We start from the raw sequence: 56,754 nt of genomic DNA on the forward strand, positions 1-56,754 counted from the left end.
CATAGGTTGGGACATGGCCAGTAACGTAGTCACACACGAACGGTCACGGTGTCGCAACTGCGGCTTCGAAGCGCCCGGCGGGGACGACGAGTGGCAGCGAATCGAGGTCCCAAAACTGGGCCGAATGACGCAGTGTCCCGACTGCGAGAGCACGGACGTCATCACCAGCCGGTGACGACAGGTCCTCGAGCCGGCGAGCCCAGTAGGGCGGTACTCCGTCGCGGTCCGAGACCGAGTTCGCAGACAGACTCTTGAGTGTCTCTCCCCTAGCGTTCGCCATGAGCAACGAGGCAGACCACCGGCCGAAAACCGACGACGAGTGGCGCGAGGAACTGAGCGAGGAGGAGTATCACGTCCTCCGTGAGGCAGGAACCGAATCGCCGTTCAGCGGCGAGTACGTCGATCACAAGGACGACGGCACGTACGCCTGTGCCGGCTGCGGGGCCGAACTGTTCGACTCCGAGACGAAGTTCGAGTCGGGGTGTGGCTGGCCCAGCTTCTACGACACCGACGACAACCGAATCGAGACCCGAACCGATACCAGCCACGGCATGCGCCGCACCGAGGTCCTCTGTGCCGACTGCGGCGGCCACCTCGGCCACATCTTCGACGACGGCCCCGAACCGACCGGCAAGCGCTACTGCATCAACTCCGCCGCCCTCGAGTTCGACGAGGAGTGACGAACGGGTAGCGATTCGAATGCCTGATCGCGGTCCGACTGTCAGATCGTGGTTCGTGTTTCGGATTACGGTTCGAGTTTCGGGTTCCGGATTGCGTTCGACGATCACCGCAACGGTCTCGGACGGCGGCGACTGCAGGCAGTGTCCTTTTCCAAATACTCGGATCATCTCCGACCATGTCCAACGAACGACCGACCGCCGAGGAACTGCGACAAGGGATGGCTGTCGAAATCGTCCAGGACGATGCGGACCCACAATCCGAGGACACGGAGCCAATCATCGGCGAGATTGGGACGGTCTACGGTGACGAACCCGAAGGCCCACACGTGAAATTGAAAAGTGGCGTGGTCGGTCACGTTCAGTCGGTCGCCCCCGACGAGTGACGCCCCGCTCGGTTCGAGTTCCGGTATTCGATCAGCGTTCCAGATTTGAATAGAGCGTAACAGAAATAGGCGCATTATTTCCGAAATCCAAACAGCAATCGGGCTACTTCCGAAACATTCATAGTGTCTGTGAGAAGATACTCGAACATGACACCCGAAGCGACGCCGGTCGGACGGCAGGTGGACGGGTCGAGCGATGTGATGGCGGCTATCGACGAGATCGACGGTCAATCGCACCTCGTCATCGCCGATATCGCTCGAGACGAGGCCTGGCTCGCCATGTCCGAGGACGAGGCCGTCTCCCTGGACGAGAATCGGTAGGCCGCTTCGGCTGTAACGCTTTCGAACGGAGACTTTTTCGAGCGATAAATCGCGCCCGGCAGTCGATTCCGTCGTCGTGAAAAGCCACGCCATTCGTCGCGCGTCCTCAAGCGGTGACCGAGTATCGGTCGGCGTCGACCGCCCAACGGAGCGATAGGTTCTATCTTCAGGGGCTCATATGGGAAACGAATGGATTCTACACGGACGCTCGACGAGGCCCGACTCCTCGTCGTAGAGCCGCCCGAACCGAGAGCCGGTGTCCTCTCGGCCGCCCTCGGGGACGACGCGCTCGAGGTGGTCGCGGTGCCGACCGCGACCGCGGCGCTCGAGCGACTCGAGACGGACCACATCGACTGCCTCCTAACCGCACAGTCCCTTTCAGACGCGGAGACGTCCGGACTGGACCTCCTCGAGGCGGTTCGGGAGCGCGACCCCGATCTTCCGGTCGTGCTCGCGCCGGCCGAGGGCGACGAAGAACTGGCCAGCGAGGCGATTGCGACGGGGGTCACGGCGTACGTGCCGCGCGATCGGACCGGCGACGGCTCGAGCGACGACTGCCAAGCGGCGATCGAACGGGCGCTCTCGCAGGGGCGCGAGAGACGGCAGCAACGAGAGCGCGCGCGCCAGTTCGACGCGATCTTCGAGGGGGCGGAAACGCACTCGTGGGTGCTCGAACCGGACGGAACCGTCCGACGGGCCAACGAACCCGCACTCGAGGCAATCGGCGCGACCGCGAGCGACGTCCGCGGCCGGCCGTTCGCGGCGCTTCCCTGGTGGCAGTGTACCGCAGACGGAAGAACAGCGCTCCGGGAAGCGATCGACCGAGCGCGGAGCGGAGAGATCGCACACCGAGAGCTGACGCAGATCCGCACCGATGGCACGGGTACAGCTGATACCGGTGCAACCGGCCGTGAGGAGGACGGCTCCGCGAGCGAGCCCGCCGACCCGACCGACGGTTCCACCTTCGAAGTGACCATCCGGCCGGTCCGCGACGCGTCCGGTGACATCGTCTCGCTGCTCGCACGGGCGAGCGACGTCACCGAGCGGGCCCGACTCGAGCGGGAGTTGCGAGCATCGGAGGAACTCCACCGGGTGACGCTCAACAACATGACCGATACCGTCCTCATCACCGACGACGACGGTAAGTTCACTTACGTCTGTCCGAACGTCCACTTCATCTTCGGCTACTCCGACAACGAGATTCACGAGATGGGGACGATCGATGAGCTGCTCGAGCCGGACCTCTTCGACCGCGACGAACTCGAGTCGGCGAGCGTGTTGACCAACATCGAGTGTACGGCGACCGACCGCGCGGGCCGCGAGCACACCTTGCTGGTCAACGTCCGCGAAGTCTCGATTCAGGGCGGGACGACCCTCTACAGCTGCCGAGACATCACGAAGCGAAAGCGCCGCGAGGAGGCGCTGACGGCGCTCCATCGGACTGCTCGCGAACTCCTCTACGCCGAAACCGATCGCGAGATCGCCGACATCATCGTCGACGACGCGACGGACGTCCTCGACCTCGAGGCGAGCGCCGCGTACCTGTTCGATACGGACGTGAACGTGTTACGACCGGCCGCGTCCTCGTCGGGCATGGAACGGTTACACGGACCGATCCACGACCACCGGGCGACGGACGACAGCATTCCGGGCCGTGTCTTCATCGACGGCGAGAGCCAGTTCTTCGCGGACGTTCACGACGCCGCGTCGCTCTCGAATCCGGAGACCGACCTGCGAAGCGCCGCGTACGTCCCGCTCGGCGACCACGGCGTCTTCGTCGTCGGGTCGACTGCGTCGGGTGCGTTCGACGACGTCTCCCGGGAGGTGACCGACCTGCTGGCGGCGACCGCGGAAGCGGCGCTCGACCGGGTCGAACGAGAGCGAACGCTGCGCGAGCGAGATCGCGAACTCAAGCGCCGAAATCGGCAGCTCACCCGACTCAACCGGATTAACGAGATTATCAGGGAACTCGATCAGGCACTGGTCGAGGCGGAAACCCGCGCCGAGATCGAACGAGCGGTCTGCGATCGACTCACGGCCGCCGACCGGTTCTCGTTCGCCTGGATCGGTCAGCTCGACGCCGACGGCGATCGCCTCGAGCCGCGCGCTCACGGTGGCGCACGCAACGGCAGCGAGTATCTCGATAGCGTCTCGCTCTCGCTCGCGGACGCGAACGAACCCGCGGTCGGGACGGCGGCCGATCGCGAGGCGACCGTCGTCTCGAACGTCGCCGACGGACTCCGCGAGGAACCGTGGCGCTCCGAAGCGCTCGCCCGCGAGTATCAGTCGGCCGCGAGCGTCCCGCTGTCGTACGACGAGTTCACGTACGGCGTCCTGACGGTCTACGCCGACCGTCCCGACGCGTTCGACGACATGATCCGCGCCGTGCTCGCGGAACTCGGCGAGACGATCGCGTCCGCGATCGCCGCGGTCGAACGCAAGCGTGCGCTGGTCTCGGACGAGAACACGCGACTCGAGTTCGAGGTGGCCGACGAGACGTTCGTCTTCGCACGACTCGCTCGAGTGGCCGACTGCGTGCTCTCCTCTGACGGCGTCGTTCGCCAGCACGAACGGGGCGCGTCGGTGGTCGCGACCGTCGACGGCGCGCCGCCGGCCGCCGTCGCGACTGCGGCCGCGGAGCTGGTCGGCGTCGAGCGCGCACAGGTCATTCACACGGACGAATACGGCGGCGGAGACGGCGACAGCGAGCCGACTGCCGATGCCGATACTAGTGACGCCGAGACCACCGACAGCGAGACCATCGACACCGACGATGGCGTCGGCGGTGGCGTCCTCTTGCATCTCTCCCGTCCGGTGCTCGCGGATCGGCTCGCGGATCACGGGGCGGTGTTACGGGGCGTCGAAGCGACCCCTTCGAGCGCCCGGGTCGTGATCGACGTTCCCCGATCGGCCGACGCGAGGGAAAGCGCCGACATCGTCTCGACGGCGTTCTCGGACGTCGAGCTCAGATCGAAACGGACCGTCGAACGGACGACGCCGCGGGACCTCCGCTCGGAGCTGCACGATCGGCTTACCGATCGCCAGCTCGAGGTCGTCACGCTCGCGTACTACGGCGGTTACTTCGAATCGCCGCGCGAGAATTCGGGCGAAGACGTCGCCGACGCCCTCGAAATTTCGCCGGCAGCGTTCTACCGGCATGTCCGGCACGTGCAGCGAACGCTCTTCGAAGTCGTGTTCGACGAAAACGGACTGCCGGAACCTCGATCGGAAGGGGTTGAATAGTGACCCCCTCTCGTTTGTCGACGCTAGTTATCTGACGGATATACTCATCCTAATATACCTTGTATTCCTTGGTGGACGAGTGCCCTGTCACCTCGTCAGTCGTCTCTCCCATGAACCACAAAGACGCCGAAGTCGACCCGCAGGCGGAATCGACCTACGAATGCTTCGACTGTGGAACCGTCGTTCGTGCGACTGCTCCGGACGCCTGTCCCGAATGCGGTGCCGAAATGCGCAATCGAGGGACACCGATCGAATAAGTATGGCCTCTCAGGACCGTTCTTCGCCGCCGACCCGAGAAGCGACGGCTGAATCGACCGACGCCGAAACCGCACTCGAGACCGCGCGCCGACAGCTGGATCGCGTCGCCGCACAGCTAGATATCGACGACGCCGTCATCGAACGTCTCTCCCACCCCACAGCGGTCCACGAGGTGACGATCCCCCTCGAACGCGACGACGGCTCGCTCGAAGTTTTCACCGGCTACAGGGCCCACCACGACAGCGTCCGCGGCCCCTACAAGGGCGGCCTGCGCTACCACCCCAACGTGACCCGCGACGAGTGCGTCGGGCTGTCGATGTGGATGACCTGGAAGTGCGCGGTGATGAATCTCCCCTTCGGCGGCGCGAAAGGCGGTATCGTCGTCGACCCGAAGTCGCTGAGCGACGACGAGACGGAACGGCTCACGCGTCGATTCGCACAGGAGATCCGCGACGTGATCGGACCGAACACGGACATCCCAGCACCGGATATGGGTACTGACCCGCAGACGATGGCCTGGCTGATGGACGCCTACAGCATGCAGGAAGGCGAGACCATCCCCGGCGTCGTCACCGGCAAACCGCCGGTCATCGGCGGGAGTTTCGGCCGCGAGGAAGCGCCCGGTCGGAGCGTCGCGATCGTCACGCGGGAGACCTGCGAGTACTACAACTACCCGCTCGCCGAGACGACCGTCGCCGTCCAGGGCTTTGGCAGCGTCGGCGCGAACGCCGCGCGCCTGCTCGAGGCGTGGGGCGCGACGGTTGTCGCCGTCAGCGACGTCAATGGCGCGGTCTACGATCCAGACGGGGTCGACGTCGACGCGATCCCGTCCCACGACGAGGAGCCGGAGGCCGTCACGCAGTTCGCGGCCACCCTGGAAGGGGGACCCGACGGACCGCGCCGGATCTCGAACGCCGAACTGCTCGAGTTGGACGTCGACGTGTTGATTCCCGCGGCCGTCGGCAACGTCATCACCGCCGATAACGCCGACGCCATCGCGGCCGACATCGTCGTCGAAGGGGCAAACGGCCCGACGACGTTCGCCGCCGACGCGATCCTCGGGGACCGCGGAATTTGCGTGATTCCAGACATCCTCGCGAACGCCGGCGGCGTCACGGTCAGCTACTTCGAGTGGCTCCAGGACATCAACCGTCGCACGTGGTCACTCGAGCGGGTCAACGATGAACTCGAGTCCGAGATGGTGACGGCCTGGACCACCCTCAAAGACGAGGTTGAACGGCGGGACGTCTCCTGGCGCGATGCGGCGTACGCCGTCGCGCTCGATCGGGTCTCCGAGGCCCACGAGATGCGCGGTCTCTGGCCGTAAGTGAGCAGATGGATCGAACCCCGATTGATTTCCGTTTCCTTGTCACGGTTACTCCAACCGGCTGAGAGTGAGAAGAGTCGTCCTGCTATCGTGGCAACAGGGGATCGCCACGCCCTCCCCAGCCGATTCGTTCGCTCGCAGGCTCGCTCACTCATCCCTCGCACGATTTTGGATTGCGGTTCGCTAGTCGCTCACCGCAGCCCAGCGCGCGCCACCGCCGTCGGTTGATCGATTGAGCTGAAACGTACTAACTATCCTCTCTGCCGATCAGGACACCGATCGATATCCGTCCCGAAACCGATCGCGACGAGTTCGAGCACCGACGGGAAAACGAGTTTTAGTCAGGTCACCGTCCGTTAGGCCGAGTGGCACGATGACAGACAGTACTCCACGGTGCGCCGCGGGCGATCGGACGATCTCACACCCCGCGTTCGCCGCGCTGTACGATCGATTTATGCCGGATCGGTTTCTGATCGGCCCCCACCGCGAGTACCTCGCGGCCGACCTCTCCGGTCGCGTTCTCGATATCGGCGCGGGCAACGGCGTAATGATTCCGTACGTGGCCGCCGCCGGCGACGACCTCGAGTACCACGCGATCGAACCGGATCCGCACATGCGACGCCGGGCCGCCCGTGAGGCGCGGGGAACCGGCCTAGAGGTTCACCTCCGCGGAGACCACGCCGAGTCACTACCGTACGCCGACGACAGCTTCGACGTCGTCCTCTCGAGTCTGGTCTTCTGTACCATCGCCGACCCCGAGACGGCGCTCGAGGAGGTCGCGCGCGTCCTGCGACCGAGCGGTGAACTGCGCTTCCTCGAGCACGTCCGTAACGACGGCTGGCGGGCTCGAGCGCAGGACGCCCTCACGCCGCTGTGGGAACGCGCTGCGGGCGGCTGTCAGTTGAACCGCGAGACGGTCGAGCGCTTCGTCGGACACGACGCGTTCGACGTCCTCGAGATCGAGCGAGTCAGCGTCGGAGTGTTCCCGGTGACGCCGATCGTTCGCGGGCGGCTTCAGCGGCGACGTGACCCGTAACGCTCGATCGGTCGGCGAAATCGGCTCTGGAACGGCTATCGGATCGCGTCGGCGTATGCGGCGCAAGCGCGTAGTACGTCGACACCGTACTGCCCAACAGGCTCATGTTCGACGACAGAACCGACGCCGGCGAACGCCTCGCAGCGGAACTCGAGCGCCGCGACCTCGCGGTCGACGTCGTCCTCGGGATTCCTCGGGGTGCCCTGCCGGTCGCGCAACCGGTCGCCGACGCGCTCGAGGCCGACCTTGATGTGGTCGTCGCGCGCAAGATGGGCGCACCGCAGAACCCCGAAGTGGCACTTGGCGCGGTCGCCAGCGACGGCAGCGTCTGGGAGAACGACGACCTGATCGATCGGCTCGACGTTTCCGAAGCGTACCTCGCAGAGATCCGGGCCGAGGAAGCCGACAACGCGCGCGAAAAGGCCGATCGCTACCGTGATACGGACGGGCTACCCGACCTGCAGGGGAAGCGAGTCCTGATCGTCGACGACGGCGTCGCGACCGGGGCGACCGCGACGGCCTGTCTCCGACGGGTGCAAGAGACCGGCGCGGAGTGGGTCGGCGTAGCCGTTCCCGTCGGCTCCCCGCGGGCCATCGATGACCTCGAGCGCGAGGCAGACGCGGTGATCGCCATCCAGACGCCCGCGGATTTCCGTGCCGTCGGCCAGTACTACCGGACCTTCGGGCAGGTGAGCGACGAGGAGGCGCTCGAGTACCTCGCTCGAGAATCGTGAAATGAGATGCCGATCGATATCGAAAAACCATGGACCGCTTGGACTGACCAATCGACGTTCGGTGGCGCGCGCTTCTATTCACCTACGTAGTCAATTTTCTTGGCTCCCGCGCCCAGCAGCGAGCACCAGTTGAGACTGGTCGTCTCAATGCATACGGTTCCGGATCTACTGGAAGCCGATCATGTATCCTGATTTGATTGGACCAGGGTGTTAACCACGATACCCGAACCGTGGCGCCGAATTAGGGCCCGGAACTGTCACGGAAAACTATACGCGTGGCGTCAGAGCGGGAGAATCTGTTGAAGACTCTGTGTCCGGATAGCGTGAAGGACCCCGCGCACGGCAGCGTGGGACGTCCGTAAACAGAGCGTGCATGAGTACTGGCAATCTCTTTATTGAGACATCTCGAACCGTGCCCCCCCTTCGGATCCGTCTGTCACAGATACCGTCCACCCGTGAGCCTCCACGATCCGTTTTACGATGGTTAGTCCGAAGCGGCTCTGTTGAAACCCTATTATTGCAATATATTTCTTCGTGGAAACTCCCCAACTACAGGTGTGAACAGAGCCTGACGCTTCACAAGATTTATTCTAGTTGTACCCTCATTAGATCCTATGAGCGTTGCCGACCTGCAAACCAAGGTTCCCCGGTTTACTGTGCCCACCATCGCCGGCCTCCTCCTTGTTTCCCTCCTGTATAGTGTTCTTGTTACTGCTAATATCACCCTCTGGCTTGCAGTATGGGGTGGACTGCTTAGTATCGGAATCGGACTATTCGTGGTCTACCTCTTTTATCGACTCGTACTCGCTGTCGAACGGATCGCGGACAATCAATAGCAAGGCTTGAGTAGTCATTAGAGAGTTCGGTCGAGATTGTGGACGAGACACGCAAGGGCGAGTTCACGAAACTGCTTCCACCAGCGTCGTGAACGGACGAATGCACCGTACTTACGCTTGAGTCGAGAGTTCACCGTTTCGCTCTGGCTCCGCTGGCCGTAGAGGTCGGAATCTAGCCGAGCATTCCACGCTTTCTGCAATGAGGAGAACTCACGGTGTTTGATCAGTGGGCGGATCTCATTTTCGCGGGCCGTTGCCCGAATCTGCTGATCGTCGTATCCCTTGTCTCCAAGCAACACTCCGACTTCAGCTGCATTGCGGTTGATGAGTGCCGGTGCGATCTGCGTATCGTGCTTTCGGGTTGTTGTGACGTGGAGATCGAGAATTGCGTTTGCTCTCGTATCGACTAAGAGCGTGACTTTCAGTTGCTGAATCGTCATCTTCGCCCGTTTCGTGTAGTGCTTCGAGGCGTGACTGCGGTCGAACCCAGAAGCGTCGATACCTGCGACACCGTTAGTTGGAAGCAGTGAAACGGAGAGGTTGAGAAGCACCCGCCAGACAGCCATATCGAGTCTATCAAACGCTTTACACAGCGTTGATGGGGCAGGAAGTTCAGTGAGGTTGATTGCATTCCGAATACGAGGCATTTCGATGAGTTCGTCGAGAAGTGTTCGATAGGTCGTGTTCTTCCGAACTTTGAGACATAGCAGAACAACGTGCTGATGAAGCGTGTAACGTTGTTTCGAGTACTTTGAGGAATAGCGTGAGACTGCTCGCTGGGCAAGGTGAAATGCTTGCTCGACAAATTGGAGCAACCGAGACTTTGGGAGGGTCTGCATCTACGCAAGCTTCCAACTGAATCTGTAACTCACTAAGGGTTTCAACAGAGCCTCCGAAGCCGGTGCCGCCACTCGTCGACGAATAGCCCGGTTCGAAAATCTCGTCGCGGCTGTCTGCGGGAATCCCAGACCCATCGTCTTCGACGTAGATGGTGTCCTCGTCGACAGATCCGACACGAACGGTCACGTCCGTGTCACCGTGTTCAATACTGTTTCGGAACAGGTTTTCGAACACGTGTTGCAACCGATCACCGTCACCTTTGAACATCACCTCATCAGCTATGTCGAGGGTCGCCTGGCCTGTGTCTACCGTTCCCCAGCATTTCCCGACGAGATCAGTCAAACTGACCGACCCCATTTCGTCTATCGTGTCGCCTTGTCGAGCGAGCGTCAACGTGTCCATGACGATCTCCTCCATCCGGGCGAGCGCCCGTACGAGCGGACCAGTGTGTTCGCTCTCCGTCTGTTCATCGAGAAGCGTTGCGCGGCCCTGTGCAACGTTTAGCGGATTGCGAAGATCGTGTGAGATGACACTCGCAAACTCGTCGAGTCGCTCGTTTTGACGACGGACATGTCGTTCCCGCTTGACGCGGTTAGTGACGTTCCGGGTAATTCCAACGAGGCGAGATATTTCACCGTTGGTGGTAATCGGCGCGAGGCTTGTCTGCCAGATGCGTGCCCCTTCGTCGATCTCGAACTCTTCTTGATACGAGATCGGCTCACCAGCCTTGACACAGCGGTAATAGTTCGCCTCTAGTTCCGCTCCCCGTACCTCACCGAACACCTCGCGTGGCGTCTGTCCACGAACCTGTTCGGTCGTAATCCCGGTCTGTCGCTCGTATGCCGGACTGAGGCGGTCGAACTGAAACGTAATATCGCCCGAAATGTCGACATCCAAAAAGAAAATCGCGTCCTCTGCGTTGTTTAGAAGGGCCTCGTACTCCCGGGCGAGTTCGCGAAGTTCGCGTTCTTGTTCTTTCCGTTCGGTGATCTCCCGACTGTTGAGTAGAATACCCTCAATGACATCGTCTTTGAGTCGATTCCGCATTGTCGCCTCGATCCAGCACCAAGTGCTATCGGCGTGTTTGAATCGGAGTTCGACGGTTTGGGGTTCATCCGGGGTCTCCACAACGGCTTCGACTGCATCGGCGTTTCGCTCCTGGTCGTCGGGATGCACGTATTCGTATCCGGTGCTTCCGACTAATTCCTCCGGATCGTAGCCGAGAACTCGGGTAACGGCGGGGCTTACGTACGTTATCGTTCCGTCTGTGTCGATGATCGTGGCGACATCGTTGGACTCTTTGACGAGCCTCTGATACCGGTCGGCCTGATTCTCACTCCGGTTTTTCGACGTCTCAGCGTCTTCCATTGGTGTCAATTGGTGTGGGGAGTATAATAATGTCCAATATCGTCTACCCGGTATCGTTTACTCGCGTGGCAAAAACTGGTCCCGCTGCTCGAAAACCGCGTCGATAGGGTGCTGTCTATCTGTCTCTCGGGTCCGGCGTGAGTATGTCCGGCGGTCAGTGGTGATCGACGGGCGTGACCTGACGTGAGGAGTCGACGGACGCCCGAGGGAGATTCAATACAACGCGTGTTCCACGCGGCGAGTTGTCCTCGAGTGTGACTTCGGCCCCGAACAGTGACACAGTCCAGTAGACAATCCACAGTCCGAGGCCACTTCCATGTTGCAGCGGCGTTTCCTCACCTGACTCAATCGTCTTCTGTTCCTGATCCGGGATCCCTGGTCCGTTATCCGCAATCACGATTTCGACCCACTCGCCGGTTCGGTCTTCATTCGGTGATCTGGTAGTAACCGTAATCTCTGGAGTGGGCTGGTCGTTGTGGATGATTGCGTTTCCTATCAGTTCTGACAGTGCCGTTTTCAACCGATTGTCTGCCCGGGCGTAGACAGAATCGGGGGTGCTGGCCGTGAGTACCGTGTCGGGATACCTGTCCGAGAACTCGTCGACGACCTCGTTCAGTAGTTGCGGTATGTCGCAGACGGTCTCACCGGAGAATTCATTGTCGAACAGTGACCGCACAGTCCCGGCTTGATCACTCAGGCTCGACAATGCCGCTGACTGTTCTTCGATCGCTCTCGTGTGTGTCAGGAGCGGTTCGTCGTCAAGCGCATCCAGGAGCATCGTCGCACGGCCTTCGATAATGTTCATTCCGTTCCGGAGGTTGTGGCGCAACACACGATTGAGAACCTCGAGTTGCTGTTCACGCAGCCGCCGGTTCGTCATGTCGGATTCGAGCGCGACGAAATGCGTGATCTCTCCTGCGTCGTTCGTTATCGGCGAGATCGTCTGATCGACATGGTATAGCTCCCCGTTCTTGCGGCGATTGATCAGATTGGAGTCCCACTGGTCGCCCGCGAGAATCGTTCGCCACATTCGTTCGTAGAACTCGCTGTCCTGTTTGCCCGATTTGAGGATGCGGGACGCCCGACCGACAGCTTCGGCACGTGTGTAGCCGGATCGGGCTTCGAACACTGGGTTCACGTACTCGATCGTTCCCTCTCTGTCGGTGATGAAGACGGCATGTCCCGCGTTCTCGACAGCTTTCCTGAACAGCTGCAAGTCCTGCTCGTGCTCTTTGCGCTCGGAGATATCTTTCTGGAACCCAATGTAATTAGTGACGGTGCCGTCGTCGTCTCTTACCGGCGCGATACTGACGCGGTTCCAGAACTGGCTGCCGTCCTTTCGGTAGTTCCGGAGTTCCACGGACACTGGCTCGGCTTCGTCAACAGCCTTCCGCATTTCGGCAATGGGTTGCTCTCGCGTCGCCTCGCCCTGGAGAAACCGACAGTTGTGACCGACCGCTTCCGCCTTGGAGTACCCGGTCAGCGCTTCGAATCCCTCGTTCACGTAGACCATCGGGTTGTCCTCTCGGTCGGGATCGGTAATCGTGATCCCGACGGGTGCTTCGTCCATCGCCCGTGACTTCAGTTCGATCTCTTGTTCGTACTCCTTCCGTTCGGTCACATCCCGGGCCGAGAGGATTATCGGTGACTGTTCGGTGTCTTCGAGCGTCGCAGCCGACACCTCTAGTTGCCGTTTTTCTCCCTCCTTCGTCTGACACGTGAGGTCGTCGGTCGATCCTTGACCGGCCACCTGTACGTCCTGGAGGAATGAGTGAAACCGCTCACGGTCGTCCGCATGGATCGCCTCAGCCGGGGATACCGAAAGCAATTCCTCGCGTGTGTATCCCACGAGATCACACGCTGCTGGATTGCACTCGGTGATCTCGTCGCTGGCAGGCGCAGCCACCAAGAGCGCGTCATTCGTGGAATCGAATAGCCGCTGGAACCGAGTCTGGATGTCCTCGTAGCGCTCGGACAACTCAACTGACTGTTCGCGCCGGGCCAGCAAGTTCCCTACCCGACGAAACAGGGTCATCCGGTCGACGGGTGCTGACATCACTTCGTCGATAAGCGGTGGGCCGTCACCGTTCTGCTCGGACGGCAGTGGGACCCTCCCCCTCGATCCTTCCTGTTGAATCAGCAGTACGGGAGTGAAGGTCGGATGCTCCTCTTGTTTGTGCTCCCGTAACGCGTCACGATACGTTGGCACCATCTGCTCACCGACGAGGTAACAATCGACGGGTTGGAGGGTGTCATCATCGATGATGTCGTACCGTCCGTCGAGAAATTCTTCGAGGGCTTCCCGATCGCTGTCTCCGTGAACCAGGAGTTGTATCGTGTGTCGTCCCCCATCCTGGCTGTCTGACCGGTCGGTCATGGCTGATCAGTCGTCTGGTTGTGCCCGTCCTGGGTGCGAGATGCTGAAGTGCCCTGCATAATCCCCCGAACGTTGTCGAACGGTCCCTCGATGACCATTCCCTCGCCGGACACAATGGAGAACCGGTGGAATCGGTTGTCGAAATCCCCGAGTCGCTTCTTTATGACTCCGATCGCTCGGTCGAGTTCGCCGTCGACTTCCACGTAGGAGAGAAACACGATGTTGTCCGCGATGTAGCTCGTGTTCGTACTGGTGGCTTTCGGGATGCCGGTAAGGCGGTCTGCTTCGTCAGTGACGATGACTGCAATACCACGGTTCTTGAGTACCCGGGTGAGGCCGTGAAGGCGGCGAGCAAGCCGTTGGTCGTCGCCCTGGAGAGAGATCTTGTAGCCCGATAAGCCGTCAATGAACACAGCGTCCGGCGCGTACTCTTCGGTCTGGTTGAGGACGTGCTGGCCGAATTCCTCGGCCGAACGCACGAGGGGTTCGGTCTCTGTCAACTGCAGCGATCCTTGGGCCTGCATCGCGGAGATCGGGAGTCCGAGGGCTTCCGAACGATGAACGAACTGATCGATAGACTCCTCGAAAAGGTATCCGAGTGCCGTCCCCCCGTGTTCGACGATACCCGAGAGTATCTGTGCGCCGGTGGTCGACTTTCCGATGCCGGTCGGACCGCTAATGAACGAGACGGTACCGCGTTCGAGTCCGCCACCGAGGAGATCGTCGAGGGCGTCGTGTCCGGTGGGGATGAGTTCTGGATCGAACGTTCGGTTGTCGTGTTCTGGAATGATTTGTGGGTAGACTTCCATCCCATCCTTGTGGATTTCGAGCCCGTGGGTGCCGTCAACCTGTCCGAGGCCACGGTGTTTCGGGACCGCGATCCGACGTTCGTGCTCGTCGAGATACAGGTTGATAACGCCGTCACTAAGTGATTCGAAATCGTCGTGCGTGGACTCGGGAGTACTCTCCCTGTTGAGTGTTCGCGTCGCGACTGTTGTCACCTGTCGGTCCCGAAGAAACCGGATGAGCGATTGCAACCGCTTCCGGTACTGGTATTGGTCCTGTTCCACGTACTGTAGTTGTGTGATCGGATCGATGAGAATCCGGGCCGGGTCGACGTCCTCGATCACCTGTTTGATGTCCTGCGTGAACCGCTCGGATTCGACCTCGGTTGCCTCGACCAAGTTGTACGACTTGTCCTCGGCGAAAAAGTCCGTCCCGGGTCCGATGTCGAGAAACTCGGCGTCCCGAATGTCGACACCCAACTGTGCTGCGTTGACGAGTATGTCTTGTCTAGACTCCTCACCGTGGATGTAGACGACCGTCTCGTCGGCATCGAGTCCCGTCCGCAGGAAGTGCTGTCCGAGAAGCGACTTCCCCGTTCCCGAAACCCCCTGGAGAAGATATGTCCGGCCCCGGACGTACCCGCCGTTGAGTAGCCCGTCCAACTCGGGGATCCCTGATGCGACCAGCTCGATCTGCCCTATCTGTGTGTCGCGAGAGCCATCAGGCATCGTATATCATGTTTTACTGGTGGGCTCTAAGAGGGATAAGCCGAAGGTTTCGATCACGTGAGTCGGCCCGAAATTCTACTGCCAATGAATCAGATCTTCGCGAAACCGTCGAGACGGCCGCTCGGACGATTCTCATCAAAGCCCAAAATGCGGGTGTTTCGGTCACACGCGACCCTCAACGGAAGTTCCGGTACCGGGATAGCGACGATATAGATTCAATACCGGACGAGCAAAGTATCTTGGAGCAAGCGGAGAAGATCACAGACCGCGTTGGCCGTGTTGTCTTTCCAGCATTCTCACTGAGTCGTGGCGACGGCTGCGAGATCCACGAGAACACCTACTGGGACTTACAGACGGATCTCGGACTTCGTGAGAAGCTAGCTGCGAACGAAGGGGCTCGCAGTTTCGTCTACGAATCGACTCGGGATCGGACGCCGCTGGGGCACGCCCACCGTGAACATATTCGTGACCTCTCGATTGAACTGGTTCGCGAGATGTACCGCCAGGCCATCAATAGGCTTCTGAACGAAGTTGCGGAGACAGCGGAATTCTTCCGGGCGGGAATCATCGCAATCGACATCACTGAAGCCGACTCCTTCACGGGGGACCGAAGCGGTCACGAGGACGAGATTATTGGGACGAAAGAAAAGACCGACGAGTACGCCTATCAGTGGGCGACAGTCCAACTGGTCGGTAACGCCGTCCCTCTCGTTCTTGATGCCCGCCCGGTACGGAAAGGCGAGTCACGCAAAGACAGCGTCGAGGACTTGCTGGATTCGGCTGAAGAGTTCGTCCATGTCGATAACGTGCTGATGGACCGGAAGTTCGATAGTCAGCATGTCTTGGAGATGATCAGCCAGCGCGGGCTCTCCTACGTCGTTCCAAAGCGGATGCAGACCAGCGAGAAAGCCCAGGTCAAGCGGATGCTCCAACGGGATCAGAGCCGATACGAAACCGACCGGAAGCTCCACCTCGGGAACAACGAGTGGCACGAGACGACGCTGATCTATCGTCGGAAGGAGAATTCTGAACACGACGACTACCGGCAGTACTCGGTGTTTATGACAAACCGAGGCAGCGGCCACCTCACCGAGTACGGCTACAGGTGGGAGATTGAGAGCGGCTACAAATCGATCAAGCAGTTCATGGCCGCGACGACCTCGAAGGATTTCGGACTCCGATTCTTCTACTTCGCGTTCGCCTGTCTGTTGTACTCTATCTGGCGAGCAGTCGATCTGCTCGTACAGGTCGAGTTGACCGATGAGTATGAACATTCGCCGCTGATTACAGCGGACAACACGCTTACGCTGCTGAAGAAGGAGACAGGAATCGGGTAGTGAGGTGCTCTATTCGGGTTAGCGCGCCGTCTGAGTGGCTACACTGCTGGACGTCTCGAAAATTCGCCCATATAATTGGCAGTGTAACAAGAATGGCCGTTTAGAGAGCGATTTGAGGTAGTTTCCGCTGACCGAATCGGTCAAATTCACGCATCACAGCCCCGCTAAACCCACTGTAGTCTCAACATCTAGCAGCGAGAAATTGCTATAGCGCTTTTTGGTTTATCGGAACGAATGCGGATCGACACTGAAACGTCAGCGTTACGGCGGCGCGCCGGCCAGTTCGTGTATGGAAGTGCCGTGCGTCCGCGTCGCGCGTGAAGCGGGGGAAGCGACGCGCTCGTCGCTCGCCGATGCGGATCTGATCGACGACACCTACGAGATCAGCGTCGCAGACGGCCAGCTCTACATTCCGATCACCGACCCCGACGCCGCGTCAGCGGTGCTCGAGGAGTGCGAGATCGTTCCCCGGACAGTCACCGAGCGCGAGCAGCAGACGACGCCCGCGGATCTCCTCGCGTTCGACCCCACCTACGAGCGACTCGGCGAGGCCGCGCTCATCGACGAGGACGATCCCGAACGTGCACGCGAGATCGCCGATGCGATCCTCGAGTCGGATCTCCCCGCGGAAACGGTACTGAACAAGGCTTCGAAAGTCAAAGGCGAGACGCGCGTGCGCGACTGGGAATTGCTCGCCGGCGAGAACACGACGGTCGTCCACCGCGAGTACGGCTGCGAGTTCGCACTGGATCTCGCGACGGTCTACTTCTCGCCGCGGCTCGCGACCGAGCGCCACCGCGTGGCCGAGCAGGTCAGCGAGGCCCAACGGGCCTCGGAAAGTGCGAGCGGGCAGGGCCCGCGAGCCGACGGCGAGCACGCGTTCGATATGTTCGCCGGCGTCGGCCCCTTCGTGATCCCGTTCGCGAAACGCGGCGCGACGTGCGTCGGCGTGGACATCAACGCCGAGGCGATCGACTACCTCCGTGAGAACGCCCGCCGAAACGGGGTCGCGGACCGCGTGACCGCCATTAACGACGATGTGCGCGAGGTGGCCGCCGAATACGAAAATTGGGCCGACCGGATCGTGATGAACCTCCCCCACAGCGCCGACGACTTCCTCGAGTCGGCCGTCACTCTGGCCAGCGACGACTGTACCCTCCATTACTACGACATCCAACACGAGGACGATCCGTTCGGCCCGGGCGAACGCGCGATTCGCGCGGCCGCCGAACCCGAGTACGCGGTCACCGTCGAAACCCGCCACACCGTCCGGTCCTACGCCCCCCATGAGCTGAACGTCTGTCTGGACGTTCGCCTCGAGCGGTAATCAGGAGAGACGAAGCCCGTAATCTGACACGTATTCCCGTGGCACGAGCGCACCGATTCGCAATCCTTATGGCTGGTATCGGTCCTACAAATGAATGCACTCGCGCCGGTGTTGAGGCGACGGTCGTCGCCGATGCACGGGACACGAGCGAAGAGAGTGTGCCGGTGTAGCTCAGACTGGCAGAGCGAATCCTTCGTAAGGATTAGGTCAAGGGTTCAAATCCCTTCACCGGCTCTTTTGGCGACGCACATTACGAACAGAGTGACGACTCGAAGCGGCTTACTGTTCAATGGACAACGTGAGAAGCGGATCCAAGGGGAATAACTCGGGACGCTGATTCGCTACGTCCAGCAATCGATTTCAACGAGGGGCTTGTTGTCTTCCGGGTTGACGACTCATTTGGGCCGGGTTCCGCCGAGATCACTGTCCGGCAGCCAACGGTGGCATGAACGTCCGATGAAGCTGTGAGCGACTCGAGGCTCGAGCTACTGCTGCGATCCGGCCGACTCAACCGGGGCTAATCGCCAGCCAGCGCCCGTGGTAAATCACATGTTGCGATATCAAATAGAGTGTTCCCGTGATCAAGCGGCTATCGACGGAGGAGTACGGCGAAATCTCGAGTGACGGTTCTACCGCGTGCTCGAGCGTCTCGAGGTGGTCGTGGACGGTCGCGGACCCCGTGCCGCCTCGTTCATTCGTTGGTGTATCCCTCGATCGGGCGACACAGTCGGTCCGTCGGCGGCGCGCCGGTAGACCACCGAGGTCGGGGACACGACCATCGAGACCGTCTCCACGCCCGGCCACGACGGGCATGACCACCTCCCTGATCGACGGCACGTCCACCGCGCCGATCGGTGACCTCGTCACGACAAGCGATTAACATGGATGAAGAGGAGTTCGTCGAGCTGGTCCTCTCGGACATGCCGCCACGGTCGGCCAACTACGAGACATCATCGCGACGAACCGCGGCGGAACGCCGTCGACGACGAGGAAGCGTTCTCGCTCGAGTTCTCGATTCCGGGTCGCGAAGATCGTCCCGTTCTCACTGCACGTTCGCGCCGTATCCGGCGTCTCTGTCGAACGTATCGTTCGAAACCGACCGAGCTAGACGAACGCCGAGAACGCGAGAGCGACGGCGATCACGAGGACGGGATAGTCAATATACGAAAAGGAGAGCGGCGGGAGCGTAGGATTCCACGCGAAACACCGAGCTTGCAGCGCGAGCGAGAGGCGATCAGCGCGGTCGAACGCCCGCGTCAGGCCGAGTATCCCGATCGTGCTGGCGCGGTCGACCGCGCTGCGTTCGGTCCCGAGTCGGGCGGCCATCGCCTCGCGGATCGTCCGGAGATCCCCCTGCAAGACGGGCAGAAACCGAAAGACGAGCGCGACGCCGATCCCGAGGAGCTGGCCCGGCTTCCCGGGAATCGTCCGCTGGATCGCCGCTCGAGAGTCCCGCACCGGCGTCGACCGGACGTAGGCCGCGCTGACGAGCAGGATGAGCAGGACGCGGTAGCTCGCCAGCCCCGACGCGGCGGCGTCCGCGGTGTCGAACCAGGGAGCACCTAGGGTGACGCCCGCGATCAGCGGGGCGAGCGCGAGGATGAGCAGCGCAAATCGGTAGTCGACGAGCGTCCGTCGGATCGAAACGTGCGCGCTAAACAGGACGATCGCCGTCACTGCGGAGAGGACGGCCAGCGCTCGCGGCGTCGTGTGCGCCAGTGCCGTGGCCGCGAACCCGATCTGGATCGCTAACTTGGTCCGGGGATCGAGTCGGTGTGCGAGCGTCTCGTCGGGCTCGTAGGTCAGCATCGACTTCCTCCGGCCGCCGTTTCGGGCAAGAGCGGTGGTCGTCTCAGATCGGCCATCGCGATCACCGCCTCGGAACGCGGACCTCGAGGCCCTCGAGTTCCGCCAGCGCCGCCGCAGGCGGTCCGTCAACGGCGACGCGACCGTCCTGCATGGCGATGATGCGATCCGCGAGTCCACAGACATCCCGGAGATCGTGGGTCGCGAGCAGGACACCGGTTCCGTCGGCCGCCAGCGACTCGAGGCGCTCGAGTACGGATCGGCGGGCGGGCTCGTCGAGCCCGGTGAAGGGTTCGTCGAGGACGAGGTGGGTCGGTTCCATCGCGAGCGCGCCAGCGATCGCCACGCGGGACTGTTCGCCGCCCGAGAGTGCGTCGATTCGGTCGTCCTCCCGACCGGCCATGTTCACCGCCTCGAGCGCGGCCGTCACGCGGCGATCGATCTCCCGGCGCTCGAGTCCGAGGTTTTCGGGCCCGAAGGCGACGTCCGCGCCGACGGTCGCGGCGACGAACTGATCGCGGGGGTGCTGGAAGACCATGCCCACGCTCGAGCGCGCGGCGATCAGGTCCTCCGCGACGGGTGTCCCATCGACGAGAACGTCGCCGGAATCGGGCTCGAGGAGGCCGTTGCAGTGGCGCAACAGCGTCGTCTTCCCGCTGCCGTTCCCCCCCGCCAAGAGGACGAATTCGCCGTCGTCGATCGAGAGCGAGACGTCCTCGAGGACGGGAACGTCCTCGAACGCGTAGGAGACCGACTCGAACTCGATCATCGTTGCCTCGTCACGATCGAACCGGCGTTATCCGGCCGGATCTGACGATGGCGACTGCGGCGGTCATCTTGACGATCTCAGCTGGAATGAACGGGAGCGCGGCGACCGTAACGGCTTCCCAGAGCGTCATCTCGAGCACCAAGGACATGTACACCGATCCCAGCGCGTAGATGACGATCGTTGCCGCGACGAGCGCACCCACGACGACCGTGAGCGGTACGTCGCGCAGATCGCGGAGCTCCGTCCCGCGGTGGACGATGACGCCGATCAGGGCCGCGGCGATTGGATACGACCACAGATAGCCGCCCGTGTTTCCAAACAGGACACCGATACCGGCGGTCATGTTCGAGAACACAGGAACCCCGGCGGCACCCGCTGTGAGATACAACAGGAGCGAAAACGCCCCCCAGGCTGGACCCAAGACGAGTCCGGCGAGGAAGACGAACAATACCTGAAGCGTGACCGGAGCCGGCGAGAGGGGATACGGAATCCCAACTAGCGCTGTCACACCGATCAGTGCCGCGAGCACCGCCGCTCGAGCGAACTGCCGGACGACGGTGTCGTCCACGAGATCGACCGAATTCCGTTGCGTTGCCATACCGCCGCTCTCTCGTAAACCCGGATCAAAACTTCGGTTTCCGAGGATAGACAGTGTCTAATTGACATTTCTCTCGAGTCGCTATCGCGCTGGTCTCGGCTCGAGGGTGGGTCGAAGAGCGATCGAAACAGCGCGCTTCCTCTCAGTTTCGGTGACGGTGGGAGCCCCCTGCGGGCTCGCCGGTGGTCGCGGTGTTCGGGCGTCGGTCCGTCGTTTCTCCTCGAGAGACCCGGGTAATAACTGATTGTCTCGTCTCGCTAACCGAAACGACCGGCGGTCTTATGCCGTAATTCGGCCCGTGGTGGGAAAATGCGAATTGGTTGTGCTGCGGCTGGCAATCGAGGGCACTACGTGGCGAGTCCCGACGCGGCCGATTCGGGGATTCGACGGGAAGCAGCTGGGGACGAACGGAAGCGGGGTGAAGACGGGGACGAGTCGAAGTGGTGGCGCGCTGAATCCGGATCGCCGGAGGCGGAATCGAAACCGGCGGACGGAACCTGCCGTCGCGCTCGTGGAGTGATCGGTCGATGAGTCGCGGTCGAACGACCGTTGTCGTCGCGCTGGTCGCGGCCGCGATGGTCGGAAGCGTCGTGGCGCTGCCCGTGTTGAGCGGTGGCTCGAACCCGATCGACGTAGCCGACGGTATGACCACCGAGACGGCAGCCGATCCGGCAGCCGCGGGTGGGTCACAGGCCGCGCTCGAGGCGGGCGGCGCGCAGACGCAGAACGCCAGTTCGGAACTGGTCGTCTTCGAGGAGGACGACGCGACGGATGACGACGGCGGTGCGAACGCACAGGCAACGATCCAGGGAGATGTCGAAACCGCCGTCGAGAGCGGTGTCGAGGAAGGAGTCGTACTCGTCCAGTCACAGGGCATCGAGGTGACACAGGAACAGCGAGCGGCGGCGCTCGAGGGGGCGCGGTCGTCGGTCGCACAGCACCAGTCCGTCGAGGCCGAGCAGGTGCAGGCGGCGACGGCGGGGGCGGTCCACGGTTCGTTGATCCAGTCCCAGTCGGTGAACGCGACCCAGATTCAGTACGCAGTGGGCGGGGCGACCGACGGCGGACTCTCCCAGTCCCAGTCGGTGAACGCGACCCAGCTACAGAGCGCGACCTGGGGCGCGGCACACGGCGCTCTCGCACAGAGCCAGAACGTCAGCGTCGAACAGATTCAGGTCGCGACCAGGGGCGCGGCTGCGGGTGCCACGAAGGAAGCGGGCACGAGTGATGTCGGCAAGACGCCGTACATTCAGGAGGCCGCCCAGGGCTCGGCCTACGGCGTCCTGACGCAGTATCAGTCTATCACGGCCGAACAGCACCAGCGGGTGACGCTCGAGCACGTCCAGCACGCCGCCGCCGGCGGTGCGGCCGGGTCGCTCGCGGGGAGTTCGCCCGCAGCGCTCGAGGGAGAGCAACGAGTCGACGTGCGGCAAGAACAGCGCGTCGACGTCGAACAGCGCCAGCGGGTAACAATCAAACAGATTCAGAAAGCCGCGGCCGGCGCGTCGAAGGGGGCACTCGTCCAGACGCAGTCGGTGTCGGTCGAGCAGACGCAGGCGGCCGCACGCGGGGCCAGCCGGGGCTCGTTGAAGCAGGTTCAGTCGGTCCGCCTCGAGCAGTCCCAATCGACCCGCCTCGAGCAGCGCCAGCGGATTTCGATCACGCAGGTCCAGGAGGCCTCCTTCGGCGCGGCGAAGGGCGCTATTTCACAGAGTCAGTCGGCGACCGTCGAACAGATCCAGGCCGCCGCCGACGGGAGCGCGGGCGGCGTGCTCGTCCAGCGTCAGTCGATTTCGATCACGCAGGTCCAGTACGCTGCGGTCGGTGCCGCCCGGGGCGCGGTCACGTCCGCGATCCAGCGCCAAGAAGTGACGATCGAGCAGATTCAGGCAGCCGCGTTCGGTGCCGGTGAGGGCGCGGTGACGCAGACGCAACTCGTCGAGGTCACGCAAGTCCAGCGACTCGCACACGGGGGTGCGAGCGGCGCTCTCGTCCAGGCGCAGTCGGCCACAGCCACACAGATCCAGATCGCGGCACGATCCGCCTGTCAGGAGACGGCCCACGCCGTCCAATCCCAGCGGATCAGCATTACGCAACTGCAGCGCCTGACCCAGGAAACCGCGTCCGAGGCGACCGCCTACGCGGTGGGAGAAGAGACCGACGACGTGACCCGGATCACGCAGCACATCGATATCACGGTCACCCAGCGACTCGAGACGATCGACCGGCTCGAGGGGACGGCCTCGATCGACGTCCCCGATCAGGAGTCCGACGGGGAGCGGGTCACCATCGAAGACGTATCGCTCTCCGAGGGCGGCTTCGTCGCGGTCTACGAGGGACTCGCCGTCGACGCCGATCCGGACGCCATCATCGGCGTCTCGGAGTACCTCGAGGCCGGCGACCACGAAAACGTCACGATCGAACTCGACGACCCGCTCGAGGAGAGCGGGTCGATCGTCGCGGTCCCCCATCACGACACGAACGACGACGGAACGTTCCAGTACGTTGATTCCAACGGCGAGGAAGACGTGCCGTACGTCAGCGGCGCTGGCGCGCCGGTGATCGACGGCGCGTTCGTGACGGTCACGGACGAGCCGGATGAACCGGACGAGGCGACCGCGACGCTGTCGGTCGCCGATCAGCAGGGTGACGGCGAAACGCTCACCGTCGACGAAGCGAACGCCTCCGTTCCCTACGCAATCACCGCGTCGTACGACGGCGAGACGACGGAGAGCGACAGATTCGCGGCCGGCGAGGCGGTATCGAACCTCTCGCTCGAACTCGAACCGCCACTCGAGTCGAACGCGACGGTCGACGTCTCGGTCGTCGACGAGAACGGGACGGCGCTCGCGAACGACTCCCTGGAGTACACCGTAGCGAACGACACCGGGGAAAACGACACCGACGAACCCGAGGCGTCCCTCTCGGTGGACAACCAGACGGGCGACGGCGAGACACTCACGGTCGACGCGGCGAGCGCGTCGGTGCCGTACGTCCTCGCGGCCGAGTACGACGGCGAGCGTGTCGAAAGCGACGAAATCGAGGCGAACGCGACGGTCTCGGATGAAATCCTCGAGCTCGAGCCGCCGCTCGCGGAAAACACGACGGTCGACGTGTCCGTTCGCGCCGCGGCCGACGACGCGGTGCTGGCGAACGATTCCATCGAATACGCGGTCGAGGTACCGGATCCCGACGCGCCGACGGCGAACCTCTCGGTGGCCGACCAGACCGGTGACGGCGAGACACTGATCGTCACGCAGGCGAACGCGTCCGTCGAGTACGCGATCACCGTCGCCGACGGGAACGGGACCCGGCTCGCGACGAGCGAGACGTTCGGCGCGAACGAGACGATCGGCCCCGAGGAGTTCGACCTCGAGCCACCCCTCGCGGAGAATACGACGCTCGAGGTGGCAGTCGTCGCGGCCGGCGACGGAACGCCCATCGAGACGGCGGATGTCGACTACACGGTCGACGGCGCGCCCGCGGGATTCGACGTGGAGTTCGTGAACTGCCAGCGCGCGGAGGTCACCGCATCGCTCGAGGAGGGCGATCGGGTCGCCGCAAGCACGTGGTTCTACGCGTCCGGCGGCGTCGGGGACACGATCGCGGAGGACCTCGTTACCGCCGGCGACGAGATTCCGGCACCCTATAACGGGACCATCGTCTTCGAGATCGGCACCGAGCGCAACGTCACGATGGACGGCGAGCAGGTGATCGTCGAGGTGCCGGACTACGGCACCTTCGGTACGTACATCTCGGGGATCAGTTCGCCCGAGGCCGCCCCCGTTGGCGGTATCGACTATCCGAACCCATCCGAGGCGTGCAATGAGGAAGTGCGCCCCGAATTGCCGTCGATCGCGCTCGAGGAGACGACCCCCACCGAGGACGGCATTGACGTCACGTTCAGTTACGAGAACCCGAACGATGCCCCGATGGCCGCGAACAGCCGGTTCGTCGAGGGGAACACGACCGACCAGCCGCCGTCCGGATTCGAACCGGGCCAGCAGACGTTCACCGTCGAGTGGATGCCCGAGAGCGACGACGAACGGCTCGTCTGGGAGGCCGACTTCTCGAACTTCGGCTACGAGGAGCCGATAACCGCCGAGACGCCGACCGCCGGTGAGATCGAGCCGTCCGACCCCGCAGCGTTCGGCGTCTCGATCGCGGGCACGAACAGCCCGGTCGAACGGGGAGAGTCGCTCGAGGTCGAGGCCGACCTCGAGAACACCGGCGGCGAGAACGGAACGCAGAACGTCTCGCTCGCGATTGGCGACACCCCCATCGACGCTGCGTCGGTCTCGCTCGAGCCCGGCGAGATGGAGACTGTGTCATTTACGGCCGAAACGGACGGTCTCGAGCCCGGTGAGTATCCGGTCACGGTGTCGACCGCAAACGAGACTGCGGAGACAACAGTGACTGTCGAGGAACCCCCCGCACCCGCGGCATTCGGCGTCTCGATCGCGGGCACGAACAGCCCAGTCGAGCAGGGTGAGGCCATCGCGGTCGAGACGGAGATCGAAAACGTCGGTGATGAAGCGGGGACGCAAGATCTCGAGGTCGCCGTCGACGGTGTTCCCGGAGAACCAGTGCCTGTTACGCTTCAGGCCGGTGAGACGCAGACGGTCACGCTGAATTACGAGACGGCGGACCTCGAGCCCGGCGAATACACCCTCTCAGTGTCGACCGAAAATCAGACGGCCGAGACGGCAGTGACCGTCGAGGCGGTCCCGGAGGCCGGCGCGCAAGCGGATGGAGACGGTGAGACGGGGCCAAACGGTGACCCCGGGCCAGAACCACCGACCGAACCCGAACAGCCGGAGCCACCCGAGGAGCCGGAGCCTGAGCAACCGGAAGAGCCAGAATCACCGGAACCCGAACAGCCGGAAACGCCGGAGCTCGGTCCAGACGGTGACTCCGAACCGGCCGCTGAGGGGAACGAACCCGGAGACGAATCACCACAGGAGACGGAAACCAACACGGGGCCCGGCGAGACAACCGATGGCGGTGCAACTGAGACGACTGACGGAGGAACGGCCGAGACGACCGATGGTGGAGCGGCTGAGACGACTGACGGAGGAACGGCCGAGACGACCGATGGTGGAGCGGCTGAGACGACTGACGGAGGAACGGCCGAAGACGAACCAACTGAAGCCGAAAACGAGACTGCCGAAGCCGAATAGCCATCGTTCGACGCCCGATCGGTCGCTAGTCGGTTTCACTCGAGGGACGAGCTACGGGAGAAACCGCGGCTGTGATTCGGCTATCGGACGCTCAGTGCTGATGACCGGTCGCTTCGCCGAACGTGACACCGAAGCGCTCCTCGAAGAGGTCCATGACCTCCGCTTCCTGTGCCTCGAGGTCCTCGTCGGCGTCCTCGCCGTGGTGGACGATGTGGTGGGCGCGGCTGGCGAAAGACAGCAGCATGACGTCGCCGATCGTCTCGGCGTCGGTCTGGTCGCCCTCGGCGACCAGGTCGACGAGACCGGACGGAATCGTGATTTCGTCGGTCGCGCCGTCTTCGGAACTGATCGAGAAGGTCGTCGTCTGGACTTCGTCGCTCATACACTGACGGTCGGGAAGCGTGCCTAAAGGTGCTGTGACTCGCGCCGGATCAGCGCGCGACGCCGACCCATCGAGGTCCTCGTGGTGTTTTTGCCGCTCGGCGACGGAATTTCAGCTCAGCCAACCGTCGACGGTGACAGTGGGAGTCGAAACTCGACTGGCCGCCGCTACTGGCCGTCCGCGGCAGCGTGACGAGCCGTCTCCCATTTCCCCTTCGACTCGAGGTGTGACTGGAGTTCGTCGGCGTACTCCTGTGTGAGCCGTTCCGCTGCCTTCCGCTGTTCTTTCTCCGAAGAGCCACCGTCGCCTCCCATCCCGAGTGCGCCCATGATCGAGTCGAACACCCCGCCGCTCGAGGAGTCCTGACCGGCGCTCCCGCCTCCCGCGCCGCCCATCGCGCCCATCCCCGCCTGCACGTTCTCGAGTTCGGGGATAACCCCGTCGAGTTTGTCCGTGTTGGCGACGATCCGCGCCCGGTCGGGGTCGTCGGGATGTTCGATTTCAAACTCCGTGGCGGTCATGACCAGGCTCCACTGCTGGTTGGAAAAACGCGACTGCTGGATCCGCTCGGAGAACTCCTGATCGACGGCCATCCGCTCGCCGACGATCCGATCCGTCCACGGGTTGTCGCTCATGCCTCCCGATTTGAGCGGCGACTGTATCAGCGTTTCCCCTCCCCGATTTTCGATCTATCGCCATCACGGAGCGAGCTATAGCTCGCTCGAAAAACGTCACCCAGCCTGACCGTCTCACGTGTCAGGATAATGTTAATGTAGATTCCCGTTATATGCTATCATATACCACTATGTACGACTCCATCCTCGTCCCGACCGACGGCTCTCGAGAGGTCGAACACGCACTCGAGTACGCGTTCGAACTCGCTCGCGAGCACGACGCAGCGATCCGCACACTGTACGTCGTCAACGCGGCCGGGTATGGCGGGCTGCCGATGGAAACTGCCCTCGACGGCGTCAGCGACGCGCTCCGCGGCGAGGGGCAGGCGGCGGTCGAGCGGGCCGAAGCACTCGCACCGGAGGACATCACCGTCGAGACCGAGGTTCGCGAGGGGGCACCGAGTCAGGTCATCGTCGACGAGGCAGATCCCGCGGAGTGCGATCTGGTGGTGATGGGAACCCACGGCCGCGGCGGAATCGACCGGCTGTTGCTCGGCAGCGTCACCGAACGGGTCGTCCGGCGCGCCTCGGTACCGGTGTTGACGGTGCAGGTCGATCCCGACGAGGTAAGCGAGCGCTCCGACGAGCGACAACTCGCAGTTGAGTGAGAGTCGGACGCAGACGAGCTGTGACGAGGACAGTCGTCTCCCTCTTTTCCCCGTAATTCGAACGCTCGAGACTGTATCGAATTCGATCAGACGGGTCGCAGATGTTCGCAATCACCCGCAGCGACCGTCACCCGGCCGTCGTCGGTCTCGACTACGAGCGCCCCCGATTCGGTCACGTCGATCGCCTCACCGACGACTTCGCCCGACGCCCGATCGACCCGCACGCGCTGGCCGAGCGTCAGTGCGAGGTCCCGCCACGCCGGAACGACGGCCTCGAGATCGTTCCGGTAGCGGTCGAACTCCTCGAGCAGGCGCTGGACGAATCGTCGGCGGTCGATGTCGCCGGCTTCGTCACGCACGCTGGTCGCGCCCTCGGGGAGCGCGTCGGCGTCGAGGTTCGCGTTGAGCCCGATTCCGACGACGAGCCAGTCGACCCGATCCGTCTGCCCCTCCATCTCCGTGAGGATCCCCGCGAGTTTCCGGTAGTCGCCGTCGTCGCCGACCGGGACGACCACGTCGTTGGGCCACTTGATCCGCGCGTCGACGCCCGCCTCTCGAGCCACCGTCGCCGTGGCGACCGACGCCGCGAGCGTGTACAACGGTGCCTGCGCGGGCGTGATATCGGGGCGCGTCACGACGCTCACCCAGACGCCGCCCGACGGCGCGGCCCACTCGCGCTCGAGGCGGCCGCGGCCGCCGGTCTGTTCGTCCGCGAGGACGGCCACGTCCGCCGCGCCGTCGGCCGCCAGTTCGCGGGCCCGATCGTTCGTACTCCCCACGGAATCGTGGTACTCGATCGAGAACGGGGCCTCGAGTCCGAACTCGACCGACGGGCCGTTGTACGCCGTGACATCGGTGAGTTCGTAGCCGTTCGGCCCGCTCTCGATCGCGAACTCCGCCTCGCGTAATGCCTCGATGTGCTTCCAGACGGCCGCCCGCGAGATATCGAGCGATTCCGCCAGGTCCGGTCCCGATGCCGGCCCGTCCGCGAGCGCCTCGAGAACCGCCCGTCGCGTCTCGTTCATAGCCTCGCAAGGGGGCTGCTGGCACTTCAATCGGCGGGATCGTCCCCCGCGAGGGGCGGCAAAATAGCGTGCGGGGTCCGACCGAGAGATGCGTTGGTCTCAGGAGCGCAGTTCGCGCAGCTTCTCGCGGCCGGGCGCGATCAGTTCGTCGAGGGAGGCTGCGAGCGTCCCCTTCGCGTCGGCGGGGTGGAGTTCGCCCGATTCGAGGTCCGCAGCGAGGTCCTCGTACGCCTCGTAGGTGAGATCGCCGCCGTACTTCTCGGGTCGCTCGACGACGACTTCCTCGAAGCGCGGGAAGACGTGGTACTCGAACAGTTCGAGGACGGGGTTCTCGAGGTCGCCTTCGGGATCGCGGGTCGGCGGGCAGAAGGCCGAATTGACCTTCTCCTCGAGGTCTTCGGTCGAGTCCTCCATCGAGATACTGATCCCCTCGCTCGAGGACATCTTCCCCTCGCCGCTGGTAAGGTCGGCGACGATGGGCGTGTGGATGGCGGGGCGAACGTCGTACTCGAGTTCGGGCAGCTTCTCCCGCGCGAGCATGTGGACCTTGCGCTGGTCGAGCCCGCCGACCGCGAGATCGAGATCGAGGTATTCGATGTCTAAGGTCTGCATCAGCGGGTAGACCAGATGGCTTACCTTCGCCGTCTCGTCGCCTTGAATCTCGGCCATCGCGCGCTGTGCGCGGTTCATCGTCGTCTCGCGCTCGAGGTGGCCCAGATCGAGGGTGTACTCCTCTTCGAGCTGGAACTCGGAACCGTAGACGAACTCGGTCTGGGCCTCCTCGAGGCCGTAGGCGAGGAACTGGGCTTTCATCTGCTCGGCGGTGGCCCGGATCTCCTCGAAGCTCCCCTTCTCGTTGAGGTAGGCGTGGACATCCGCCAGCAAGACGACGACCTCCATCCCCGCTTCCTGGAGGTCGATGAGCTTGTTCGCGGTCAGGAGATGGCCGAGGTGGAGCACGCCCGAGGGTTCGTAGCCGACGTAGGCCCGCTTGCCCTCGGGCTCGGCCGCGAGGTCGCGGACCTCCTCGTCGGTGACGACCTCCTCGGCGTTTCGCGTCAGTAACTCGTAGGCGTCCATGTGTGGACTGAAACCGGAGGAGGAATTTATACCTCCTGAATCCCGACTCGAGTAGCCATCGGGTCGGATGGCGGAGAACGGCTTCGGAACCAACTCGACGCAGTCGCGTGCGATCCCGGAACGCGTCAGGCTGCCAGTTCGCGGACCGTTACCGTGCCGTCCTGATGGACGCGGATACGGTAGCCCTCGTACGAAAACTCGACGTGCGCGTTCGCCTCGAGGGGTGAGGGTGACGAGAAGAGACCGGTGATGAGGCCATCGATACGGTAGTATATCGGAGCGAGCTCCATCGGTTCGACGTCGTCGATGTCAGCGATGACTTCGACGAGTTGGCCCGCCGGATCCTCCCGGTCGGTGTCGAGCTGTCGTCGAATTACGCCGCCGTCAGCAGTAGCGTCGGTCAGTCCAGTCATCGATATCGTGACTATCAGTGTTCCCGACTGGTAACTATTGCACCGGCTACTGCCTGCCCGGCTACACGGCCCGCGTGGCCTGCGGCGGATCGCGTTTCGCTGGTTCGTGGATCCGCCACCCCTGCAGACACGTTCGTGGATCCGCCATCCCTGCAGACACGTTCGTGGATCCGACCAAGCGGGCCCCGATCGCGGAACGCGACGACGATCGAGACTCCGTTTCACCGGCTATCACGGGGAACACGCTGAGAAAGAGAGAGCGAAACGGCAGTTTACAGATCGCCCGACCGGATCCGTTCCTCCGCCGCCTCGAGCGCCCGATCCCGGTCGAAACCCTCGATAACCGCCCGGAGTTCGTCCTCGTCGGCCGCCGCCAGCTCCCGCGCGTGCTCGGTGATGTTCGGCACCGCGCGGATGATGTTGTCGACGATCGGCACGTCGGCTACCTGCGGCGAGCGTGACAGCGGGTTGAGATCGATCACGATCTCGGTCTTGCCCATTTCGTCTAACGCCTCGGCGCGGTCGCCGTCCTCGAGGGGCACGAGCACGACGTCGGCCACGTAGATGCCGTCGGCGTCGACCTTCGAGCGCTCGTGCTCTAAGTTCGGAATGTGCGCGTCGGCTTCGAGTCCCTTGACCTCGTCCGCGCCGTGCTCGCGCAGGTGATCGGCGATAGCTTCGATTCGCTCGGGCGTTCGATTGAAGAGGTTGACCTCGAGGTCGGCGTCGACGACGTCGGCGAGGGCGGCCATCTCGCCGGGGACCAGCGCGGCCACGTTGCCGTTGATCGAGAGCACGGGATGCTCGGCGAGCAGAAGGTGTGCCGCGGCGGCCCGTTCCGCGTCGTCGGCGCTCGGAATCGTCTCCTCGCCCAACAGATAGTCGAACGCGCTGCCCCGTCCCTCGGCGTGTATCCCCTGAAGGTGGGTGATCCCCTTCTCGACGCCCCGCTCGATCCGGTGGCGAGTAAGCAGGTCCTGGTATCTGGGGTGGTCCTCCGGGATCTCCTCCTCGTGCTCGACGTCGGCGGAGACGCTGTCGTAGTCGCTCACGAGTGGTGACTCGAGCCGTTCGATAAAAAGTCGATTGATACCCGTGCCGCTGGGCTACTCCGTAAACGTGATCCAGCCGTCGGGCGCCTGCGCCTTCACATCGTTCATCGCCTCGCGGGCGTCCGTGCGGTTCGCGTAGGTCTGCGTGCTCTCCGCCATCGTCGTCCCGTACTCGTCGATCAGCTGCCAGACCCAGCCGTCCTCGGCGGTGTGAAGTTCGAACGAGACGCTGTCGATCTCGAGGATGCTCGCGGACTCGATCAGGTCGCGAACGTTCTCGAGGGCATCGCGTGCGGCGTCGACCGTCTCGTGCGTTTCGGAGCCGGACGCGACGGTGCGGCCGTCCTCGTCGATGAGCCGCCAGCGCCAGCGCTCGTCGTCGTCGGCGACGAGTTCGAACGAGGCGACGTCGAAGTCGACGCGGCCGGCCATCGGCGCGAGCCGACGGACCTCTTCGATTGCGTTCAGCAGTTCGTCCTTGCTCGCAGCGGAGTCGACCGCCTCGGCGAGCACCTCGCGATCGCGGTCGACGAGTTCCCACGACCAGCCGTCGTCGCCGTCGAGGCGAATCACGGCGTCCTCGATCGCGAAGATCGGCGCGTCGGGCGCGTGGGCCGTGAGGGCGTCGACGCCGTCGGTCGCCGCCTCGCGATCGGGGTAGGAGACGGTCGAGTCGGCGATCTCCGCTCGGTCGCGGTCGAGCAGCCGGAAGTGCCACTCGCCGTTGCCGTACAGCTGCACGGACACGTCGCCGATCGTGGAGCGACGAGCCGTTGCGGCGGCGTCGCGCACGTCGTCGAGACCGTCGACCAGTTCGTCGCGGGTCGGATGGTCCTCGCCGTCGACGGCGACGGTGTCACCGGACGGCATGACGAACCGCCAATGCCAGTCTTCCGTCGCGTACGTCTGGAAGATCGCCCGATCCATCGTCCGCACGTCGGAGTCGAGATACTCGAGCAGTCGATTCATTGCCTGGCGCGCGGCCCCGCGGGTGGGATGGGTCGACGGATCCTCCGCGACGAGCTTGCCGGCCTCGTCAATGAGCCGCCAGCCCCACTCGTCGTCCTCGTTGACGAACAGCTCGAAGGCCGCGGTCTCGATCTCGAGGAGTTCCGCGTTGGGCGCCTGCTCTTTCAGCGTCATCATCGCTTCCGCGGCGTCGCCGCGGGAGGTGTGTTCCTCGCCGCTGTCCGCGAGCACGTTCCCGTCCTCGTCGATGAGCCGCCAGCGCCACTCGCCGGAATCGGCTTCGTAGACCTGGAAGGCGGCGTTCTCGAACTCGATAAGCTCCGCTTCGCTGGCCTGCTGTCGAACCCGCTCGATCGCCGTCGTCGCCGTCTCGGCGTCGGCGTGTGGTTCCGTGCTCGCGGCGACGACGTCCCGGTCGTCAGTGACGAGCCGCCAGTGCCACGGACCGGTCTCGTCCGCGTCGGGCGCATCGACGGTCGTTCCGCCGTCGGCCGCGGGTTCGGGCTCTTCGACCGTCGCGGGGAGGTCGTCGTCCGGCGTGGATGCGGCACTGCCACCGGCGCTGGCCCCCGTTGCCGGATACACCTCGTACTCCGCGTCTTCGATCTCGACGACATCGGCGTCGCGGGCGTTCTCGCCGAACTGGTCGGCCCACTCCGCCGAGCCGTCGTGTTCGGGGGTCCCTTCGGGTCCGCGCGCGACGACGTGCTCGTTCTCATCGACCAGCCGGTAGCGCCACTCCTCGCCGGACTCGTAGAGCTCGTAGGTCGGTTCGCCGGCGACGGTGACCGAGGCCGACTCGAGCGCCGAGAGCAACGCTTCGGCCGCCTTCTCGGCGTCGCGCCGGGAGTCGAACTCGTCCGTGCTGTTGGCGACGACCTCGTCGTCGGCGTCGACGAACCGCCAGGTCCAGCCGTCGGCTCGCTCGCAGAGTTCCACGCCGATGTGCTCGACATCGAGCACCCGCGCCTGGTCGAACCGTTCGGCGAACGTCTGGGCGGCCTCTTCGGCTCGTTCCTGCGTCGAGTGCCCCGTTTCGCTCGAGGCCAGCGGCGCGCGTTCGTCGTCGACCAGTTGCCAGTACCACTGGTCGCGTCGCTCCTCGTAGGTGAAGGCGGCACCCTCGATCTCGATCACGTCGGCATCGGGGCCTCGATCCTTCAGGAAGCTCACCGACTGCTCGGCACCGTCGCGCTCATCGAATTCGCCGGCACAGGAGCCGACGATGGAGCCGTCGTCCCGCGCGAGCGTCCATTGCCACGTGCCGTCGCGGTCCTCGTAAAGCCGGAACGCCGAGGTCGTCAGCTCCATCAGCCCCGCGGAGCTGATCTGGGACTTGACGCGCTCGATGCCCTCCGTAGCGTCCGGCCGCGTCACGGCGCTCTCGTTGCTCTGGGCCAGCGCCTCGAGGTGGAGGACGTGCCACTTCCAGTCGCCGTTCTCGTCGCGGAAGACGGCGAACTGCGCGCTTTCCATCGCGTCCCCGGTGAGAATCGGCGGATCGTCGGTCTTCCCTTCCTCCTCGACGAACATCCCCTTCTGTCCCGTGAGCACGGGAACGAGCGCGGTCACGCCCGCGATGATCCCGATACCGAGCGTGTAGACCGAAATGACCTCGACGCTGTAGTCGGTCCCGAGTTGTCGCCAGTTGTACGGATACGCCCACGCGAAAAAGCCAACACCCCCCAGTGAAATCAATAGTCCAACGAAACTGACCTGAATCCCCCGTCGACGGACCGGCAACATCAGGACGATTCCGAGCAGGCAGAACGCGAGCCCCGTCGCCGCCGTCACTCCGGAGATGCGGATGAGCGTGTACGGGTTCCCCTCGCCTGCGTAGCCGACCACGAAGGTCGCAACGCCAGCGGCACCGATGATATAACCGACGATGAACAGCCAGTAGCCGTAGACGTCCTTGCTCGAGTCGGGTTCTCCGACGTAGTGTTCATACAGCTGAAATAAGCTTTGGTGAAAGTCAGTTCGTGAAGCCATTGTCAAACTTGACCGGATAACTTGAACGAACCATAATAAAGTTCTGGCTACCAATACAAAATCTGTCATGAAAAGACGCGGTCCCTCGAGTCGCACCGGTCACCGATCTGTGCCGATTCGTCGCGATCGAGTTACGCACTATAGTAGCCACTGCAAGTCACTGCACACCTGATCGCACGACAGCTGTGCGATCAGTGTGTGAATGGTTGCAGTTGTTACTATATATCGTAGCGAAAACGACCACTATTCCCGATATCGGATACGTTCGATCACCGAAACCGGGACCGAAAACGGTCACCGGACGACGAGGGAATAGCGACAGAGCGGAGCAGGTCCCTACTTGAGCACTGCACCGGCTGGATGCGTGGCACAGACCGAGGGCTCGTAGCCCGCATCGGATAGCCCCGTCCCGAGCGCGAAGACGGTTTCGCCGAGCATGGCCATCGACGCCTGTCCGCCGGCCGTCGAGACATCGGTGATCGCCTCCGAGACCTGTGTCGTCAACAGCCCTGCATCGCGCGCGAACAGCCTCGAGGCGTACAGGAAGGAGAGCAACGTCGGTTCCTCGACGACCCGCGCGAGCGCTTCCTTCCCGGCGGCGGTCAGCGCCTCGGTATCGCCCGAGAGCACGTCGGCCGTCGAGCGTTCGCCGAACGAGATATATTCGACCCGTGCGCGGGCGGGAATCGCATCGAGTTCGTTGTGATGGGGGCCGCCGGGCTCGAGGCGAATCGGGACGCCGCCGTGGGCCTGGGCAACCACGTCTCCGAGTCCCGTCCCGGCCTGGACCTCGGCACCGTGGGCGATCGTGACGAGTTCGTTCATCGAGAGCTTGCGATCGAAGACGCGGTTGGCCGCGAGCGCCGTCCCGAGTGCCATCGCTCCCGAGACGCCGAACCCCGCTCCGAGCGGGAGTTGGGAGTTCGCCTCGACTCGAGCGGTCGCGTCGAGCGTCTCGAGGACGGTCGCGACCGGGTCGACATCGATTTCCGTCCCATCGAGTACGACGGTCGTCTCCGTCGCTGGCTCGAGCGTTACGTCGACACCGTCCGTCAGCGTCAGTCCCGCGCCTCGTGAGCCGGCTTTCGTCGGATCGTCGTCTGGATGGGCGCTGAAAAAGCCCGTGACGTGGCCGGGGACGAACGCCGTCGCCTCCTCGCGCATTACGCCTCCGCTTTCGGCCGGAACGATATAACGTTGAAGATTCCGTGATCGCCGACGAACTCACAGTGCGAGCGGGTTCAATGTCCAAATCCCCAGTGAGACGCTCGAGAGCTGGTCATGCGTACCACGCGGTTGGGGAACAAAAGCGCGCACCCGAAACGCGACCCGTTCCGCCGAGAGCGTTCGGGATCGGATCGTTCCGAAACGCGTTCACCTGAACGACACCACTACTGCCATACCATTACTGCCATAGACAGCTCTCAGTATTGTATTAAACACGCTCCATATAGAAGAGTAAAACGCATCATCTATCATGATATACTACTGTGCGTTGCATGACAGACAACGACAACCTCGGCGAACAGCCGGCGACCGACGAATCAACGACCGACCGACGAACGCTCCTGAAGGCCACCGGAACGACCATCGTCGGCGGCGCGGGTCTCGCCGCGGCGTCCGGCTCTGCGTCCGCACAGTTCCTTGGCAGCCCCGAAGTGATCGAAGTCGACGACGGCCTCTTCGGCTGGAGCGCCGACGGCAGCATCCCCGTCGCGGACGAAGTGCTCGTGTTCATTCACGGCTGGTTTGGCGATAGCACCGTCGAGAGCCAGACCACCGACGTGCAAGACTCCCTCGAGGCGGGCGGCTATACGCCCGACGAGACCGTGGCCATCGAGTGGCCGGGTACCACACTCAACTTCATCGGTGCCGAGGCCGACACCGAAGATGTCGGCGAGGTCGTCGCCGGCCTCGTCGAGGAGTTCTACGACGCCGGCGGCGGGAACATCCGCCTCGTCGGTCACTCGCTGGGTGGGCGCTGTGTCTACTGGACCGCGACCAAGCTCAGTAGCGGCTACGAGATCGAGACCGTCGCGGGACTCGGTGCGGCCGCCGACGGCTCCGAGATCTGTGGCGACCCGTGGAACCCCGGTCTCAGCAACGCCTGCGAGGTTCGCAACTACCACTCCCAGAGCGACTCGACCGTCGGCTCCGCCTACGGCGGCTGGGGCGATACCGCTCTCGGGACCGAGGGTGCGGGCTGCAATCCCGGGGCGAACTACACTGACGTTGACGTGACCTACAGCGTCGGCAGCCACCTCGCGTATCTGGGTGACGATGCCGTCGGTTCGGACCTCGCCGATGCGATCAACGCCGGCTCCTGTACCAGCGGCGGTGACGACGGGGGCGACGACGGCGGCTGGTTCGACTTCTAATTACTTCACAGCCGACCGCATGACTTCTCGAGCACGACGACGCAATCGTCCGTATCCGATACCGCGTTCTTTCAGCACGTTGCTGACGAGTAGCCGTCAGTATCGGGCGTCAGTTCGGGACAGCGGTCGGCGCACGTTGCGCGCTCGCCGAGCAGACAGTAGCCGGAAGGGGAGGTAATACAATCGTTACGCTATAACATTTGTATCGATGGGGTGTTAAATATACTCAGAAGGTCAGAAGCAGGTACATCCTACTAGTGAGTAAATGACAGGTCGTCGTATGTCAGACAAGCACACCCCCGACGAATCGTATTCGATCGATCGACGAACGCTCCTCAAGACCACCGCAACGGCCGCCGTCGCGGCCGTGGGGGTCGGCGCCACAACGGGGTCGGCCGCCGCGGACACCGACTCGATCATGGAGGTCGACCTGCGGGGCGGGATCCCGCCGGTCACCGACGCCCCACAGGGCGAGGACGAGGTGATCTTCAACGTCCACGGCTACACCGGGTCGTCGGCCAGCGTCAGCCAGTCGCAGACGCTTCAGGACACGCTCCGCCAACTGGGCAACACCGAGACGGTGACCGCGGTCACCTGGGACGACAGCGGGCTCCCCAGTTCGGCCGAGTCCAGCGCCCGCCAGCAGGGCGCGGACTTCGCCGACTGGATGGAGGGGTACATCCAGGCGAACCCCGGCACGACGATCCGGATCCTCGGCCACTCGATGGGCGGGATCGTCACGTTCGAGTTCCTGGCCGCAGCCGAGGGTCGCTTCCGGGTGGCAAACGCCGACACGATCGGCTCCTACGAGGTCACCGACGCGCCCTGCGAGGGGTCCGCCTACCACACCGCGATCGAGAACGTGGCGAACTTCTCCGGGAACTACTACTCGACGAACGACTCCATCGCACGACTCGGCAGCGGGCCGGCCGACTGTGGCTTCGGCGGCGGCTCGCTGCCGTCGAACTACGCGGACGTCGACGTGAGCGGCTCCGTCGGCAGCCACACCACCTACAAGGCGAGTACCGGCTTCGGGCAGGCGTACCTCAGTAACTTCGCACCCGCCGTCGACCGCGGCGGCAGTGGCGGGTCGGGCGCGGAAATCTCCGAGGGGACCTACCGGCTCACGAACGTCAACAGCGGGAAGCTGCTCGAGGTCGCGAACGCGGAGACGAGCGACGGCGCGAACGTCCAGCAGTACGGCGACACCGGCCACCCGACCCAGGAGTGGGTGGTGAGCGACAACGGCGACGGCACCTACACGTTCGAGAACGCCAACAGCGGAAAGTTCCTCGAGGTCGCGAACGCGGAAACGACTGACGGCGCGAACGTCCAGCAGTACAGCGACACTGGCCACGCGACTCAGGACTGGATCGTCCTCGACAACGGCGATGGGACGTACACTCTGGAGAACGCCAACAGCGGAAAGGTCGCCGACGTCTATGAGTCGAGCACGGCTGACGGCGCCAACGTGGTCCAGTGGTCCTCGAACGGCGGCCCACAGCAGCGCTGGACCCTCGAGCAGATCTGATCCATCGACCGTAACGGACGCGCTCTCTGATCCATCGATCGGATAGTCGAACACGCGAGAGTCGCCAGCGCCACCGAGCGACTCCCCGTCGAGCACCGAGAGGGAGTATCGTCACCACCCGGACAGTTCGTAATTCTCGACTCGGTCGCATCTCTCGGACCCGTATTCCGACGCTCTGAACGGCACCGATACGCCCTTCGAAACAGAAGATCCATCCGGTAGCGATTCGGTGACAGCCGTGCTCGAGGCGCGGTTCCAGCCGATCAGAACCGTTCAAACGGCCGCTCCAGTGTGAATAATCGTAGCAAAAATAGTTGTGTTTCCAATTAATAGTATCTAATTGCTATATCGCCTAGGTAATAAACACACTTCGTATAGAAGAATTAAACCCAACCATCGCGCATCCAAACGAGCGGGTGTCGTATGACAGACACCGACCGTCCTGCCGAGGAGAAAACGACCGACGAATCGCAAATGACCGACCGGCGAACGCTCCTGAAGGCCACCGGAACGACCATCGTTGGCGGCGCGGGGCTGGCCGCCACGTCCGGCTCTGCGTCCGCACAGTTCGGCGGCCCCACCGTGATCGGAGTTGACGACGGCCTCCTCGGCTGGAGCGCCGACGGCAGCATCCCCGTCGCGGACGAAGTGCTCGTGTTCATTCACGGCTGGTTTGGCGATAGCACCGTCGAGAGCCAGACCACCGACGTGCAAGACTCCCTCGAGTCCGGCGGCTATACGCCCGACGAGACCGTCGCGATCGAGTGGCCCGGTACCACGCTCAACTTCGCCGGTGCCGAGGCCGACACCGAGGACGTCGGCGAGGTCGTCGCCGGCCTCGTCGAGGAGTTCTACGACGCCGGCGGCGGAAATATTCGCCTCGTCGGTCACTCGCTCGGTGGCCGCTGTGTTTACTGGACTGCGACAAAGCTCAGTAGCGGCTACGAGATCGAGACCGTCGCGGGACTCGGTGCGGCCGCCGACGGCTCCGAGATCTGTGACGACCCGTGGAACCCGGGCCTCAGCAACGCCTGCGAGGTTCGGAACTATCATTCCGAGAACGACTCGACGGTCGGCGGCGCGTACGGCGGCTTCGGCGACACCGCCCTCGGGACGGAGGGCGCGGGCTGTACCCCCGGGGCGAACTACACTGACGTCGACGTGACCTACAGCGTCGGGAGCCACCTCGCGTATCTGGGCGACGATACCGTCGGTTCGGACCTCGCCGATGCGATCAACGCCGGCTCCTGTACCAGCGGCGGCGGTGGCGACGATGGCGACGACGGCAGCTGGTGGGGCTAGTAATCGCGGTCGGTCCCATCCGCCGATCCCAGTAACGATCCGAAATCAGTGAGAGTCGTCCAAATCGTTTTTCTTCGCCAACGCGTCCCTTTGGAACCCCGTCACGGTCTCCACTCTCGTGTCCGAAACCGCATCAGGAGCCGCTTCGAATATCCGGACGATGGCTCGAACTGGTTCTCCCGTTCGCATCCGGCCATCCCGACTGCGTTCCGGTTCCAATCGTGTCGTCCTCGAGACGATAAACGAGATCGGTCCCGGCTATACGGTCGAGACCGTCGCACCCATCGGTGCTGCTGCAGACGGAGACATGGTCTGTGGTGGTGGAATCGGTGGTGGTGAGTGGTACGACGGTATCGAGGACAACGCTGAGGAAGTCCGTAACTACCACTCCGAGAACGACACGACCGTCGGATCGGCCTACGGCGGTCTCTTCGGTGCCGCGCTCGGTACCGACGGTGCGGGCTGCCCATTCGACACCCCAGACAATTACACCGACGTCGATGTCACCTTTAGCGTCCTCAGTCACCTGGGCTACCTCGGAGACGACGAAGTCGGCTCCGACCTCGCCGAGGCGATCGAGGACCAGGACAGCGGTCTTGGCTGGTTCAGCTATAGTAGCCACTGAAAGTCACTGCACACCTGATCGCACGACTGCGTTGCGATCAGTGTGTAAATCGTTTCAGTGGCTACTATAGTCACCCCCCACGATCGGGGTCGGACCGCTGTGCGCCGCGACGGCGGAACCCCCTCTCGGCGGTGCCGGCTCGGCGTCTGCACAGCTGTTCAGCGACATCGACGTCACCTCGAGAATCCGACGTGCTGGGCCGCTGGCGATCGGGCGAGACGAACGAAGTGAGTCTCGCCGGCTCTCAGGTTTGTCGCCTCCGGCGACAAACGCTGCCGATCTCTCGGGAACACCGGTGGACTCTCCTGTCGTCCAACGAGCTCCCGATCGACGAACAGCGACCTCGCCTATGGCGAGAGTCGCTGCCGATCTCTCGGGAACAACACGGCTTCCCGAATGTTATCCAATCCGAGAAGCGTCATGACGAGCCGCTCGCCGCCGAGCCCGAAGCCGGCGTGGGGCGGCATGCCATACTTGAACATCTTGGTGTAGTACTCGAACTGATCGGGGTCGAGTCCCTGCTGTTCGAAGCCCTCGATGAGCTTCTCGTGGCGGTGTTCGCGCTGGCCGCCCGAGACCAGTTCCATCCGCGGATGCATCAGGTCGAAGCCGGTCGAGAGCTGCGGATCGTCGTCGTGATCCTTGATGTAGAACGGCTTGATCTCGCTGGGCCAGTCGGTGATGAAGTAGTGGCCGCCGACGTCGTCGCCCAGCGCCTTCTCGGCCTCCGTCGAGAGGTCGTCGCCCCAGACGAGCTGCTCGTCGAGTTCGCCCGTCGCGTTGATGCGCTCGAGGGCGTCCTCATAGCTGATACGCGGGAACGCCTCGTCGGGTGCGCCGAACTCATCGGTGAGATCGAGTGCCTCGAGTTCGTCGGCGCAGTTTTCTTCGACGGCTTCGTACGCGGCGCGGATGACGCCCTCGACGACATCCATGGCGTCGTTCTGATCGCAAAAGGCGCCCTCGAAGTCGATCGAGGTGGCCTCGTTGAGGTGTCGCGGCGTGTTGTGTTCTTCCGCGCGGAAGATCGGACCGATCTCGAAGACGCGCTCGACGTTCGAGCCGGCGATGAGCTGCTTGAACAGCTGGGGCGACTGGTTCATGAACGCCTCCTCGCCGAAGTACGTGATCGGGAAGAGTTCGGTGCCGCCCTCGGTGCCAGTCGCGACGATCTTCGGCGTGTTGATCTCCGTACAGCGGAACTCGCGGAACTGCTCGCGGACCGCGCGCATGATCTCCGAGCGGATCTCGAAGACAGCCTGCACCTCGTCCTTGCGCAGGTCGAGGGTGCGGTTGTCTAGTCGTGTCGAGAGATCAGCGTCGACCTTGCCGGAGGGATCGAGCGGCAGTTCCGGATCGGCAGGCGCGACGACCTCGAGAGAGTCGGGCGTAACCTCGACGCCCGTCGGCGCGCGCGGTTCCTCTTCGACCGCACCGGAGACTTTGACGACGCTTTCGCGGGAGACGCCCAGTCCCGTCTCGACGAGGTCCTCGTCCATCTCGTCTTTCTCGAACTTGATCTGGATCTTGCCCGTCGTATCTCGAAGGATCAGGAATGCGATGCCCCCGAGATCGCGGATCTCGTGGACCCAGCCGGCGACCGTCGCGTCGTCGCCCGGCTCGGCGTCGGCAGTGTAGGTTCTGTCCTGCATACCACCCGATTCACGCAGGCGGAACTTAAGCGCAGTCGTTCGCACCGAGGTGAATCGTTTTGCCGAGTCAGCACGACGACCGATGTATGAACGACCTCGAGCGACTCGCCGCCAACATCCGAAGTGCAGACACGGTCGTCGCCTTCACCGGCGCGGGGATCTCGGCCCCCTCCGGCGTACCGACGTTCCGGGGTGACGACGGCGTCTGGGACCGGTTCGACGAGGGACAGTTCGCCTACGGCCGGTTTCAGCGCGATCCCAGGGGGTTCTGGCAGGACCGCGTCGAACTCCAGCGAGTGATGTTCGACGAGGAGTACGAGCCGAACGCGGCCCACGAGGCGCTGGCCGAGATGGGGCGGAATGGCGACCTCGAGGGGATCCTCACTCAGAACACGGACGGGCTCCACGACGACGCGGCCGCGGCGATCGACGACGGCGCGGAAACCGGCGAACCGACCGTCCTCGAGTTACACGGCAACTCACAGCGGGTCCGCTGTACGGACTGTGGGAAACGCAGGGACGGCGATCCGATCTTCGAGCGCGCCACGAATGGCGAACTACCGCCGACCTGTGACTGCGGCGGCGTGTTCAAACCCGACGTCGTCCTCTTCGGCGAGCAGCTCCCGGGCGCGGTCATCCAGCGAGCGCGGTCGCTCGCTCGCGAGAGCGACGTCTTCCTCGCGATCGGCTCCTCGCTGGTCGTCGAACCCGCCGCCTCGCTCCCCCGAACGGCCGCCTCGACCGGTGCAACGGTTGGGATCGTCAACCTCGAGTCGACGCCCTGTGACGATATCGCGGACGAAGTCTATCGCGAGGACGTGACGAATACGCTTCCTCGGCTCCGAAAACTCGTCGGCTGAGACTCCCCAGGCACCAGTGGCTCACTCAACGACCCGGTCCGCGATCAACTGCGCCTGCCCGCGGCGGAGCCGTTCGCTGACGGCCTGATTCGAGATGCCGAGCTGGGCGGCGATCTCGGACAGCTCCGTCTCGCGGGGAACCTCGAAGAACCCGTATTCGTAGGCCAGCGCAAGTGCCTCCCGCTGGGCGTCGGTCAGCGTGGATCCGCGGTCGCGGTCCCGGTGCTGACGGTCGTCGGCGGCGAGTCGCTGTAACTCGAGGGAGACGCCCTCGTTCGCGAGGAACTCGTGATAGCGACCGAACGAGTCTCGATCGGGAAAGCGCATTTCGACCTCCCAGCGCCCGTCCGACCCCCGACAGTCGAGTAATTCGCCGCCGGCGTCGACCCAGGCACGATACGCGCCGATGACATCCGTCTCGCTCCGTTGCAACCGGTATCGGCTCTCGCCGTCGGCACTGCCGATCCGCTCGAACTCGGCGATCGTCCCGTCGGCCGCGAGCGCTCGGTCGAGTCCGTCGCGATCGCGACAGCGAACCCGACAGAACGCGATGGGGCGGTCGGGATCGAGGGCGTACTGGCGCTCGAGTTCGATGTCGATCGACGGCAGGGCCTCGAGCGTCGGCCCGAGGAGGAGCCCCGACGACGACGCCTCGAACGCGGCGAGGAGACTCATGCAGGGTCGTCTGACACGGAGAGACAAAACAGTTGAGGCCGGGACCAAGAGGGACGGCTACGCGTCGTTCGCCGCCGCGACGGTTTCCCGAACCGCCTCGATTCCCTCGTCGTGTGCGAGGTCACCGACGACGATCACGTCGGCGTACTGGGCCATCGAGTACGCGGAGTCGTAGTCGTGGATGCCGCCGCCGTAGAACAGCGTCGACTCGTCGGTGGCCTCGGCGGCGGCGTCGACGACGCTTTCGTCGCCAAGCTTACCGGAGTACTCGACGTAGACGATTTCCTGGCCGAACATGTGTTCTGCGACCGTCGCGTAGGCGGCAACGTCATCGGCGCCGAGATCGCAATTGGCCTCCGTCAGCTCCGCGACATCGGCCTCGGGGTTCATCACGACGTAGGCCTCCGTCGTCGTCCGGTCCCAGTCGAGTTCCCCCTCGAGTCGGACCCACTCCTTGTGAGCTTCGGTGATCCAGAACGGCGACCCGGCGTTGAAGACGGTCGGGATGAGATAGCCGTCCAGCGCGTCGTCCTCGAGGACGACCTCGGGGTTCGACGGCTCCTGGTAGAGCGCGACATCGTGTTCGGCACAGGCCTCGATGACCGCGCTCATGTTCTCCTCGGTGATTCCCATGGTGCCGCCGACTTCGATCGCGTCGGTCCCGGTCGCACAGAGATCGCCGTAGGTCACGCCCGCCGGTAACTCCTTGTCCGGATCGAGCTTGAGAATATGGTTCCAGTCGTCCCAGGGGGTAGTCATACTGCGTCGTTTCCCGACAACCAGCAAAAGCGCTACGAAACGACCCCCGTCTCGAGTTCGACTGTGAGACCCTCGAGACGGGGTCGAAACCGGATTCGACCTGTCGGTCCGCTCGCGCGCCACACGACGAGGCCGGTCGCGTTCGGTGGCGGTTTCCGGTACCGGGCGATCGGTTCGTGACGCGGCGGTAAATCGACAATCTCGAGGTGGCTGCAAGTGCTCGGTGCACTTGCCTCGATTACGCCGTCATCACAGTTGCTCGGCGCTGACGGCTCGCATCGAGCTGTCGTTCTCGACTTCCCAGATTCGCAGTACGAGGTGTGCCTTACAGTAATATTCGGCGGTCTCGAGACCGGTCTCTCCGTTCTCGAGGACGAGCTGGCACGTGTCCCCGTTCGAACACTCTGGTGAATGTTCACACATTGGTACTCGTCTCGTCTACTCCCCTCGCAGGCAAGACCCTGTCGGTGAAAGAGTTCGGCTTTCTTGGCCGGGCCGCTTTCCGCTCCCGGTTCGAGCGACTCTACTCGGCGGTATCACTCGTTACTGCACGGTCGTGGGTGGGTCGACAGCCGATGACGAGGCCCAGCGCGGAGACCGCCCAGCGTTCCCGGTCGGAGTGCGAGACCGCGTTCCCGCTCGGAGTGCGAGACCGCGTTCCCGGTTACTATACGAGAGTGCGCTCCAGATTGTAGTGCGAGCTCGGATCGACCTAGACACCTTGACTCATCAGGTGGCTGCGCAACACGTCGGCCTCCTTGTTCCCGGATCCCGTGTTGACGATGACGACCGTTTCGTCGCCGTCGAACGCGTCGCGTTCCGCGAGCTCCCACGCGCCGCTCGCGGCCGCCGCCGCGCTCGGGATGAGTTCGAGCCCCGTCGTCTGGGCCACCCGGACGGCGGCCTCGAGGATGTCCGGGTCCTCCGTCGCGACTGCACCGCCGCCGCTCTCGCGGAGCGCCTCGAGGATTCGCGGACTCGCCGCGGGATCGGAAATCTCGAGTTCGCCACAGATCGTGTCGGGGTGTTCGACCGGCTCGTGCTCGTCGCGGTCGTCGTCGAACGCCTCGACGATCGGCGCACAGCCGGACGCCTGGGCGGCGTAGAGGGCGGGCAGATCGTCCGTCAGACCCAGCTCCCGAAACTCGCGTGCAGCCGTGGCGAGTCCGACGATGCCGACACCGGCCCCCGTGGGGTAACAGATCGCGTCGGGAACGTCCCACTCGAGTTGTTCTGCAATCTCGTAGAACAGCGTCTTCGCGCCCTCGTGGCGGTAGGGCGTGTCGAACGATCGGAGGGAGTACCAGTCGTCGTGTTCAGCGAGCGCCTCTTCGAACGCGCCGGCGGCGTCGCCGAATCGGCCGCCAACGACGTTCATGTCGCCGCCGTGGACGTTGACCATCGCCTTGTTCGTAAAGCCGGATCGGGATGGGAGATACGCGTGCGAATCGAGCCCCGCTCGGCCCGCGTAGGCCGCGACGGCCTGTCCGCCGTTGCCCGTCGAGGGGAGCGCAACGTCGCTCGCGCCGTGGTGGACGGCCGCGGTGACGGCCACCGACGCGCCGCGATCCGTGCTCGAGCCGGTTGGGTTCCGGCCGTCGTCCTTGATCAGCACGCGCCCGACCCCGAGTTCGTCGGCCAGATCGGGACAGTCGACCAGCGGCGTCGCTCCCTCCGCGGTCGTCACCGCCGACTCGCGAGCGAACGGGAGCAGTTCCGCATAGCGCCACTGGGAGTCGAACGGCCGGTCAGCGAGTGTCTCGCGATCGAGGTCGATCGCGTCGTAATCGTAGGTCGACTCGAGCGCGCCGCCGCAGTCCGGGCAACGGTGGGACTCGGAAGCGTCGACGGCGGCCCCGCAATCGATGCACTCGAGGCCGGTAAAGGCGTCTGTCGTCTTCATAGACGATCCTTCGCGGCGTCGAACTAAGGGCTGTTCATCGGCGGCGCGGGCCGACCGGTACGTGGTGCGTTTCGATCGATGGTCGAAACCGAGACTGTCGAGACTGAAACTGTTGGAACCGAGACTGCCGAACGCGACCCTGCTGAGCGCTCAGTTGGATGCAACGCGAACGGCGAAAAACGAGGGGGAGAAGCGAGAGATCAGTTGTCGCCGGATTTGGACTGCCACTCGTATCCGCGGCGTTTGGCGGATACGCCGAAGCCACACGACGAACACTCTTTCTTCTTGGTATGATACGATTTCTCTCCGCAGCGACGACACTTCGTGTGGGTCGTCTTGTTCTTCTTTCCTTGGCTCGGGGTTCCTGCACCAGTCATGGAGTGATCGAAACGACGTTATCGCCGCGTATAATGGTTGTGTCTTCGGCCGGCGGCTCCGCTTCGACCCCGCCGTCGACGGGAATCGTCACGTCCTCGAGCACCAGATTCATGTGCTGATCGTAGCCGGCGAGCTCGCCGAGATACTCGTCACCACTCTTGAGCCGTACCGTTACGCGTTCGCCGAGCGACGCCTCGAGGACGTCCAGCGGTCGTCCACTCATACGCAACACCGCTGGTGACGGACACTTAATCGTACCGGTCCGGATCCCGATTCCGGTCGGACGAACGACGCTACCGTCTGTCGCGGGAACCGACGGCACAGCACGCCTGTTCTATCCGGCGGTTTTGCGGCCGATACGGGCGAGTGTGAAGGACGGCGAACACCGTAATAGCTCCTTACACACTCACTAACGTATACCTAACCAAACGTCTAAGTGTGCACTCGTGGACCGTCAACCCATGGGAGACAAGAAATTCACCTTCGTAGAGTTGCATTTCGACGGCGAAGCACAGTTCGAACTCGGATCGATCGGCGAGGCGTTGCCGATCGGCAGCACCGAATCGACAGCGGAGACAGACCTCGAGACGGAGACCGAACCCGACGAGGGCGCGGCCTCGGGAGACGAGTCGGGCGGCAAGGGCAAGAGCGCCGCCGGCGCGCTGGTCGCGCTCGTCGTCCTCGTCGGCATCGCCGTCGCCGCCAGAAAGTTCCGCGGCGGCGACGAGGAATCGGACCTCGAGACCGAAGCGGAACCCGACGTCATCGTCAACTGACCGACGGCGTCGGGTTTTGCACCGACACGAACCGAGCCGAACGCTTTTGCGCGTCCTCGTCCTAGCCGGAGTTGTGAATCTCTATCGTAGCGCCCGGGCCGTCGCCGGGGCGTCCGGTGACGACGCGATCGACTGGCGGTCGGCCGCCGATGCCGCCAAGGCGGCGACCGATCCGGGCTCGCTCGACCTCGAGTCGGGCGAGCGCGAGGCGTACGCTCGCGACGTCCGGGACGCGCGGGCCGCCGTGCGGTCGGTTTCCGGCGTCGAGTTCGACGTGCCCGAAACCGTCGAGATCCAGAATCGCCACCACTGGATCGACGCGAACGTCGCCACCTTCGAGCGGGTCATGCAGACCCTCGAGACCCACACCGGCGCGTTCCCGGGCGTCGCCCGGACGATCAATACGGGGACGATGACCGTCCTGCTCTCCTTCCTCGGACGGAACGTCCTCGGCCAGTACGACCCCCTCCTGCTCGCCGACGCCCCCACGGACGACCACGCACTGTATTTCGTCCGGCCGAACATCCTCAACGCCGCCGCGAAACTCGACGTCGACGCCGACCGGTTCCGCCGCTGGATCGCCTTCCACGAGGTGACCCACGCCGCCGAGTTCGGGGCCGCGCCGTGGCTCTCCGACCACCTCGAGGCCCGCATGGAAGACGGGATCGCGACGCTCTCGGAGGGATCGTTCGACCGGGACGCGTTCCGCGATCTGGACGCCGCGATGACCGTCGTCGAGGGCTACGCCGAACTCCTGATGGACCACGCGTTCGACGAGGAGTACGAGGACCTGCGGCGCAAGCTGGACGAACGGCGTCAGGGGCGGGGACCCCTGCAGAAGCTCTTCCGTCGTTTGCTCGGCCTCGGGCTGAAAGAACGCCAGTACGAGCGCGGCAAGAACTTCTTCGAGCACGTCCTCGCCGTCCGCGACCTCGAGACGGCGAGTCTCGTCTGGGAGGGGCCAGAGAACCTCCCAAGCCACGACGAGCTCGACGCGCCGGGGACGTGGATCCAGCGCGTCGATCGCTAGGATCAATCGTTTCTCGAGGAAGAGATCGCTATTCTGCTGGTGTTACGAAATCATAGCAGTGCCGAAGTCAAGCGTCCTGCTATCGTGGCAACACGGAATTGCCACGCCCTCCCCAGCCGATTCGCTCAGTCACTCCGTTCCCTCGCTCATCCCTCGCACGACTTCGTTCCGTGATTCGCTTTCGCTCATCACGGTACAGCGCGCGCCACCGCGCAGTGACTCGACATCGCGGTTCAATCGGTCGTAATCCAAATCAAGTACCAGAGTAACGCGCCGCCGGCGACGATACCGCCGAGTATCGCCGCGCCGATCACCGGCAACGGGGCGTCGCTCTGGAGGGCGACCAGGCCGCCGGAGAGCCCGACCAAGAGGACGAAGACGGCTTTGAGTTGATCGCCCCCGTCCGACAGGTCGCTCGAGCGCGACGAGCCCCGCCCGGAACCGCGACTCACAGCTCGCGGGGTGCGCTGACGTGCATCGAAACGAACCGCCAGTCGCTCGCGCTCGAGTCGTCGGCCGAATCCCGTTCGACCAGCGTCGCGCTCCAGCGGCTGTCGAACCGGTAGCGCTCGCCGGTCGTCGTCTTCGTCCAGGCCATCGTCACCTCGTCGGCGACCGTCGCGAATCCGTCCCGTTCGTCGACGACGAGATTCGTACTCTCGACCGTCCACTCGTCAGTCGTCTCCGTCTGCTCCTCGAGGGCCGCGGCGATCTCGCTCCCGCCGAACAGGGACTCGCTGATCCCGAATTTGACGGTCCGCTCGTCATCGGCGAAGTACGGGGCGAGAGGGTCGCCGTCGCGGAGTGCGTCGTAGTACTCCCGAACGACGGCCTCTGCGCTCGCGCTCTGTGACATGGCACTACCATCGAATCCCGATCCCAAAGAGTCACCGGACGCGGACGCAGGCAGTGACGATGACGGTCGCGGCTGTCGGAGTCCACCCACTCACATGAAGCCCCGATCGACCTCGTCGGTCTCGATCAGGTCCTCGAGTTCGCTGTTGAGCAACTCGTCGGCCTCGTCGAACCGGTCGGCGAGGTCTTCGAGTTCGTCGGGTCGATCGTACTGGTCGTACGCCATTGGCCCGAACGCGGGGCTCTCCATGGCCTCCATCACGTCGTCGAAGAGGTCCTGTGGCCGCGTCGGTGCGTCCGCGTGCGTCTCGAGGACGGTCTCGAGGCGCTTCCCGACGGTTTCGGCCTGCTCCTCGTCTTCGGGCGGGGATTGCACTGCGAAGCGGCCGCCCGAATCCCGTTCAGGGAGGAACGATCCGATCTCGTCGTCGAGGTTGCGGGCGACCCGCGTGCCGACGCCGCGAACCTCGAAGGGATTCTTCGCGTACGTTTTCAGGAAGAAGACGCCGGCCCGTGGATGCGCGAGGTACATGTCTTCGCCGACGCCGCCGGCGCGATCACCGGCGACGGCGCGCCAGTCCTCCGGATCGACGTTCCGTTCGGTGACGTCCTCGAGTACGTCCTGCCACTCACGAATCCGCATACTCGACGGGAGGATCGCCGGCAGAATGAACGTATCGGTCCCACCGAAAGACGCCGCAGAGAGACTATCGTGACCGATAACGGCCGATAAGAACCAAAAAGAATACGAGTGGTCCCCCGAAGATAGCGGTAACCGACGCTTTCCCTATGTCCGGCCGCCACTCACTCTCGTTCGTCGAACTGTTTCGCGCCACACCAGCAAAGAGTGCGTTGTTGACGCTCGCACCGCTGGCACTGGCGCTGGGTCAGTTATGGAATAGTTACGTCAACGGCGTCTCGCCGGCCGTCTCGATCACCTTTGCCGTCGTCATGATCGGCTTCTCCGTCGTCGCGATGGGCCACCACGCCGCCGAACAACGCATCCGCCGACTCGAGGCCGAGTACGGTCCGGATCGGGCGAAGCTCTAGGTCCCCGCTCCGGACTCGGTCGTCACCGACCGCGCCTCGCGGGCCTCGTAGGCGTTGTATCCCGCCAGTCCGGCGATCAGGAGACCGGCAGCGAGTGTGCTCCAGAACAGACCGCCGGTCATCCCGAACAGTGCGGCCGAGACGATCAGCCAGATACCGAGGACGGCGATCAGGGACGCGATGGCGGTGCTGAGCGGAATGTCGTTCGTCAGTCGGTAGTAGTTGTAGCCCGCAGCAATGGAAATTACGAGTCCGACCAGCACGTTGTTCCACAGCGGTGCCGCCGCGGTCTCGAAGACGAGCACCGACAGCGCGACCCACGCGCCGAGGACGGCGACGAGCAGGCTGAGTACCGATGTCTTTCGCCGCCGTTCCTCGTTCGCGACCTGAGTCGACTCGTCGCGCGGGTCCCGTCCGGCGGAGTGCTCCCCGTCACCGACACCGGTGCCTGAGTCGATGTCGGCGGACGCCGCTTCCGCACGGTTGGTCGGCCCGTCGCCGGTTCCGGCCCCGGCGTCGGTCTCGGTGTCGGACCCGCCGTTCGTCCGACGGTCGTCGCCGTTGGGATCACTCATGGAACCGAGGTTCGCGTCCCGCTCGCAAAAACGGTACGTCCGTTCCGCTCGTTCCCTTCCCGTCACTATCCTATTGATATCGAAGACGGACTCGAGTGCCAGTGGGAACGGTGCTAATGTCTAATTACCGCCGTATGAGATCGACGGTTCGTGGGATCAGGAGCGGGAGGTCGAGCGCGGTCCGGCGACCGATAGCGTTTTTGATCGCTCGATCCTGATGGAACACTGTGCACGTACGCGGAACCGTCGCGGGCGAGGTCGACGTGCGGTCGGTGTCCACGAGCTACGGCGAGAGCGAACTCGCGGAGGTGCCGCTCCGGCCGGCCGAGGACGCGTCGAACGGCGAGGCGACCGACGACGAGACGCCACGCCCTCGAGGCGACGGCGGGACGGTGACCGTCGCGGACGGCCGCGAAACCAGGACGGTCACGCTCTGGAACAAGTGGACCGAGTCGGCGGAGTTGCTCGAGCCGGGGATGGAGCTGCTCGTGACGAACGCGAAAGAAGAGGAGTACAACGGCGAGATGCAGTACGCGACGACGGGCGGCTCCTACGTCGTCGTCGAGCCCTCCTTCCTCGTCAGCGTGACGTCGATCCGCAACTGGGTCCAGTGTCCCCGGTTGTATTATCTGAACAAGCTCTCCGGAGTGCCGCTGAACTACCCCGTCGTGAAGGGGACGCTCGTCCACGAGGTCTTCGGCGACCTGCTCCGCGGGCGCGACCTCGAGGAGTCGATCGATGCCCGCGTCGAGGAACGGGGGCTCCAGCTCGGCTTGCTCGGTGAAACGCCCGAGGCCGTCACCGAGGAGATCCGAGAGAACGCGAACGCGATCGAGGGCTGGCTCGAGCAGGGCCGGCTGACCGACGAGGACAGCTGGCGCTCGGAACAATTACTCATCAGCGAGACGTTCGGCATCCGCGGGCGGGCCGACGCCGTCCGCCGCGGTGCCCCGGTCGAACTCAAGACGGGCAAGAACCTCAAGAAAGAGCCGCGGTTCAAGGACAAGGTGCAGGCCGCCTGCTATGCGCTCTTGCTCGAGGAACACGGTGGCGACGTCGACATCGGAACGCTCCTCTACACGAAGAACTCGGCGCTGGATCGCAACGAGGAGACCGGCGATCTCACGCCCGCAAAGGAGTTTACGATGGGCGACGGTCTCCTGAAGTACGTCGTGCGCCTGCGCAACGAGATCGCGGCGAAGGAAGTGTCCGGCGATATTCCGACCGGCTACGAGGCCGACGCGAAGTGTGAGTACTGTTTCGAACAGGACACCTGTATGGTCGTCTCGGGCCGCCTCGATCAGGAATCCAAGGCCGGCCAGATCGGCAAGTCGCTGCCGGACGAAGAACTCGAGTATTTCGACCGGTTTTACCGCGCAATCGAGGAAGAACGCCGCGAGGTCCACCGCGAGTACGCCAAGCTCTGGGAACAGACGGCCGAAGAGCGGGCCGACGACGACCGCGCGCTGATCAATCTCGAGTTCGTCGAGAAGCGGCCGCTCGAGGAAGGGCGCTGGGAACTGCGGGCCGAGCGGACCGGCGGCGCGACCTCGAAGCTCCGCGAGGGCGATCTGGTGCTCGCGAGCGACGGCCATCCGGTTCGCGGCGATTCAGAGCTAGCGTGGGTCAAACGACTGGACGACGAAGTCGTTCTCACGGCGGACGAGCCGGTCGAGGTGACGCGGCTCGACGTCTATCCCTCCGAACTGACGACTGACCGGCTGCTCGTCGCGATGCACGACGCGCTCCTCAAAGGCGACGAGCGGCGCAAGGACATCCTGTTCGGGAGAGCGGATCCCGAGTTCGAGGCGAGCGGGGCGTCGGAGACGCCCCGAAACGGAGCCGGTGAAACCGGCGAAGTCGATGAAACGTTCATCGACAACAACGAACGCCAGAACGAGGCCGTGACGAAGGCGGTCGGTGCGACGGACTGCGCGCTGATCCACGGGCCGCCGGGCACCGGGAAGACCTACACCATCGCCCGGGCCATCCGAGCGATGGTCGAACGCGGCGAGCGTGTCCTGTTGTCGGCCTTCACGAATCGGGCGGTAGACAACGCGCTCGAGGCCCTGCTCGAGCAACTCGAGGACGTGATCGACGAAGAACGAGTCGTCCGCGTTGGCTCCGAGAGCGGGATCCGCGACGACATGGAACCCTACCGCCTCGAGCGCTCGGGGAATCCCGAGGACCGCGTCGCGAAACTCCAGAACGCGCAGGTGGTGGCGGCGACGACGTCGACCTGCGGCTCGCGGATCATGAAAGAGCAGGCCTTCGACGTGGCGCTGGTCGACGAGGCCGCACAGCTCACCGAACCCGGAACCTGCGCGGCGATCAACCTGGCCGAGCGGTTCGTACTGGTCGGCGACCACGAGCAACTCCCGCCGGTCGTTCGGGCCGAAAACGACCTCACCGAGTCGCTGTTCGAGCGGCTCGTCGATCTCCACCCCGAGGCCGGCGTCATGTTGACCCACCAGTACCGGATGAATCAGCGCATTCAGGTCTTCGCCTCGAACGAGTTCTACGACGGCCAGCTTCGACCCGCGACGCCCGAGGTCGCGGGCCGGACCCTGGACGACCTCGAGGGCGTCTCCCGCGACGCACTTCCCGAGACCCTTCGGGATCCGGTCTCGTTCGTCGACGTCGAGGGCGACCGGAGTCAGTACACCGACAGCGAGGAGGCCGCGCGGATCGCGGCCCTGATCGAGACCTACGAAGCGGCCGGACTCGAGCGAACCGATATCGGCGTCATCGCTCCCTTCCGGGCGCAGGTCTCGGAGATTTCCAAACACATCCCCGACGACGTGGCCGTCGACACCGTCGACCGGTTCCAAGGCTCGAGCCAGGAGGTCATCATCGTCTCCTTCACCGCGACCGGCTCGCTCGAGGGACCGATCTTCGAGGACTACCGGCGGATCAACGTTGCACTGACCCGGCCCAAGCGCGCGCTGGTGCTGGTCGGCGACGCGAGCGCGCTCGCGTCCGACCCGGTCTACGAGCGGATGCTCGAGTGGGCGCGGCGGTGATTTGGGCCGCGCCGAGGACGGCTCGGTCACTCGTCTCCGGTCGCGCCGCGACAGATGGCGGCCGCGCTCCTGTCGGTGCCCTTCGACGCGCATCCGTCGACGGTGACGGGGTCGCCCTCGAGGCGGATTCGTGCTGACCGCTCGAGTCGTCGCCCCGCGATGGAGGTATCAGCCGGAATCGCGACCGGGACCGCCGGGGTTTATCTTCGTCTGAGAGTAACGGCCGGTGACATGCGACTCGAGGAGGCGAGCGCGGCGGTCCGAAACGCCACTCCGGACGAGTACCCAGAGCTCGTCGTGTTGATTACCGAACTCGGCGGGACGACGCTCCTCATGTTCCTACTCGCCGTGCTGTTTTGGTGCGCGGATCGCCGCCGGAGCGCGCTCGTGATCAGCTACGCGGTCGCCGGCCTGGCGCTCTTGCTCTCGCTCAAAGCCGTCTTCGAACTCCCGCGACCACCGGCAGACGCCATGCTGGTCGCCCTCGAGGGAGAGCGCGAGGGGTACGGCTTCCCGAGCGGTCACGCGTTCGCGGCGGCGGTCGTCTACGGCGGGCTCGTCTCGGTGTACGATCGGGGCGACGACTGGCGGGCCGTCGCCGGTGCAAGCACGCTCGTCGTCGCGGTCTCGCTCTCGCGGGTCGCCCTCGGGGTCCACTACCTGGGCGACGTGATCGTCGGCGCGGTCCTCGGAATCGCCTTCGTCGCGGTCATGAATCGACTCACGCACGGCGATCCGACGATCGGGTTCGGCATCGCGCTCGCCCTCGCCGTTCCCGCCGCTGCGGTCGTCGGAACGACGGACGCGCTGCTCGGACTCGGGGGATCGATCGGCGGGCTGCTCGCCACGCGGCGGCTCGAGGCCCTGCCAGCACTGCGATCCCGACTCGAGGGCGTCGTCCTCACCGGTCTCGGCGGCGGATTCGTGGCCCTCATCACGAGTGTCGAATCCGTCGTCGCAGCGGTCGAGCCCCTGCTCGTCGTCCTCTACGCGATTCTCCTCGCCGGTATTATTCTCGCCCCGGCCGCCGTCGGCCGACTCGAGGTCGGCGCGCTCGAGTCGCGGCGGGCGTAGGAGCGCTACCGGCGACCGGTCGTTCGACCGCCGAGCGCTCCCAATGACGATTGCAGGCGCAGGGCCCACGTGTAGTGCCGCCGTGCGTGTGGATTACGACCGGATTTGATACTGAGCGGGAGTAACGAGCGCGCGTCGGCCGAGTCGACTCGAGGAACGGAGGACGAACCGATGAGGGCGCTCACCAGGTACGGCGAACAGGACGTCCGTATCGACGACGTTCCCGAACCGGAGATCGTCAACCCGACAGACGCGATAATCGAGAGTAGCTCCTCCGAGGCCATTCCGTCGGGATTCCCGTCTGTGCTCTTCGCCATGACTCTCGGAGGAAATCCCCACCAATAAGTCAGTGCCAATAACTCTCACAGTCCAAAATTCGTGTGCTCCGTCGGGTGGCGGACTCGACCGGGGGTTTACCGCCGCCGTCGGTGTGGAATCGCTATGTTCGAGGCGCTTCACCCGCGTCGACCCGGCGGTCGCGTCGCTGTCTGGATCGTCGCCGCAATCGCCCTTACGTCGATCGCGACCGGCGTCGGCGCGATTCTCACTCGGCCGGCCCTCGAGACCGGCGGCACGCTCGGCGATCTTCAGGCTGTCGCAGAGTTCAGCGGGACCGTCGTCGGCTTCGCCCTGCTCGTTACCGCCTGGGGAATGCGTCGGGGGTACCGGCTGGCGTACGTCACCGCCGTCCTCCTCGTTGCCCTGTCCGGGGCACACGGTATCGTCCAGTTCCGAGCGGTGTCAGTCCCGCTCGTCGTTCTCTCGGTCGGTGGACTCACCGTCCTCGTCGCCACAAGCGGGCGGTTCACGCGCTCGAGTACCCTCGACGCGACGCAGATCGGTGCGTTCCTGTCTATCATCGGCGTCCTCTGTTACGGAACCGCCGGAGCGTACGCGCTCAGAAGCGGGTTCGACGGGGTCACGACCGTCGTCGACGCGGTCTACTTTACCATCGTGACCGCGAGCACGGTCGGCTACGGCGATGTCCACGCGAGCACCGAAGCGGCGCGTCTGTTCGCTATCTCGTTGGTCGTCCTCGGACCGGCGACCCTGGCAGCCACGGTCGGCAGCCTGTTTGGACCCGCGCTCGATACCCACCTCGCCCAAACCGGTCGCCGAGCGACGGCCCGTCTCGGTTCCGATGCTGCCACAGCCGGACACGGTTCGGAGACCGGCACAGAAATCGTCGTTCTCGGGTCCGACGAGACGATTGCACCGATCGTCGACGCCCTCGCGTCCCGCGCGTCGGTCGCGGTCGTGACGAGCGAGGAGCGCTCACGGCATTCGGATGGCGTCGACGTACTCATCGGTGACCCGACGGCCGACGGCACGCTCGAGCGGGCCGGCCTCGACACGTGCGACGCGGTACTCGTCGGGACCGCCGCCCTGCGAGACGCGGACGCGGTGATCGCCGCGGCTCGGTCGCACACGGACGCCAAAATCGTGGCACTCACGGGTGGTGGGGAACTCGAGTCCACCGAACGAACCGGGGCGGACGTCGTGGTTGACCCCGAAACCGTGCTGATCGAGGCGACCGTCGACGCGCTGTTCGGGACCAGCGGGGGCGCGGGTCAGTCGTCCGTGTCGGCGGCCTCCCACAGCGGATAGAGATCGTCCTCGATCGGCTCGGTGATCGACTCACCGTCGAGAACGAGTTCGGGTTCACCGCCCTCGAGGCCCTGCACGGCCCCGATCTCGGCGGCCTCGACTCCTGCATCCGCGAGACCCTCGAGACAGTCCGCCAGTGCGTCCGCAGGGACAGTCGCGACCAGCGCGCCGGAGCCGAAGATCCGTAGCGGGTCGACGCCGGCCGCCTCGCACAGCGCCGCCGTCTCCTCGCGGATGGGGACGGCGTCGCGATCGACCTCGAGCCGGACGTTCGAGGCGCGAGCCACCTCGAGCAGACCGGACGCGACCCCGCCCTCGGTGGGGTCGTGCATCGCCGTCGCATACTCGCGGACGATTCGGGCATCGGGAACGACGCTGATCTCTTCGAGGAACCCCTCGGCGCGCTCGCGAGTCTCAGAATCGACGCCGAGTTCGTCGCCGAAGTCGGCCGCGAGGATGGCCGTTCCCTCGATTCCCGCCGCCTTCGTGAGGAGCACGCGATCACCGGGTTCGGCCCCGGCAGTCGGGACGAACCGATCGGTCGTCCCCATCGCCGTCAGGGAGAGCAGCG

Annotated in this window: 50 protein-coding genes, 1 tRNA gene and 3 pseudogenes (1 of these 54 only partly in view); 27 read left to right on the forward strand and 27 right to left on the reverse strand. The window is 64.1% G+C overall.

The genetic code is table 11. The features are described 5' to 3' along the window. Positions 1-278: 278 nt before the first annotated feature. From msrB to ACEWFR_RS15730, 9 genes are all read left to right on the forward strand, one after another. Positions 279-680 (forward strand): peptide-methionine (R)-S-oxide reductase MsrB, encoded by a 402-nt coding sequence (msrB, locus tag ACEWFR_RS15690; RefSeq protein WP_374061943.1) that lies wholly within the window; start codon positions 279-281, stop codon positions 678-680. A gap of 176 nt (positions 681-856) precedes the next feature. Further along, positions 857-1,063, forward strand: a complete 207-nt coding sequence (locus tag ACEWFR_RS15695) for a DUF2196 domain-containing protein (protein WP_374061944.1) — start codon at positions 857-859, stop codon at positions 1,061-1,063. Positions 1,064-1,210: 147 nt separating this feature from the next. Continuing rightward, positions 1,211-1,384 (forward strand): hypothetical protein, encoded by a 174-nt coding sequence (locus tag ACEWFR_RS15700; protein WP_374061945.1) that lies wholly within the window; start codon positions 1,211-1,213, stop codon positions 1,382-1,384. Between the two features lie 189 nt (positions 1,385-1,573). Continuing rightward, positions 1,574-4,627 (forward strand): GAF domain-containing protein, encoded by a 3,054-nt coding sequence (locus ACEWFR_RS15705; RefSeq protein WP_374061946.1) that lies wholly within the window; start codon positions 1,574-1,576, stop codon positions 4,625-4,627. 110 nt (positions 4,628-4,737) lie between these two features. After that, positions 4,738-4,884: a rubrerythrin-like domain-containing protein gene (locus ACEWFR_RS15710; protein ID WP_374061947.1), complete on the forward strand. Its 147-nt coding sequence runs from the start codon at positions 4,738-4,740 to the stop codon at positions 4,882-4,884. Positions 4,885-4,886: 2 nt separating this feature from the next. Continuing rightward, a complete protein-coding gene (gene gdhB, locus ACEWFR_RS15715; protein WP_374061948.1) occupies positions 4,887-6,212 on the forward strand; it encodes a glutamate dehydrogenase GdhB in 1,326 nt (441 codons plus the stop codon). 373 nt (positions 6,213-6,585) lie between these two features. Then, the gene (locus ACEWFR_RS15720) at positions 6,586-7,248 is read left to right on the forward strand and encodes a class I SAM-dependent methyltransferase (RefSeq protein ID WP_374061949.1); all 663 of its coding nucleotides are present in this window, start codon (positions 6,586-6,588) and stop codon (positions 7,246-7,248) included. A 104-nt stretch (positions 7,249-7,352) separates the two neighbouring features. Next, the gene (locus tag ACEWFR_RS15725; protein ID WP_374061950.1) at positions 7,353-7,982 is read left to right on the forward strand and encodes a phosphoribosyltransferase; all 630 of its coding nucleotides are present in this window, start codon (positions 7,353-7,355) and stop codon (positions 7,980-7,982) included. Between the two features lie 614 nt (positions 7,983-8,596). Next, positions 8,597-8,818, forward strand: coding sequence for a hypothetical protein (locus ACEWFR_RS15730; RefSeq protein WP_374061951.1), 222 nt, complete (start codon positions 8,597-8,599; stop codon positions 8,816-8,818). A 17-nt stretch (positions 8,819-8,835) separates the two neighbouring features. Here ACEWFR_RS15730 and ACEWFR_RS15735 read toward each other — a convergent pair whose 3' ends face one another. From ACEWFR_RS15735 to ACEWFR_RS15750, 4 genes and pseudogenes are all read right to left on the reverse strand, one after another. After that, on the reverse strand, positions 8,836-9,657 hold the full coding sequence (locus ACEWFR_RS15735; protein ID WP_374061952.1) for an IS5 family transposase: 822 nt from the start codon (positions 9,655-9,657) through the stop codon (positions 8,836-8,838). Positions 9,658-9,715: 58 nt separating this feature from the next. Next, positions 9,716-11,026, reverse strand: a pseudogene (locus ACEWFR_RS15740) (PAS domain S-box protein); the annotation flags it as partial. Positions 11,027-11,180: 154 nt separating this feature from the next. Continuing rightward, positions 11,181-13,403 carry a PAS domain S-box protein gene (locus ACEWFR_RS15745; RefSeq protein ID WP_374061953.1) on the reverse strand — a complete coding sequence of 741 codons (2,223 nt, stop codon included), beginning with the start codon at positions 13,401-13,403 and terminating at the stop codon, positions 11,181-11,183. Next, a complete protein-coding gene (locus tag ACEWFR_RS15750; protein ID WP_374061955.1) occupies positions 13,400-14,917 on the reverse strand; it encodes an ATPase domain-containing protein in 1,518 nt (505 codons plus the stop codon). The genes ACEWFR_RS15745 and ACEWFR_RS15750 overlap by 4 nt, the downstream gene beginning before the upstream one ends. An 89-nt stretch (positions 14,918-15,006) precedes the next feature. On the opposite strand from ACEWFR_RS15750, the pseudogene ACEWFR_RS15755 reads away from it, so the two are divergent. The 4 genes and pseudogenes from ACEWFR_RS15755 to ACEWFR_RS15770 form a co-directional block, all read left to right on the forward strand. Then, positions 15,007-16,254: pseudogene (locus ACEWFR_RS15755) on the forward strand (transposase); the annotation flags it as partial. A 289-nt stretch (positions 16,255-16,543) separates the two neighbouring features. Further along, positions 16,544-17,581, forward strand: a complete 1,038-nt coding sequence (locus ACEWFR_RS15760) for a class I SAM-dependent methyltransferase family protein (RefSeq protein ID WP_374061956.1) — start codon at positions 16,544-16,546, stop codon at positions 17,579-17,581. Positions 17,582-17,741: 160 nt separating this feature from the next. Then, positions 17,742-17,815 (forward strand) — tRNA-Thr (locus ACEWFR_RS15765). 595 nt (positions 17,816-18,410) lie between these two features. Further along, positions 18,411-18,589: pseudogene (locus ACEWFR_RS15770) on the forward strand (MBL fold metallo-hydrolase); the annotation flags it as partial. Positions 18,590-18,685: 96 nt separating this feature from the next. On the opposite strand, the gene ACEWFR_RS15775 reads toward ACEWFR_RS15770, so the two are convergent. From ACEWFR_RS15775 to ACEWFR_RS15785, 3 genes are all read right to left on the reverse strand, one after another. Then, entirely contained in the window at positions 18,686-19,390 is a 705-nt protein-coding gene (locus ACEWFR_RS15775) for an energy-coupling factor transporter transmembrane protein EcfT (protein WP_374061957.1), read from the reverse strand. 61 nt (positions 19,391-19,451) lie between these two features. Next, positions 19,452-20,156: an energy-coupling factor ABC transporter ATP-binding protein gene (locus tag ACEWFR_RS15780; RefSeq protein ID WP_374061958.1), complete on the reverse strand. Its 705-nt coding sequence runs from the start codon at positions 20,154-20,156 to the stop codon at positions 19,452-19,454. Positions 20,157-20,166: 10 nt separating this feature from the next. Further along, on the reverse strand, positions 20,167-20,754 hold the full coding sequence (locus ACEWFR_RS15785; protein WP_374061959.1) for a biotin transporter BioY: 588 nt from the start codon (positions 20,752-20,754) through the stop codon (positions 20,167-20,169). A 527-nt stretch (positions 20,755-21,281) separates the two neighbouring features. Between ACEWFR_RS15785 and ACEWFR_RS15790 the strand changes: the two genes are divergently transcribed. After that, positions 21,282-25,934, forward strand: a complete 4,653-nt coding sequence (locus tag ACEWFR_RS15790; RefSeq protein WP_374061960.1) for a CARDB domain-containing protein — start codon at positions 21,282-21,284, stop codon at positions 25,932-25,934. A 91-nt stretch (positions 25,935-26,025) separates the two neighbouring features. Here ACEWFR_RS15790 and ACEWFR_RS15795 read toward each other — a convergent pair whose 3' ends face one another. Both ACEWFR_RS15795 and ACEWFR_RS15800 read right to left on the reverse strand, forming a co-directional pair. Beyond that, a complete protein-coding gene (locus ACEWFR_RS15795) occupies positions 26,026-26,316 on the reverse strand; it encodes a hypothetical protein (RefSeq protein WP_374061961.1) in 291 nt (96 codons plus the stop codon). Positions 26,317-26,483: 167 nt separating this feature from the next. After that, on the reverse strand, positions 26,484-26,951 hold the full coding sequence (locus ACEWFR_RS15800; protein WP_374061962.1) for a DUF5799 family protein: 468 nt from the start codon (positions 26,949-26,951) through the stop codon (positions 26,484-26,486). 170 nt (positions 26,952-27,121) lie between these two features. Here ACEWFR_RS15800 and ACEWFR_RS15805 point away from each other — a divergent pair, with 170 nt between their 5' ends. Further along, positions 27,122-27,598, forward strand: coding sequence for a universal stress protein (locus tag ACEWFR_RS15805; protein ID WP_374061963.1), 477 nt, complete (start codon positions 27,122-27,124; stop codon positions 27,596-27,598). 86 nt (positions 27,599-27,684) lie between these two features. On the opposite strand, the gene ACEWFR_RS15810 is transcribed toward ACEWFR_RS15805, so the two are convergent. The 6 genes from ACEWFR_RS15810 to ACEWFR_RS15835 all read right to left on the reverse strand — a co-directional run bounded on the left by ACEWFR_RS15810 (position 27,685) and on the right by ACEWFR_RS15835 (position 35,293). Next, on the reverse strand, positions 27,685-28,623 hold the full coding sequence (locus ACEWFR_RS15810; protein ID WP_374061965.1) for a biotin--[acetyl-CoA-carboxylase] ligase: 939 nt from the start codon (positions 28,621-28,623) through the stop codon (positions 27,685-27,687). A gap of 99 nt (positions 28,624-28,722) precedes the next feature. After that, a complete protein-coding gene (locus ACEWFR_RS15815; RefSeq protein ID WP_374061966.1) occupies positions 28,723-29,703 on the reverse strand; it encodes a tyrosine--tRNA ligase in 981 nt (326 codons plus the stop codon). Between the two features lie 125 nt (positions 29,704-29,828). Beyond that, positions 29,829-30,116, reverse strand: a complete 288-nt coding sequence (locus ACEWFR_RS15820) for a HalOD1 output domain-containing protein (protein WP_374061967.1) — start codon at positions 30,114-30,116, stop codon at positions 29,829-29,831. 272 nt (positions 30,117-30,388) lie between these two features. Further along, the gene (locus tag ACEWFR_RS15825; RefSeq protein ID WP_374061968.1) at positions 30,389-31,168 is read right to left on the reverse strand and encodes a 4-phosphopantoate--beta-alanine ligase; all 780 of its coding nucleotides are present in this window, start codon (positions 31,166-31,168) and stop codon (positions 30,389-30,391) included. 54 nt (positions 31,169-31,222) lie between these two features. Next, positions 31,223-34,129: a DUF1508 domain-containing protein gene (locus ACEWFR_RS15830; RefSeq protein WP_374061969.1), complete on the reverse strand. Its 2,907-nt coding sequence runs from the start codon at positions 34,127-34,129 to the stop codon at positions 31,223-31,225. Between the two features lie 336 nt (positions 34,130-34,465). Beyond that, a complete protein-coding gene (locus ACEWFR_RS15835; protein ID WP_374061970.1) occupies positions 34,466-35,293 on the reverse strand; it encodes a pantoate kinase in 828 nt (275 codons plus the stop codon). A gap of 335 nt (positions 35,294-35,628) precedes the next feature. Here ACEWFR_RS15835 and ACEWFR_RS15840 point away from each other — a divergent pair, with 335 nt between their 5' ends. The 4 genes from ACEWFR_RS15840 to ACEWFR_RS15855 all read left to right on the forward strand — a co-directional run bounded on the left by ACEWFR_RS15840 (position 35,629) and on the right by ACEWFR_RS15855 (position 39,965). Further along, on the forward strand, positions 35,629-36,507 hold the full coding sequence (locus ACEWFR_RS15840; RefSeq protein WP_374061971.1) for an esterase/lipase family protein: 879 nt from the start codon (positions 35,629-35,631) through the stop codon (positions 36,505-36,507). A 280-nt stretch (positions 36,508-36,787) separates the two neighbouring features. Further along, positions 36,788-38,038 (forward strand): RICIN domain-containing protein, encoded by a 1,251-nt coding sequence (locus ACEWFR_RS15845; protein ID WP_374061972.1) that lies wholly within the window; start codon positions 36,788-36,790, stop codon positions 38,036-38,038. Between the two features lie 423 nt (positions 38,039-38,461). Beyond that, complete coding sequence (locus ACEWFR_RS15850) at positions 38,462-39,340, forward strand: esterase/lipase family protein (protein WP_374061973.1); 879 nt, start codon at positions 38,462-38,464, stop codon at positions 39,338-39,340. Between the two features lie 160 nt (positions 39,341-39,500). Beyond that, positions 39,501-39,965, forward strand: coding sequence for a hypothetical protein (locus tag ACEWFR_RS15855; RefSeq protein ID WP_374061974.1), 465 nt, complete (start codon positions 39,501-39,503; stop codon positions 39,963-39,965). A 347-nt stretch (positions 39,966-40,312) separates the two neighbouring features. On the opposite strand, the gene aspS is transcribed toward ACEWFR_RS15855, so the two are convergent. Then, positions 40,313-41,617 (reverse strand): aspartate--tRNA(Asn) ligase, encoded by a 1,305-nt coding sequence (gene aspS / locus ACEWFR_RS15860; RefSeq protein ID WP_374061975.1) that lies wholly within the window; start codon positions 41,615-41,617, stop codon positions 40,313-40,315. 86 nt (positions 41,618-41,703) lie between these two features. Here aspS and ACEWFR_RS15865 point away from each other — a divergent pair, with 86 nt between their 5' ends. Beyond that, positions 41,704-42,477, forward strand: coding sequence for an NAD-dependent deacetylase (locus tag ACEWFR_RS15865; RefSeq protein ID WP_374061976.1), 774 nt, complete (start codon positions 41,704-41,706; stop codon positions 42,475-42,477). Positions 42,478-42,498: 21 nt separating this feature from the next. Here ACEWFR_RS15865 and ACEWFR_RS15870 read toward each other — a convergent pair whose 3' ends face one another. The 6 genes from ACEWFR_RS15870 to ACEWFR_RS15895 all read right to left on the reverse strand — a co-directional run bounded on the left by ACEWFR_RS15870 (position 42,499) and on the right by ACEWFR_RS15895 (position 46,415). Continuing rightward, positions 42,499-43,152, reverse strand: a complete 654-nt coding sequence (locus ACEWFR_RS15870) for a helix-turn-helix domain-containing protein (protein WP_374061978.1) — start codon at positions 43,150-43,152, stop codon at positions 42,499-42,501. A gap of 57 nt (positions 43,153-43,209) precedes the next feature. Beyond that, the gene (locus ACEWFR_RS15875; protein ID WP_374061979.1) at positions 43,210-43,911 is read right to left on the reverse strand and encodes a phosphoglycerol geranylgeranyltransferase; all 702 of its coding nucleotides are present in this window, start codon (positions 43,909-43,911) and stop codon (positions 43,210-43,212) included. Between the two features lie 249 nt (positions 43,912-44,160). Continuing rightward, complete coding sequence (locus ACEWFR_RS15880) at positions 44,161-44,334, reverse strand: hypothetical protein (protein ID WP_374061980.1); 174 nt, start codon at positions 44,332-44,334, stop codon at positions 44,161-44,163. 289 nt (positions 44,335-44,623) lie between these two features. Continuing rightward, positions 44,624-45,814 (reverse strand): threonine synthase, encoded by a 1,191-nt coding sequence (locus tag ACEWFR_RS15885; protein ID WP_374061981.1) that lies wholly within the window; start codon positions 45,812-45,814, stop codon positions 44,624-44,626. A gap of 200 nt (positions 45,815-46,014) precedes the next feature. Further along, entirely contained in the window at positions 46,015-46,191 is a 177-nt protein-coding gene (locus ACEWFR_RS15890; RefSeq protein ID WP_374061982.1) for a 50S ribosomal protein L37e, read from the reverse strand. Then, complete coding sequence (locus ACEWFR_RS15895; RefSeq protein ID WP_374061983.1) at positions 46,188-46,415, reverse strand: LSM domain-containing protein; 228 nt, start codon at positions 46,413-46,415, stop codon at positions 46,188-46,190. The genes ACEWFR_RS15890 and ACEWFR_RS15895 overlap by 4 nt, the downstream gene beginning before the upstream one ends. Before the next feature lie 238 nt (positions 46,416-46,653). On the opposite strand from ACEWFR_RS15895, the gene ACEWFR_RS15900 reads away from it, so the two are divergent. Together ACEWFR_RS15900 and ACEWFR_RS15905 are read left to right on the forward strand one after the other, a co-directional pair. Next, positions 46,654-46,968, forward strand: coding sequence for a hypothetical protein (locus ACEWFR_RS15900; protein WP_374061984.1), 315 nt, complete (start codon positions 46,654-46,656; stop codon positions 46,966-46,968). 73 nt (positions 46,969-47,041) lie between these two features. Then, positions 47,042-47,998 carry a zinc-dependent metalloprotease gene (locus tag ACEWFR_RS15905; RefSeq protein WP_374061985.1) on the forward strand — a complete coding sequence of 319 codons (957 nt, stop codon included), beginning with the start codon at positions 47,042-47,044 and terminating at the stop codon, positions 47,996-47,998. A 233-nt stretch (positions 47,999-48,231) separates the two neighbouring features. Here ACEWFR_RS15905 and ACEWFR_RS15910 read toward each other — a convergent pair whose 3' ends face one another. The 3 genes from ACEWFR_RS15910 to ACEWFR_RS15920 form a co-directional block, all read right to left on the reverse strand. Further along, positions 48,232-48,450 carry a hypothetical protein gene (locus tag ACEWFR_RS15910; protein ID WP_374061986.1) on the reverse strand — a complete coding sequence of 73 codons (219 nt, stop codon included), beginning with the start codon at positions 48,448-48,450 and terminating at the stop codon, positions 48,232-48,234. Beyond that, positions 48,447-48,854, reverse strand: a complete 408-nt coding sequence (locus ACEWFR_RS15915; RefSeq protein WP_374061987.1) for a nuclear transport factor 2 family protein — start codon at positions 48,852-48,854, stop codon at positions 48,447-48,449. Before ACEWFR_RS15915 ends, ACEWFR_RS15910 begins: the two co-directional genes overlap by 4 nt. A gap of 90 nt (positions 48,855-48,944) precedes the next feature. Next, positions 48,945-49,496 (reverse strand): hypothetical protein, encoded by a 552-nt coding sequence (locus ACEWFR_RS15920; protein ID WP_374061988.1) that lies wholly within the window; start codon positions 49,494-49,496, stop codon positions 48,945-48,947. 146 nt (positions 49,497-49,642) lie between these two features. Here ACEWFR_RS15920 and ACEWFR_RS15925 point away from each other — a divergent pair, with 146 nt between their 5' ends. Next, a complete protein-coding gene (locus ACEWFR_RS15925) occupies positions 49,643-49,903 on the forward strand; it encodes a hypothetical protein (RefSeq protein WP_374061989.1) in 261 nt (86 codons plus the stop codon). Here ACEWFR_RS15925 and ACEWFR_RS15930 read toward each other — a convergent pair. Next, on the reverse strand, positions 49,900-50,478 hold the full coding sequence (locus tag ACEWFR_RS15930; protein WP_374061990.1) for a hypothetical protein: 579 nt from the start codon (positions 50,476-50,478) through the stop codon (positions 49,900-49,902). The genes ACEWFR_RS15925 and ACEWFR_RS15930 overlap by 4 nt on opposite strands. Before the next feature lie 227 nt (positions 50,479-50,705). On the opposite strand from ACEWFR_RS15930, the gene ACEWFR_RS15935 reads away from it, so the two are divergent. The 4 genes from ACEWFR_RS15935 (at position 50,706) to ACEWFR_RS15950 (ending at position 56,183) form a co-directional block, all read left to right on the forward strand. Further along, complete coding sequence (locus tag ACEWFR_RS15935) at positions 50,706-53,501, forward strand: AAA domain-containing protein (protein WP_374061991.1); 2,796 nt, start codon at positions 50,706-50,708, stop codon at positions 53,499-53,501. Positions 53,502-53,732: 231 nt separating this feature from the next. Then, the gene (locus ACEWFR_RS15940) at positions 53,733-54,575 is read left to right on the forward strand and encodes a phosphatase PAP2 family protein (protein ID WP_374062065.1); all 843 of its coding nucleotides are present in this window, start codon (positions 53,733-53,735) and stop codon (positions 54,573-54,575) included. Positions 54,576-54,746: 171 nt separating this feature from the next. Next, positions 54,747-54,920, forward strand: a complete 174-nt coding sequence (locus tag ACEWFR_RS15945; RefSeq protein WP_374061992.1) for a hypothetical protein — start codon at positions 54,747-54,749, stop codon at positions 54,918-54,920. Between the two features lie 96 nt (positions 54,921-55,016). Beyond that, positions 55,017-56,183 (forward strand): ion channel, encoded by a 1,167-nt coding sequence (locus ACEWFR_RS15950; RefSeq protein WP_374061993.1) that lies wholly within the window; start codon positions 55,017-55,019, stop codon positions 56,181-56,183. Here ACEWFR_RS15950 and ACEWFR_RS15955 read toward each other — a convergent pair. Next, a protein-coding gene (locus tag ACEWFR_RS15955; protein ID WP_374061994.1) for an AIR synthase family protein crosses the window boundary here: on the reverse strand, positions 56,147-56,754 show its 3' portion. The gene runs 394 nt beyond the window's last position; only the last 608 of its 1,002 coding nucleotides appear in the window; its start codon lies off the right edge, out of view; the stop codon is at positions 56,147-56,149. The two genes, ACEWFR_RS15950 and ACEWFR_RS15955, sit on opposite strands and share 37 nt — an antisense overlap.

The sequence above is a fragment of the Natrinema sp. H-ect4 genome, from assembly GCF_041894845.1.
Taxonomy (GTDB): Archaea; Halobacteriota; Halobacteria; order Halobacteriales; family Natrialbaceae; genus Natrinema.

What these genes read in the sequence shown, in the direction of transcription:
- ACEWFR_RS15880 (WP_374061980.1), bottom strand. Translation starts at nt 44,334, where the DNA reads ATGTGTGAACATTCACCAGAGTGTTCGAACGGGGACACGTGCCAGCTC.
- ACEWFR_RS15920 (WP_374061988.1), bottom strand. Translation starts at nt 49,496, where the DNA reads ATGCGGATTCGTGAGTGGCAGGACGTACTCGAGGACGTCACCGAACGG.
- ACEWFR_RS15810 (WP_374061965.1), bottom strand. Translation starts at nt 28,623, where the DNA reads ATGAACGAGACGCGACGGGCGGTTCTCGAGGCGCTCGCGGACGGGCCG.
- ACEWFR_RS15875 (WP_374061979.1), bottom strand. Translation starts at nt 43,911, where the DNA reads ATGACTACCCCCTGGGACGACTGGAACCATATTCTCAAGCTCGATCCG.
- ACEWFR_RS15750 (WP_374061955.1), bottom strand. Translation starts at nt 14,917, where the DNA reads ATGCCTGATGGCTCTCGCGACACACAGATAGGGCAGATCGAGCTGGTC.
- ACEWFR_RS15775 (WP_374061957.1), bottom strand. Translation starts at nt 19,390, where the DNA reads ATGCTGACCTACGAGCCCGACGAGACGCTCGCACACCGACTCGATCCC.
- ACEWFR_RS15735 (WP_374061952.1), bottom strand. Translation starts at nt 9,657, where the DNA reads ATGCAGACCCTCCCAAAGTCTCGGTTGCTCCAATTTGTCGAGCAAGCA.
- ACEWFR_RS15890 (WP_374061982.1), bottom strand. Translation starts at nt 46,191, where the DNA reads ATGACTGGTGCAGGAACCCCGAGCCAAGGAAAGAAGAACAAGACGACC.
- ACEWFR_RS15855 (WP_374061974.1), top strand. Translation starts at nt 39,501, where the DNA reads ATGGCTCGAACTGGTTCTCCCGTTCGCATCCGGCCATCCCGACTGCGT.
- ACEWFR_RS15945 (WP_374061992.1), top strand. Translation starts at nt 54,747, where the DNA reads ATGAGGGCGCTCACCAGGTACGGCGAACAGGACGTCCGTATCGACGAC.
- ACEWFR_RS15930 (WP_374061990.1), bottom strand. Translation starts at nt 50,478, where the DNA reads ATGAGTGATCCCAACGGCGACGACCGTCGGACGAACGGCGGGTCCGAC.
- msrB (WP_374061943.1), top strand. Translation starts at nt 279, where the DNA reads ATGAGCAACGAGGCAGACCACCGGCCGAAAACCGACGACGAGTGGCGC.
- ACEWFR_RS15895 (WP_374061983.1), bottom strand. Translation starts at nt 46,415, where the DNA reads ATGAGTGGACGACCGCTGGACGTCCTCGAGGCGTCGCTCGGCGAACGC.
- aspS (WP_374061975.1), bottom strand. Translation starts at nt 41,617, where the DNA reads ATGCAGGACAGAACCTACACTGCCGACGCCGAGCCGGGCGACGACGCG.
- ACEWFR_RS15940 (WP_374062065.1), top strand. Translation starts at nt 53,733, where the DNA reads ATGCGACTCGAGGAGGCGAGCGCGGCGGTCCGAAACGCCACTCCGGAC.
- ACEWFR_RS15900 (WP_374061984.1), top strand. Translation starts at nt 46,654, where the DNA reads ATGGGAGACAAGAAATTCACCTTCGTAGAGTTGCATTTCGACGGCGAA.
- ACEWFR_RS15725 (WP_374061950.1), top strand. Translation starts at nt 7,353, where the DNA reads ATGTTCGACGACAGAACCGACGCCGGCGAACGCCTCGCAGCGGAACTC.
- ACEWFR_RS15720 (WP_374061949.1), top strand. Translation starts at nt 6,586, where the DNA reads ATGACAGACAGTACTCCACGGTGCGCCGCGGGCGATCGGACGATCTCA.
- ACEWFR_RS15700 (WP_374061945.1), top strand. Translation starts at nt 1,211, where the DNA reads ATGACACCCGAAGCGACGCCGGTCGGACGGCAGGTGGACGGGTCGAGC.
- ACEWFR_RS15710 (WP_374061947.1), top strand. Translation starts at nt 4,738, where the DNA reads ATGAACCACAAAGACGCCGAAGTCGACCCGCAGGCGGAATCGACCTAC.
- ACEWFR_RS15785 (WP_374061959.1), bottom strand. Translation starts at nt 20,754, where the DNA reads ATGGCAACGCAACGGAATTCGGTCGATCTCGTGGACGACACCGTCGTC.
- ACEWFR_RS15795 (WP_374061961.1), bottom strand. Translation starts at nt 26,316, where the DNA reads ATGAGCGACGAAGTCCAGACGACGACCTTCTCGATCAGTTCCGAAGAC.
- ACEWFR_RS15800 (WP_374061962.1), bottom strand. Translation starts at nt 26,951, where the DNA reads ATGAGCGACAACCCGTGGACGGATCGGATCGTCGGCGAGCGGATGGCC.
- ACEWFR_RS15840 (WP_374061971.1), top strand. Translation starts at nt 35,629, where the DNA reads ATGACAGACAACGACAACCTCGGCGAACAGCCGGCGACCGACGAATCA.
- ACEWFR_RS15805 (WP_374061963.1), top strand. Translation starts at nt 27,122, where the DNA reads ATGTACGACTCCATCCTCGTCCCGACCGACGGCTCTCGAGAGGTCGAA.
- ACEWFR_RS15760 (WP_374061956.1), top strand. Translation starts at nt 16,544, where the DNA reads ATGGAAGTGCCGTGCGTCCGCGTCGCGCGTGAAGCGGGGGAAGCGACG.
- ACEWFR_RS15865 (WP_374061976.1), top strand. Translation starts at nt 41,704, where the DNA reads ATGAACGACCTCGAGCGACTCGCCGCCAACATCCGAAGTGCAGACACG.
- ACEWFR_RS15790 (WP_374061960.1), top strand. Translation starts at nt 21,282, where the DNA reads ATGAGTCGCGGTCGAACGACCGTTGTCGTCGCGCTGGTCGCGGCCGCG.
- ACEWFR_RS15925 (WP_374061989.1), top strand. Translation starts at nt 49,643, where the DNA reads ATGTCCGGCCGCCACTCACTCTCGTTCGTCGAACTGTTTCGCGCCACA.
- ACEWFR_RS15820 (WP_374061967.1), bottom strand. Translation starts at nt 30,116, where the DNA reads ATGACTGGACTGACCGACGCTACTGCTGACGGCGGCGTAATTCGACGA.
- ACEWFR_RS15845 (WP_374061972.1), top strand. Translation starts at nt 36,788, where the DNA reads ATGTCAGACAAGCACACCCCCGACGAATCGTATTCGATCGATCGACGA.
- ACEWFR_RS15695 (WP_374061944.1), top strand. Translation starts at nt 857, where the DNA reads ATGTCCAACGAACGACCGACCGCCGAGGAACTGCGACAAGGGATGGCT.
- ACEWFR_RS15745 (WP_374061953.1), bottom strand. Translation starts at nt 13,403, where the DNA reads ATGACCGACCGGTCAGACAGCCAGGATGGGGGACGACACACGATACAA.
- ACEWFR_RS15705 (WP_374061946.1), top strand. Translation starts at nt 1,574, where the DNA reads ATGGATTCTACACGGACGCTCGACGAGGCCCGACTCCTCGTCGTAGAG.
- ACEWFR_RS15830 (WP_374061969.1), bottom strand. Translation starts at nt 34,129, where the DNA reads ATGGCTTCACGAACTGACTTTCACCAAAGCTTATTTCAGCTGTATGAA.
- ACEWFR_RS15870 (WP_374061978.1), bottom strand. Translation starts at nt 43,152, where the DNA reads ATGAGTCTCCTCGCCGCGTTCGAGGCGTCGTCGTCGGGGCTCCTCCTC.
- gdhB (WP_374061948.1), top strand. Translation starts at nt 4,887, where the DNA reads ATGGCCTCTCAGGACCGTTCTTCGCCGCCGACCCGAGAAGCGACGGCT.
- ACEWFR_RS15730 (WP_374061951.1), top strand. Translation starts at nt 8,597, where the DNA reads ATGAGCGTTGCCGACCTGCAAACCAAGGTTCCCCGGTTTACTGTGCCC.
- ACEWFR_RS15850 (WP_374061973.1), top strand. Translation starts at nt 38,462, where the DNA reads ATGACAGACACCGACCGTCCTGCCGAGGAGAAAACGACCGACGAATCG.
- ACEWFR_RS15815 (WP_374061966.1), bottom strand. Translation starts at nt 29,703, where the DNA reads ATGGACGCCTACGAGTTACTGACGCGAAACGCCGAGGAGGTCGTCACC.
- ACEWFR_RS15950 (WP_374061993.1), top strand. Translation starts at nt 55,017, where the DNA reads ATGTTCGAGGCGCTTCACCCGCGTCGACCCGGCGGTCGCGTCGCTGTC.
- ACEWFR_RS15780 (WP_374061958.1), bottom strand. Translation starts at nt 20,156, where the DNA reads ATGATCGAGTTCGAGTCGGTCTCCTACGCGTTCGAGGACGTTCCCGTC.
- ACEWFR_RS15915 (WP_374061987.1), bottom strand. Translation starts at nt 48,854, where the DNA reads ATGTCACAGAGCGCGAGCGCAGAGGCCGTCGTTCGGGAGTACTACGAC.
- ACEWFR_RS15885 (WP_374061981.1), bottom strand. Translation starts at nt 45,814, where the DNA reads ATGAAGACGACAGACGCCTTTACCGGCCTCGAGTGCATCGATTGCGGG.
- ACEWFR_RS15835 (WP_374061970.1), bottom strand. Translation starts at nt 35,293, where the DNA reads ATGCGCGAGGAGGCGACGGCGTTCGTCCCCGGCCACGTCACGGGCTTT.